Below are 57,671 nucleotides of genomic sequence, written 5' to 3'. Positions count from 1 at the left end.
TCTACACATTATTTAGTCATTTCAAAACTTGAAACGTTATAGCTATATGGTGGCAACAACTTTTAACCCAAAGCACTAAAAAACCTATTATATCAAGGTTTAGGTGCTGTTTCATTAATTTCAGATACGTTTCATATTCAAAATAACTTATAGCTTTATGGTGGCCAAAAGATTTTTTTTGTGAAACGTTGAATCCCTTGTGCCTCTAAGGCTAAGGCGGCGTTTCACATTTTTGATTTTCCTCTTAAAGAGACACATTTCACCAAGATTCGATTTGATATAATCAAAATTGAATTTTTATATCCTATTTAGGTAAAAACTGAAACTCATAATAAGAGGAGGTGAAAAAGATGGCTAAACCTTTCGTTATAAAGAACAAACGTAGTTTAAATGGTGAAACAACAACTCCAGTATTAGTAACAATTAAAGCATGGCAAAAATTAGTGGAAGCTTTAGAAGGCAAATACTATAGCTTTAAAGATACATATCTAGAAGATATCGTAAATTCAATGTCTTACGAGGAACGAATTGCAGATGAAGAAGGGTTTGTTGAAAAAGCCAAACCATCTTTTTCACTTCAAATGAAAAATCTCTTCACTAAAGCAAATGGTAGAAAGCATAAGCTATATGGTATTACTAATGCAGATCTAGAAGTATTTCTATTTCTACACAAAAAATGTAATACCTATGGTGAACTTTCTCATGTTTCCATTCACATGCTTTGGGAGGACTACAAAAACTATAAAGAAGCATTTTCACATATTCATCATTCACAATTCTATGTTGCGTTGAAAAAGCTTAGCTTACACAACATCATTGAAATTGAGAATGAGTACAGTGGTAAATATAAAATTACATTAACTGATTTTATGAACAAGGAAACGAATAAAGCGAATCCTTACACGTTTATCAGCCCAATTGTATTTACAAAAGAATTCTTCGATTTATCCATTGCTGCTAAAAAGCTATTTATTGATATCGCAATGCAGCAAAAACGAGAAACTACTTTGAAACGTTCACTATACAAATTTGATGAACAAGGACAACAGACTCATTTTGGCGGTATGTATCGCTTCTTACATAAGAAATATCCACATCAGATACGTTCTGTAATGGCTGAATTAACAACTAAATCTACTGCTACTGGATCTTCTTTGTTTAAAATTTGCAAATTAGAAAAAGGGAAAAAGAATAAAAAGCAGTATACAACACTGTATTTATCTGTACACCCTGATTTCTTGTGTAATAAGGAAATAGGGGAAGAGTATCGCGATCCATTTACACCAAGACTTACATATAAACGTAAAGCTAAGTTCATTGAAGAATCGTTAGTTGAAATGAATATTGCAGAATTTGCAAAAGATATAAACCAATTTGTAAATGTCTTAAAACATTCCTGTCATCGTCAAATCCGCCAAGTGATTCGTGGATTACGAGAAATGATTGATAGACAAGAGGGTTTCCCTAAAAATCTTGTTTATACACTAAGCAAATTATTAAAGCAGTCTTCTCAATATCGCGTATTAGATACCGCTGCTAAAACAGGTATTTATTCTCTGATTACACATAATGTACCGAAAGAAAAGCAAGAAGATGCGGTATTTAAATTTGGTACTCACTTTGCTATATATTCATTACAAAATGTTAAGAAGTTATTCTGTAAAGCGCATGACCTTCTTCATTCTACATATGCGGTTCCTGTGACTGAAGAATCATACCATCGCAATTATATGCAGTATCAAGAAGAAACACTATTTAGGAAGTATGCTTTTGAGCAAGGAGTAAATGTTAACGCATATATTGCATTAGAAATTAAAATTCGTGAATTATTAAAATCTCATGGCCAGAAAGAACATCATATTCCAAGTGATATTCGCGAACTGTTCATTGAAAAAATAGATAGATTGCCTAAGGAAAAAATCCGCGTAATTGAAGTTCCTAAAGACTTTAATCTAATCGATTTTCTTCATTCCTTAGAAGCTTATTACCGTAAAAATAGTGAAACACCATGCACGGTAGATCAGCTGCTTCCTGCAATGTAAAATTACATGCTCTCCTTTTTTGAAAACTCAAAGACGGAGGGCTATTCGTGCTGAAATTAGAAATTATATTCGTACTATCCAAACATAAAAGAGAGAGATTCTTAAATTTGAGTTAGAATACCTCTCTTTTTTTATACACTTCCATACAAAATTCCTAAAATATAATCAGTAATTCACAATTTCATTTTACATTTTTTCTGAATATTCAATCTCTTATTAGGGTTTAATCTACTAAAAATCGTAAATATATATATAAATTCAGTGGATATCTTAATAATATTGTCCAAATGTGTACAATAAAATAGCTCAAAGCTTCATTTATAAACGTTTCATGTAAAAATCTACTTAAAATCAGAATGTTTTTTGTTAATAATGTTGATTTACTGAATTATGTCTATAACTTACTTCTAACTGTTAATAAAATGTGGGTTATTTTATAGCGTATGTGGAAATCATGTTGTTAATTTAAGCTAGACTACCATTAATCTTATATACACTTCTACGTATCAAAATGATGCTGATTATATGTAGGTTAAGTAATTCAACTTTATGATATTTTGTATATTTAGAGCGACGTAAAACGTAATAAATACATTTCCAATAAGTGTTTTTTTCGATTTTTTATGGTTCTATAACTTTGCAGACACTGTTATTACTGAGTTTGTAAGCCATTTTTCATCAGTATAATAGTTTTATCTTTATATTCTTTTTATATAAAAGATATATATTATATTAGGTTTTAAAGTACTATCCGAAAAATGCGCATCTCTTGATTATCTAAAAGGTAATAGTCTTTCACTAAGTAAAAAACAAATTTAAATACTTGAAGATACTGATGGTATTATTTTATACAAGATGTGTAATCAGTATAAACTAAAGGGAAGAGATGTATTAATTGCTCAGACAACAATTATACGCTCAGTTTATCCATATAAGCCTAAATTAGAAGAGACAATACAATATCATCTTAAATGAACAAACAACTCATGAGGAGTCGATAAAACCTATATTAGAGTAAAAAGAAAACTTATTTGGTCGAACAAGTCTGTCTAAGATCAAAAACACTTTATCAATAAAGTGTTTGGTTTAGATTCATAAGCTAGAAATGTAGAAAAAATTTCTACTCTATGTTTTTATAATTTAATTTTGTATCAGAACCATCCAAAATTAAATTATAAAAATTATGGAAACCATTTGAAGTTTACAAGATTCCCTTTGTATATTGAAAATATGCAAAGCTTTCTTTAGAAATTAAAATAAATAAAAACATTAGAATCAATTTTTGATCTTGCATACTTACTGCAGCAAGCTATCGAAGATTTAAGCTTAGTAAATTTCAAAGTTAATCCATTGGTAAATAAATGAATATTCAGTATCTATTAAATGTAATTTCTATAGTAGAGTTACCTGGAAACTGATAACAGTTCACAAAAAACGAGTACGGCTATTGAAGATTTCTGTGTTAAAAAATACTAAGATTCTAGAAAACTATAAGAGGACATGACAAATAACCTTGCTGTATATGATTATTTTGAGCAAGGTTATTTGTCATGGTTTTTTTGGGGGGAATTTAGCTGTTCTCTTCTAAAAAATTAAAGAATACAAACTTACGATTATTATTTGAACCCAAAAGCGAGCTTGTCCTTTGGGTATTACGTTTTCTACGTTCTTGATTCTGTTTAGATTTTTGATTAAACATCTTTATGAAATGCGCAGGATTGCTGTTTTCAGCTCTATTAAACTGAAACCATTGCACACATTCTTCAAAATCCCATCTTGTGTAGCGATCGATATCAGGTGGCAGGGTTTTGTTATAGATAAAGATCATTTTATTGGTTGCCAAACAAATAAAGGGGTAGCTATCGAAGATTTAAATAATCCGTATTGGAAAGAAGTATTTAATGGTCATGTAAGAAGGTTCTAAAAATCAAAAGAATAGGAGACTGAAAGAATGAAAGATAAACGGAAATTTTTGTTTATTGTGTTTGTAATTTTAGTCGTGGATGTGACAGCTTTTAATGTCTATTTGAGTAAAAAATCAATGAGTGATGGTAAAGAAAAACAGCTAAAGCTTTCAAATGAATTACTAACAAGACAGAATGAAGATTTAAAGAAACGGCTGGATAAGGTACTTCCTTTCGCACAAGAACAGCAGAGAAGGGCGTACTTATCGACAGACGAAACCAATAGAAATGAAGTTTTATTTACAAGAAAATGAACCCGATCAAGAGGAAGTATATGTGTTAGCTGAATTTATAAATGTCACGACGGATTCAACGCAAAATCGAGAAGGAAAAGGAAACATGGCGAGTTACAAGTGTAGAAGAACTCAATGTGAAAGTTTTATAACAAAAAAAGATGAGGTGAGAGTGTGATAGGTGCAATCAGTAAGAAGAGTGAAAGAATCAATTTAAGAAGAAATAAGTCATGGATCTACCTAGCAATTATCAGCTTTCTATTTATCGGTTTTTTCGCTTTCTTGACATCTAAAATTTACATGCCAAACGATGAAAAACTATTCCATACGGAAACAAATAAAGTAATCAAGTTGTCGGGGATGGGCAAATTGATTGTAGAAAAAAGGGAATATAATCCACATAAAAATTTCATAGAAATTCGATTTCGGATAGAAGGATATGAGGAAACTGGATTTACGTTTAAGGCACAAGAAAAAGGAAAGCCAGGTGCTCAATTACCTGTCAAAGTGTTGTATGAAGAGAACGGAAATTACGTGATAGAAGTTAAAGAATTATATCCAAATTGGGGAGCTTTAGCTTTAGATATTTACAAAAAAAACAGTGAAAAAGAACAAATGGATATTCGGAAGTTTACACAAGATGTTAACGAATACGAAGAAGAAAATACAAGTACAAAGAGCCCTAATAAAATTGTTCAGACGATTTTTACCGATCAAAGAAAAACAAAAGTGAATGATGAATTGTTAGCTGAAGATAAAAAAACATATGAGATAGATTTTATAGAAAGAGACAAAAAAGATATTGAAACAAAGATCAAAAATTTTGGGAAAGCAATCAAACTGGAAGAAGAAAGTGCGAAGACAGTATATGAGAAAGTAAAAGAACTACAAGATGAAATGAAGTACCAAACCGAAGCGGAAAAAACGGAAACGCAATCGAAAATAGCATCCTTAGAATCTAAAATAAAATCATCAGAAAAGAACGTGGAATTGTTTAAAGGGGAACAAAAAATTAGAAGAAAAGGAACAAGAAATTAATAAAAAGTGAAAAAAGTAGTGTCGTGAGTGAGTCTACATCAGGGGATTTTGTATCGTGAGTGAGTCCACATCACGAAAAAATGAGTCGTGAGTGAGTCTACATTAGGGGATTTTGGGTCGTGAGTGAGTCTACACCTAGAAGCTTTTCTTGCCCCCATCGTTTCGCTAGGCTCCGCCTAGCCCCACACCCTCGGTGGGGGCAAAAACCCCTTATGCTCTTCTCACTATTTTTTGATCTCTACCCAGATTTGCAGAAAGGAGAGGGAAAAGTGGAAATCAGAATTAGAGAAGTAGATCCAATTGCCGTAAAGAAAATAGATGAAATTGCAAAGAGGAAAGGATTATCCAGGCAGAAATTTTTGAAAGACCAAATTGAAATGCTGGCATTTTTTCAGCAACAACATAAAAGAGAAATGGAATTAGAAAATATCATCCAAAAGAACATCCGTATGATGAATGATTGTTATGGCGAAATGAAAAAAATGAATGAGTTTATTCAAATGATGATGCAGGATGATGAAAATGAGTAATGGGGTTCCTGTTCACTCTTCAGTCACGCCAGGTGTTGTTTTAAAAACAAAATTTGTATTGCCGAGTTCGGATGCCTTTCAGAACTATATTGAGTATGTAGATCGAGAAGAAGCAAAAAGTGAAGTGAAGCTGAATCCGAAAATGTTTGAAACGTATCAAGACTATATGGGGAATCCAGAAAAGACATCGGCACTGTTTACGGAACACGCAAATCGCTTAACAGAAAGTGAGAAAAAAGCCTTAAAGGAAATGTTTAAAACCGCTCATGAAAATGGAAGTATTATGTGGCAAGATGTCATTTCTTTTCATAATCCTTGGCTTGAGGAACAAGGCATATATGATGGGAAAACTAAAACATTGGATGAAAAAAAGTTAATGGATGTGACACGGCTTGCGATGAAGGAAATGCAAAAAAGGGAGGGGCTAGAAAAAAGTTCTACCTGGTCAGCAGCCATTCATTTTAATACGAATAATATTCATATTCATGTGGCAACTGTTGAACCATTTCCAACGAGAGAACGTGGAAAAAGAAAACCAAAAACATTGGATGCGATGAGGGGGAAAGTTGTAAATAATCTGTTAGATCGTACGCAGGAACAAAAACAAATTAATGATTTGATTCGAAACAACATGGTGGGAAGTAAAAAAGAAGATTCCGTTTTTGATTGGCGCAATCAACATTTGAAACCATTGTTTTTACAAATCTATAAACAGTTACCAAGTGATAAAAGACAGTGGCAATATAGTTACAATACCATTCAGCCATTGAAGCCGGAAATTGATGAATTAAGCAGGCGATATATTCAACATCATCATAAAAAAGATTACGATCAGTTTCTCCAAAAGTTAGATAAAGAAGTGCAAGTTTTTAAAGAAGCATACGGAGAAGGCAAGTATGATAAGAAGCAATATGAAAATTATAAGACGAATAAAATCAATGACCTGTATAAAAGAATGGGGAACGCTTTTTTACAAGAAATGAAGGCATACGATAAAGAACAAAAGAGAATCCATCCCATGAAAAAATCAAAGCCGTTTCAAAAATTTCAACAGAATGTATCTATACAGTATTCCATGAAGAAAGTGGAGCGTGCTTTTAAAAGTGAATATGAAAGTTGGAAAAACCAAAAGTATTATGAGCGGATGCAAAGGGAAAATGCATATGAAAACGAAAGGGGTTAGATTATGGGGAATGAAAAAGTACGAATGAAGTTATCATTGAGTGAAAACGTCCATCATTATGTTCAAGAGTATATGGAGGAAAATAATATTACACATCCTGGTGATGCCATATCTAAAATTTGTATGGAACATCAAGCAGCAAAAAATACAGAATGGTCATTGAATTATATTTCAGAAGTTGTTTCTAAAAATCTTCATGACATATTAAAAAGTGAGTTAACAAAAATTCGTCTTGGTGCAAATAGTGCGGATCGAAATACACAAGTTTTAATTGAATTAATGAATGGATACTTTTTTGCCAATGACTTAGATTTAGAGAGTATTATTACTACGGATAAAATAGAAGTCGGTGGCGTGAAAATGGCAAAGGAAGTCGTAGCGGAACGAATTAGTCATGCGAGACAAAAACGTATAGATCACGAGGCATCAAAGAACAATGTAACATAAGCTACATTGTTCTTTTTTATAAAAAAATAGGAGGTTAGTAGGATGTTGTTATTTCATGAAGATATTGCATTAGGAGTTATTAAAGAAATTGGAGAAGGTGAACTTGTTTTACTTGTAAAAGATGAAGAACTAACAATTAAAATTACAAGAGAACAAGAGGAAGAACTTGCAGTTCATGTTATGAATCAAGAGAATATGTTAGTTCCGGTTAACTTAAAAACACATGCGCTTTTCTTTGATACAACGGAAAGATGGAATGAAGAAGACATGGAGGAATTGCAAAGAGCGAGTGAAAGTGTAGGAGAAGATCATGAGTAAGAATTATAAGAAAAAGTATCAAACGAAATCACCAGAAGAAAAGAAAGAAGCGGTGCAAGATTTAACAAAAAAGATGGAAAAAAGCGTAGAAGGTTATTTTCGTACACCGGGAGATTTGAAAGAGTATTTAACGTTTATGGCAAAGTTTTATCACTATTCACCATCTAATATTTCATTAATACAGAATCAATTCGAGGGAGCCAGTGCAGTGGGTTCCTTTTCTTTTTGGAAAGAAAAAGGGTTTGCGGTTAAGAAGGGTGAGAAAGGAATCCAGATCCTTGTTCCAAACCGAACTGTAGCAAAATTTAAAGACAAAGAAGGCACTTGGAAAACAGTAACTAAAGCAAATGAAGAAGAGAAAAAACAAATTGAATCTAAAAGTGTAGAAGTGAAACCAAGTCGTTTATATTTTGCTGTCGGTCATGTGTTTGATGCGTCTCAAACGAATGTAAAAGCTGAAGATCTACCACGTATTTTTCCGAATCGTTGGCTAGAAGGAAGCGTAAAAGATTACAAGAGTTTGTACAGAGGGATGGAGGCTGTTGCGGAAAAAAACGGTGTGAAAATAATTGAGCCAAAAGCAGAGCTGGGTGTCGCAAAAGGTGTGAGTTATACCTTAACAAAAGAGGTCGCCTTGAATCCACGGAACAGTGAATTACAAAATGTAAAAACACTTCTTCACGAGTTGGCACATGCCAAACTTCATACAGCAGAGACGCATATGAATTACACAGCACCAGAAAAAGAGTTTCAAGCAGAAATGACCGCTTACGCCGTTTCTTCTTATTTTGGGATTGATACAAGTGAATATTCGTTGGGATATTTGGCGAGCTGGACACAAGGAAAAGAAATGAAAGATAAAACGAAGTTGTTGAAAGAAGTACATGAAACTTCCATTGAATTTATTGAGACAATTGAAAACAAATTAGAAAAGGAAAAAGAAAAAGAGGTGGAAGGTATGGAAAATAAAAATGAAAAACAGGATGAAAAAAATATTTTATTGGTGGAATATATGAGTTTAAGCAAGACGACACAAGAGCTTGTTTCCGTTACAGAGTTAAGGGAGCAAGTAGATAGAAATCGAGTGTTTGAGCCTGTAGAAGGTGGAGAAAAATTGAGTGATAAAGAATTTATAGATGCGTTTAACGAGGCAAATCAAGAAAAGTATGCAGCACTAAATCAGAATGACATTACTCGTCCAACTATGTTAATTCAATGGAGTGAAAATGGAAATTTTACAAGTAATCAATTGATCCCATTTGGAGAAGCCAATGAAAAAATGTCTGAAGTCATTTCAAATATTGAAAAAGCAAAAGAGGAAGCAAGAGAAAGAGATGAATATGTACCATATGATAAAACTCGTTACCATATCGCCATTCCTAAAGAAGTAGATAGGGATTTTGGGAGAATGGAGCTTGTGAGTATGGATCGTTTGGATATGGGAGATGGAGACTACAAGACTCCGTATGAACAAGTATTAAACGAGAAAAGGTATCTATCAGATGAAGTGAAGCAAGCGTTACGAGATGAGGTGGTGAATCATAGAAATAACAAAGAAATACCGCTGGAAAAAGCACAGGAAAATACATTAGAAAGATTGAAAGAAACACCCAACCACTTAGTTACAATTGAAGTATTAGCAAACGGTATACAGGATGAAGAACTGGCAAGAATCCACATGATGGATGCTGTTACGAAAGATATAAATTATTTGTCTGTATGGAATCAAGATAAAACAGATAGGGACGATTTATATGTTTCTCTAATGGAAAAGAACGGGAAACGAGAAAATGTCTATTTAGATAACATTTTGAAACCAGATTTATATGAAAAGGTTCAAAGTTCTATCTTTGATGGGAGAGGAAACTTGTCATTTGTTGTTTATGAAAAGGATGCAAATATGAGTCTAGATGAAATTGTAAAAGATGAACGATATGGAATCTTAGTTGATAAAGCGGAAGAACAAAAAGATCCCTCATTTAATGAAAAAGAAGTGGAATTGTATAAAGAGATGAAGAAGGAAGGATATGCAACTATTGCTTCTTTAGATCAACAAATTCAACCTTCAAAAGAAAAAGAGTCAGCTACTCTAGATAAGGATTTAAGCCGGAAATACGAAGCATACAGACGTTCACAATATGAAGAAACACCGGATAATATTGATAGTATTGTCACTCGTGTAAAAGCTGAAGAGCGATATTATACAACAAAGTATGTTTCGATTGATAATGAGCTGGTAAGCCAGGAACACGTAGTGAAATTAGAAAACCAGGTGGATGAGAAGCTTGGGAAAGAAGGAATAACGGTGAATCAGTCTACAACTTCAAAGGAAATGAATATGGATAAAAAATATCAGCCATTGAATGATAAGCAAAACCAAAACAATAATAAAGGAATAGAACGTGAGCCTATTGCACAAGGTCATGTAGAGCAGGCGAAGGCTACAAAGAAATCAAGTAGAAAAAAAGAAACAAAGGAAATGGAACGATGAAAAATTTTATAACAGGAAAATCAGATTGAATCATTTTTTGTTACTCATTTGAGAAAACGGAAAGTGATTTTTTTATGCCTAGAAATGAAAGAGGGTACATGTAAAGCCCTCTTTCTTGTTTTGAGAACGAAAGGAGTGAAAGGGAATGGGAAACATTGTAGAAATTGTAGACATTGATTACAAGGGTGTTTGGGCAGAAAAAGGAGATTCAAAAGAGCTTATTTTTATTTCGTTATCTACCGAAGAAATTCAAGCCGTTCGTGAAATGCTGTCGGAACAAAAACAATTATATGTGTTCTTACAGAAGGAACTAGAATGGAAGGTTATGTCATGAATGTATGGCTGTTTGCAGGCTGTATGCTCCTTGTAGCAGTCTTTTTGAACACGCTGTTATTATTCGGTTACAGAATGATAACAACGTGGAGAAATAAGAAATGGAAGCGTGAAAATGAAATTGCAGATTAATAGGGGGTACTATTTATGGGAAAAACATTGTTTATTGCAGAGAAACCGAAGGTAGCTGTTGAATTATTAAAATCACCTAGATTTAGAAACTCACAAAGGTATCCAGGGAGCAAGCCGTATTATGGCTACTATGAAAATGAAAATTACATTATTAGTTGGTGCCGAGGGCATTTATTAGAGCTAAAACATCCGGAAGAAATGGATGAGCGATACAAAGAATTCAAATTTGATCACTTGCCAATTATTTTAGAGCCAGAATATAAAGCGAAATCGGATAGTCTTGAACAAATTCAAATATTAGTTAAGCTGTTAAACCGTCCCGATGTAGATCATGTGGTCAACTCCTGTGATGCAGATAGAGAAGGTGAGCTTATCTATCGTGAAATAGTTGAACATGCAGGTGTGAACAAGCGAGAATCCCGTCTTTTTATCTCTTCCTATGAGGCCGCAGAATTAGAAGGAGCATTAAACCGATTAGAACCAGGAACAGACTATGACGGGCTTGCACAATCCGCTAAAGCAAGGCAATACCTGGACTATATTCTAGGAATTAATGTTACAAGGGGCTGTACATCAAAACTAGCAAAAAACCAATTTTTATTGGCTTCTGGTCGTGTTCAAATGTGTATCTTGAATGAAATCCGTCAAAGGGAAATCGCTATCCAAAATTATAAAGAACAAACCTATTATAATTTAAAGCTACTAACGGAAAACGGTTTATCACCAGTAATGAAAACAGAAGATCAACTGATAGATCCATCACCACTACAAAAGCTTGGAGATAGCTTGAAAGAAACGAATGTAATCGTAACGGAATTTAAAGAAAGTACGAGAAAAAAGAAACCAAAATTATTATATAACTTAACGGATATCTACAAAGATGCTCACGCCAAACTGAAGATAAATGCGGAAACAGCAAAAAAATATATACAGAGTTTGTATGAAGAAGGCTTTATTACTTATCCTCGTTCTTCATCCAGGCATTTACCTACTGAGCAAGTGGAACGGGTAAAAGAAGTAATGGCAGCATTAGAAAAGAGTGACTATGCAAACCTGGTACAACAAGTAGCCCCATCTTCTATTACAAAAAAACACACTACATTTAATAATGAGTTAGTCAGTAGTCACTTTGCCATCATCCCAACAACAAAATTATATGCCGGAACCAACCGAAATCCATTAGAAAAACAGTTATATGACTTAATTGTAAAACGATTTATCGGGAATTTTATGAAACCAGCAATCTACTTGGTAAGAGAAGTGTATTTTATAGATCAAGAGGGCAACACATACAGTACAAAAGAAAAGATCCTACAAGAGAAAGGATTTCTAAGTGTGTTTCAAGAGGATATAGAAGAGGGATCAGTTGAAGCATTTCAGATACCTATTTTACGAGAAGGAGATTCTTTCAGAATCGTTCAGTATGACTTGATTGAGTCTCGAACAAAGAAACCAGCCTTTCATACGGAAAGTTCCATTTTAACCTTTATGGAGACGGCAGGACGTAAATTGGATGATGAACATTTGAAAGAACTTATGAAGGGAAAACGGATTGGGACAGTCGCAACGGAAGAAACGTTTATTCCGAAACTGTTAGAGCGAAGCTATATTGATGTTACCAACAGTCAGATTCGAACCACTAATATTGGTCGTGCGTTTATAGATGCTTTTCCGGTAGATGAAATCAAAAATCCAGCTTATACGGCTGAAATGGAAGGGATGATCTACATGATCGAAAAGAAAGAAATGAAATATGAGGAATTTGTAGAGAAAACAAATACGTTTGTAAAAGATACGGTGGAACAATTAGGCGCAATGGATGATAAAGTGTCGGATAGCATTATTAATACTTGGAATCAGCAAATTGAGGTGTGTAAATGCCCTTGTAGAAAAGGAAAAATCCTTCATAAAGGCAATTTTTATGGGTGCAGTAATTATCCAGAATGTGAAATCTCCTTACCGAAAAAAATTAAAGAAAAAGCGATTCCGGAAGCGCAAGCGAAAAAGCTGTTTGAGGATAAGAAAACAGATCTTTTAAAAGGGTTTAAGTCCAATGAGAAGGAGTTTTCCGCTTATCTAGTGTTACATGAAGGGAAAGTTAAATTTCAGTTCCCAACACAAGAGGAGCTGTCATTTGGTAAATGTCCAAAATGTAAAAAAGGGGATATGCTTCATCGTAAAACGTTTTATGGATGCACGGAGCATAAAAATGGATGTGATTTTATGTTACCAGCAAAGATGAAAGGTAAAGCGATCCCTGGTAATCAAATGAAAAAGCTGATTCAGTATAAAACAACAGATTTTATAAATGGCTTTGAAGGGGAAAAGGGAGAATTTACAGCAGCTATCTATATGGAAGCGGACGGAAGTTTGAAATTCCGTTTTCCAACGACTGAAGATCGTACAATTGGCAAATGTCCATTATGTAAGAGTAGAGTTCTTGTAGGGAAAAGTAACTACTTATGTGAGAAATACAAAAAAGGCTGTGACTTCATTATTTTTGGTACATTCTCTGGTAAAAATCTAAGTAGTAACCATGTGAAAAAATTATTAGAGAAGAATGTAACGGATCAGATCAAAGGGTTTATCTCGAACAAAAACGGGAAGAAATTTGATGCTCGTTTATCATACAGCGTACAGGAGAAGCGATTAAAATTCTTATTCGGCAAATAAAAATTGAATGTATGTAAAAGAGGACTAGGAAATGGAATAGTCCTCTTTTTTATTTCATTTTATAGAGTAAAGGGGGGATTCCGTAATGGCACATGTCAGTACGGAGGATGCGATGAAAGCAAGAAAAGTTGACTTGATTTCATATCTGGAAGCAAAAGGAGAAACGTTTAAGAAAGAAGGAAACTATTATCGTCATACGGAACATGACAGTCTCATTATTAAAGGGAATCAATACGCCTGGAATAGTCGAGGGGAAAAAGGCTATGGAGCGATTAGCTTTGCCATGATGTACTATGACATGACATTCCCTCAAGCCGTGATGGACATTCAGAAGGGGGACTACAAAGAGTTTGATCGTTCAAATGCTGAAGAAGAACGCAAAAAAGAGCAGCAGCCCTTCAACTATCCAAAATACTTAGAGGTGCCGAAACAAACAGAGATCAAACAGTACTTAATTGATGAGCGGAAAATAGATCCTCGTTTAGTGAACTGGCTAATTAAAAAGGATCTCATCGCCCAGGATAAGAAAAACAATGTCGTGTTCAAATGGCGAGAAGAAGGAGGCAAAGGGCAAGTAATTGGAATGAACCGTCAAGGTACGGTCAAAATGGAGAATAAACGAGGAAGTTTTAAACAAATTGTCCCGAATTACGAAAGGATTCATGCAGGTTTTACAGTTGATGTAGGCAAGCCGGATAAGATTATTTTTTATGAAGATCCAATCGACATGTTGTCCCATTGGAGTATCAAGCAAAATAAAATACAAAACGCTCGCCTGGTCTCTATGCATGGATTGAAGTCAAAAACGGTGATTCAATCTTTAATGGATGCGAAAAAAGAAGGGCACGATATTAAAGAAGTCATAATGGCAGTTGATAATGATAAAGCTGGGAAAGACTTCATTCAGACGATGAAATGCTTTGTAGATCTTAAAGAGGACATTCCAACACATGAAAAAGATTGGAACGATGTCCGGAAGAAACAAGTGAGTGAACAACAGCCAAAAGAAACAGCTCAACCAAAGAAAATAAAACCAATCAAAGAGGTGGAAAGAAGTGTCTAATCTACCATCTATGCCAAACATACTACAGATTTTGATTTATAGTTTTATCCTTTACGTACTTTTTCATATTTGTAAATTTGTGTACCGGAAGATCCAGGAGCGTAGAATGCTGAAGCGAATGGCGAAGTCCGGTATTCGCTATATAGACAAAATGGATGGACGTCAATTCGAAGTATACCTAAAAGCTCTCTTTCGAGAGTTGGGTTATTCTCCAACAGTCACAAAGCAGTCAAATGATTTCGGAGCGGACCTTGTATTGAAGGGAAAAAATCGTATTGTAATCCAGGCGAAACGCTACGGGATGAAAAATAGAGTCGGCATCAGTGCCGTACAAGAGATATATGCAGCGCAAGCTTATTACAAGGCACATGAGGGTTGGGTTGTAACAAACAGTGTGTATACAAGGCAGGCGAAAGAATTAGCGGAGGCATGCCATGTAAAACTAATAGATCGTGTAGAACTTCAGAAACTGATTAATAAAATTAATCCCGAATATTCGGCTGAAGACGTATATCAAGGGGTAAAACCTGCAGAAAGGAAATGCCCAACATGTAAAAATCATTTAGTCGTTCGAAATTCGAATAAAACAGGAAATAAGTTTCTTGGCTGTTCTCAATATCCTACATGTACACATACAGAGCCAATCAATACGTGAGCTGTGATAAAAATCCAGCTCTTTTGTTATTTTTAGGAATTAACTTTAAAAAATCATACTTTCATCAAAAAACAGCTTCTCAGATTTCGATATAACCAATGTTTATTTAAAAGCGAATGACATAAGACCTAAATAACAAAGGATGTGTTGTAAGTAAAAATAAGCGGTTTAAAGGGAGTTAAGGATGTTAATAAGAATTTTTTATAAAATATCTGAAAAACAAATAAATAACCTTGTAAGGTTGGTTGTTTTATTATAAAATAACCTTATAGGGTTTTTATAAAGGTAAGGAGTGAAAATATTGGAGAATACAGTAAAAGAAATCATTGATGATTTAGAGTATCTGTTCAGGAATGGAGAAGTTGGCATGGAAGTAAGTAATCCGGCTTACTATCAGAGGTTTTGTAAAGTACTGAATGCAACAGATATGCGCTATGATTTACATATTCATGAATATGATGAGGATTCTCTAGTTGTTAAATTAGTGTAAAATACAAATGTTTTAAGGGGTTAATTTCTTGAAGTATAAAAAGGTAATGGGGAGGAAAAGGATATGAAAATTGGTACATCTGAATGGCTTTCTCTTAGTAAGGATATTAAGCTGAAGTTGATCCGTTTGGCTGTCATAGATAGTAAATATAAACAAGCAAAATAAAAACCCTTCATTTGCTTAACAGCAAACAAAGAGTTTAGTTAATGAGTGACTGAAGTAGAAGGAAATCTAGTCCATTTCCTTCTTTATTTATTGTAACATAAAAGGAAAAGCACAAACAAAGGAGAATTCCCATGAAAGAAATTGATAAATACATGACACCATCTGAAGCAGCTTTTTATTGGGGGATTCCTCGTGAGACAATTAAGAATAAATATAGCCCTTCTTTAATGAACGAGAAGCAAATAAATGATTTAGAACGCATGTTACAAGAAGGTTTAGTGAAGTATTTTTTGCATCCTGAAGGGAAGCGTAAGGAATGGATTATAAGCCGACAGGCAATGTATGAATGGTTTGGAGAACCAAAAGACAAGTAGGAAAGGGGGATAATAATGCAAGAGGAAACATTTTCTCTCTGGGGAGGATTTAAGAGTGCATTTCGTTTGATTATTTGGTTTTGGATCGTTATGTTTTTGCTATTTGGTGAAAGCTTGCTACAATAGAACCAAGTCGAATGTGAAATACCCTTAGGCAGCTCTCGTAGATTCAGGGTCTACGGGGGCTATAAATTACAACTTATAATAATTTCACGTACCGCACTTATTAATAAAAAACAAACCCAAAACCATAAGATACTTCACATCAGACAATAAAACAGAAATTGAATTTGAATAAGCATTCCTGCGGGAGTGCTTATTCATTTTATTTGCAGGAAATTATCACCATTTGTCGAATTATATAAGCTGAAGGGTGATAGAAATGAGTCATAGAAACCTTTTTATACTGGCAATGAATACGTAAAAACAAAAACATTCACTTATAACGGTTAATAGGAGGAATTATCATGAAAAAATTAGCTACAATTGCGTTGACTGGTGCGTTAGCTTTAGGCGGTTTAACGGTTATGAATTTAGATACACCAAAGGCACAAGCTGAGGAATGGGATGGCTGTCATTATATCTGTGGTCCTGGCGAAACAGTAAACGATGTTACGGTTAAAATACATTCTACACAAGTTACTTTTGGTAATAGCTTAATTGCAAGAATCACGAATGACCGAGCTGAAGAAATTCATTACAATGTCAGCATCGAAAAGAAAAACGGAGATAGCTGGGGAGAATTTGAAACTAATTTCAAATGGAACAATCAGTGGGTTCCAGCTGGCTCATATGATGAAATTTCAACTTTCACAGGATATGGCGATGATGTTTATGAAAATGGCACATACCGATACAAAGTTGAAGTTGTAAGCGCAGCTGGTTCTATTGATACAATTTACACAGCAGGAATGACAGTAACAGGGCGATAACTCATGACTGAGCTTTATTATTTATGATTGCATTTTCGATAATATCATTGATAATTGCGTTGATATTATTATTAAAATAAGCTCTTCGGAGCTTATTTTTTTATATAAAAATTGAATATTAATATTCTATTATTGAGTTTTATCCTCTGTTCATAAACATAAGATTTTCTGGACAGATGTCTCTTAACGTACAGAAAACGCTTAAGATGTGTCCAGTTTGTGTCTAAACGTACAATTTTCCCGAAATGGTATGGTGAGACCATGCCCATCAACTTAAGGATGGATACAAAATTAACTTTTGTTCAATTGAACTAAAATCTCCCAAAATGGGGACAAGTTATTAAAAATAAGTACACGAAATAAACCCTAACGGGTTTCATTTTTTTCTTATGCAGCTTTCTTTTGCTTGCTACATCCACTATACTCATAGATAACACCCATGATATCAAAGACAGTTTTCTTCTCATATCGATGAGATTTCCGCCCGTTTTTCTCTAGAAGGTGGAACAGGCGGATCAGAAGCTTTGTTATCTCTTGGGTGCTTTTCCCTATGGCTTGATAGAGGAGAAACAGATGATCTTGGATCATTCCAATCGCTTTATATTCACTTAATTCTTTTTGCTTCTTTTGTAACACAAGTTGGCGCATTTTAAACATCGTAGAAGAACATAAAAAAATAGCGATGAGTTTCCCGTATAAATGGCACTCTATTCTTTCTTGTTTGACGGTACGACAATGATTAATATCAAACAATGATTTCCACGTTTTAAAAACAATTTCTATCTGCCAACGCAATGTATATAATTCATGTACTTGTTCCATCGGAACCCATTCCCAAGGTGCATTTGTCACATATACATTTAATCCCGCTGCTAATTTACTTTTATCTGAATAGGTTTTGTGTTTTGACTTTTCTTTTTCTGCAATTTTCTCTAGACGTTTTTTTAATTGTGCCTCTGTTAAACGATGAAAAATGAGACGTGAAAATAGCTGCTGTTTATCCCCAATATAAGCTTGCTGATATTCTATCGTTTCGCCTGGTTGGAGTTGATTCAAAATCTGTATGACATTGATTTGTATGTATTCTGATTGTTTTTTAATGGAACCATTTTTAAAATATTCCGGATTTGGATTTTTTACATATACGTTCGTATTTAACTTTAACCTCGAAATATAATACGTACCACGTTGATCCATTTGATCTAAATCCTCTAATGAAAAATACCCTAAATCACGAATACATAAATCGCCTGGCCGTAACGTATCTAAACATTCTGTTCCGAATGTTTTATCATTATTTTTTCCAGGTCCCACTTGAAAATTAAGAAATTGCCCACTATGTAAATCATATTCTAATTGAATTTTGATCCCAGCTGTTTGAGCGCAGCCACCTGAACCAGGATATATATGTTCCAAAGTATGGGGTACTTGAAACATAGTGGCATCCATGATGCGAATGCGTTTAAAATGAGCAAAAAGTTGGTTAGAAATGTGAGTCTGCTCACAGATTTTTTGTTGTAACAATAACGAAAAGACATGCTTTAAAAATAACACTGATTTTGCAGTAAATCGTTTATTTAAGCCCTCTGGGCTGAGTAAAGTACCTGTAGCTGCATGAAGTCTACTACATAATCGGACTAAAGGATCACTGGCCACCCGTTGGCTAATCCAAATACAAATGGTAGCTAAATCTGATCCTGAAAACTTGCGTTTTCGCTTTATAAACTTAATCTCTCTTGCTAGTTCTTCCAAAAATCCAGGTGTGATATAGCGCTGTAATTCTTCTGCAAATGGTTGTAACTCCTCTTGAATCGAGAGATTCATAAAAAACGTCACCCTTTCTCATAGATTATTAAGAAAGAATAACGTTTTTTTGTACTTGGGGGTAGTAAAAAGTCTTAAGTTGATGGGCATGTATGGTGAGACCCATGCCCATCAACTTAAGAACAGAAACAAAATGAACTTTCGTTCAAATAAAATAAAAACTTTTAAAACACTTTCTCCCCTTAAAAATGAGCATGCCAAATAAACCTAAATAGGTATTATTTTTAAAGATTATGCAGTTTTCTTTTGTTTTCTAAATCTACTATACTCATAGATAACACCCATAATATCAAAGACTGTTTTCTTCTCATATCGATGAGATTTCCGTCCGTTTTTCTGTAATAGGTGGAATAGGCGGATTAGAATCTTTGTTATTTCTTGGATATTTTTCTGTATAGCTTGATACAGAAGATATAAATAATCTTGAATCATCCCTATTGCTTTATATTCGCTTAATTCTCTTTTCTTCTTTTGTAAAAGCAGTTGACGCATTTTAAACATAGTAGAGGAGCACAGGAAAATAGCGATTAGCTTTCCATATAGTTGGCATTCTAACCGTTCCTGTTTTACATTACGATAATGGTCTATTTTGAAGAGTGATTTCCACATTTTAAAGACAATCTCTATTTGCCAACGCAAAGTATATAACTCATGTACCTGTTCCATCGGAACCCATTCCCAAGGTATATTCGTCACGTACACATTTAATCCAGCTACCACTTTACTTTTCTCTGAGTACGTTCTATTTTGTGATTTTTCTTTTTCTGCGATTTTTGCTTGTCGTTTTTGAAGTTGCTTTTCTGTTAATCGGTTAAAAATAACACGTGCAAACAGCTGTTGTTTATCACCGATATAAGCATGTTTTAATTCAAATGTTTCTCCGGGCTGTAGTTGATTTAAAATTTGTTTCACATCAATGTGTATGTATTCTGATTGTTTCTTAATTGCACCATTTTTAAAGCATTCTGGGTTTGGATTTTTCACATATACATTCGTATTCAATTTTAAACGAGAAATATAGTATGTACCCCGTTGATCCATTTGATCTAAGTCTTCCAATGAAAAATAACCCAAATCACGAATACATAAATCCCCTGGTCGTAAGGTATCTAAGCATTCTGTACCAAAAGTTTTATCATTATTTTTTCCTGGTCCAACTTGAAAGTTAAGAAATTCCCCACTGTGCAGATCATATTCTAATTGAATTTTGATTCCGGCTGTTTGGGCACACCCTCCAGAGCCTGGATATACATTCTCCAAAGCACTTGGCACTTGGAATAAGGTAGCATCTAGGATACGGATTCGCCCAAAATAAGAGAAGAGATGATTAGAAAATTGCGTTTGTTCACATATTTTCCGTTGTAACAGTAAAGAAAAAATATGTTGTAAAAACAAAACTGCTTTCGCATTTAAACGTTTATTTAGGCCTTCAGGGCTGAGTAAAGTACCAGTAGCTGCATGAAGCCTACTACATAATCGGACTAAGGGATCACTTGCCACCCGTTGACTGATCCAAATACAAATGGTAGCTAAGTCTGATCCAGAAAACTTACGTTTTCGTTTAATAAATCCGATTTCTCTTGCAAGTTCTTCTAAGAATACAGGTGTAACATATCGTTGTAATTCTTCAGCAAATCGTAGTAGTTCATCTTGAATCGAGAGATTCATAAGAAAACGTCATCCTTTCTAATTTAGCTTGTTTAGAAAGGATAACGTTTTTTGGTATTTGAGGGTATTAAAATTTCCTGAGTTGATGGGCATGTATAGTGACCCCTAATGCTGCTATTCAAAAGTTTACTTTCGAAAATAAGAAAAAGCCCTAAGTAGTTAGGACTCTTTTTGTATACCTTTAACAGGAATATTTAATTTGATTTTACGACTAGTTATATAAACTCCCATAAGTATAAAAACTAACCCAATGATTAATCTCCAACTTATATTTTCATTTAAAAGAATATATCCCCAGAAAATAGCTGATACTGGCACTAAGTATGTAGATATGGAAGCGAAGTTTGGGCTCCCTTTTTGAATTAAGTAAAAATAAAGTAAATAGGCTATACCCGATCCAAATGTACCTATTCCAATTAATGCGCCTATATGATGCCATGATATTTTAGTTAAAATTTGAATTGGTTCTTCTACAAATAGAACTATGACACCACTACATATGCTACCGACTAATAATGTACCTAAAGAAATTTGGAACATAGATATTTCTTTAAGATAACGCTTTGTTATATGAGTTGCTAAACCATAGCAAAAAGTTGCTATCAACATTGCGACGAAATTTAATGAATCAACTGAAAAAACATTTGATAGATGTATATCTGAGAGTATTAAAATACCTATGAATCCAATACATAGACCTATAATTTGGTTACGATTGGAACGTATACCAAATAATAAAATTCCTAAAACCATTGTCCATAATGGTTGGGTTGCATTTAAAACAGAAGCTAAATTACTAGTCATTTTTTGTTCGCTAAAACAAATAAGTGTCCATGGAATTAAAGTATTTAGTATTCCTACAGCAAACAAAGGTATAAAAGGAATTTTCCCTCTAAAAGATTTGCGGAAAAATGGTATAAGTACAATAAGTGTTATAGCTCCAAAAGTTGATCGTAAAAATGCTACTACCAAAGGATTGAAATCTGCAACTAAAATCTTGAAAAAATAGAAAGATCCTCCCCAAATAAGGCTTAACATAATGAGTGCAAAGTATAATTTACGCGACATTTTTTCCCCTCTTTACTTTTTGATATTTAGCTTTTCATCTATATATTATATGGATTTATTTTACATAAAATAGAATATAAAACCAAGAAAAAGAACCGCCATTTGTATGTTGCGGTTCTTTAGAAAACAATTCTAGTTCATCAGAAATTGATAAATTCATACCAAAAACGCCATCCTTTCTGTATATTTCTACAAAAATAATGGCATTTTTAGGGAATTATAGATATGAATTCATCTTAGATTGATGTCCCTACTATAAATTAAATAAAGAACTTACCTTCAACCACTTTTTTACCAGTACCACCTATATAAAGTTCTATATCTTTTTCTTTTCTAGAGATAAATAATTCTATTAAACAAGGCATTTTTACAATCGTACCTTGCTCAGCTCGAAGGTGAATACACTTTTGTTTATTATAATAATTCTTGGCAAGATATGCTCCAACAGCAGCGTTCCCCATTCCACAAGCAGGATCTTCCATACCTTCCCTGGGGCACAGATTTCTAGTGTGGAAATCAAAATCCTCTCCATAAGTATCAAATGTGAATATTTGCACTTCACGAACACCCAAATTCTCACACAACTCTTGTAACAATTGAACATCGCGTTTAACTGACATTAATGCACTTAAAGAATTTACTGCTATCACTAAATATTTCACACCTAAATCAATCGTTTGAATTGGAAGATTGAAAGCAATATCTGCTTCATTAATTCCCAAAGTATTGGCGATTGTCTTTTTGTTTATTATTGGTGAAATAAACTTAGGAGAGCTTTGCTTCATTTTTACAAGCACTTGATTTCTAACGTTTTCAATAACAACTTCACATATTCCATTTTGAGTTTCAATTTGATATATTGTTTTTTTACTGAGATCAATCTTTTTGGAATTTACTAGTGCCATAAATGCTGCAATTGTTGGATGTCCAGCAAGCGATACTTCTTTATTAGGAGTAAAGTAACGAAATAGAAAATCCGCATTATAAGAGGGATAGACAAATACTGTCTCCACGAGGTTTATCTGTTTAGCAATGTTTTGCAAAGTATTATTGTCTAAACCACTAGGGTCAAAAAAAATAGCAGCGGGATTTCCAGTTAAATTTTCACCAGAAAAGCTATTGATTACCATAAATTCTTTTTCCAACTTAATTCTATACCTCCAATATTCAATCTATGTAACTAATTTTAATATAAACTAATTTCTATTTTAATGGTCTAAATTCTTGTAAAGAATTTTCTAAACTTGCCTGTACTAGTAGGATTAATTTTTTTTGTTTTTTTGGGTACTCTAAAATCTTAGCTTGATAGCGATGGGGTACCACCACATCGCTATCAAGCTAAGCTTATGCAAAGTCAATTTTAGGCGAGATTGTTTCTTTTTTCTAAAGGGAAAGTGTAGGTGATTGAAAGATTTACATACGAAATAAACCCTAACGGGTTTCACTTTTTTGAATTAAGCGGCTTGATTATCAGACAGGGTACAATTGTAAACGACACCTAATATATCAAAGACCGTTTTTTTCTCATATCGATGAGATTTCCGCCCGTTTTGCTGTAGGAGATTGAACAGACGAAGTAACACCTTTGATAGCTCTTGGGTGTTTTTTTGTATAGTTTGGAATAGAAGAAGAAAATAGTCTTTAATCATATATATAGCTTTATACTCACTAAGCTCTCGTTTTTTCTTCATGAGGAGCAATTGGCGCATTTGAAACATGATAGAAGAACAGAGTAGAATGGCAATCAATTGACCATATAAATGGCACTCCAATCGTTCTGGTTTTATCTTTTTACAATGATGAATTTGAAAGAATGACTTCCACGTTTTAAATAAAATTTCGATTTGCCAACGCAAAGAATACCAGTCATGTACCTGTCCCATCGGGACAATATCTATAGGGGTGTTTGTCATATATACATTGATACCACTGAGTCGTTTACTACGAGGAGAATACTTCATTCCTTTCTTTTTTTCTCTTACAGCTTGATCTTGTAATCGTTTTCGTTGCTGTTGTTTTGTTAATCGATGAACAATTACACGAGCTGGCATTTTATCAATCATACCTACATAAGCATCAGCTATTTCACATGTTTGTCCTGGTTGAAGAGAGTTCATTACCGTCTCCATATCTATCTGTATATACTCTGTACCTTTCTTAATTCTTCCATCTTGAAAATAATCAGGGTTAGGATTTTTTTGATAAATACATGTATTCGACTTGATACGAGAGATATAGTAGGCCTCTTTATCTTGTATATATTGAAGGTCTTTTAAATGAAAATAACCTAAATCTCGGATACATAAATCATTCGCTGTCACAGTTGGGGCACACAGAGAGCCGTAAGTGCGATCATGTTGTTTACCTGGACCTGTATGAATATGTAGGAACTGTCCACTTAACAAATCATACTCAAGTTGAATTTTTATCCCAGCTGTATGGCTGCATCCTCCTGCACCTGGATAAACCGATGAAAATACATTCGGGAGTTGAAATGCAGTTGAATCTAAAATACGAATACGCTTGAAAACAGAAGTGTATGGAGAAGAAATTGGCATAGATGCGGCCAATTTTTTGCTTAATAGTTCAGCTAGTAGGTGTTGTAAAAGTTGGACGGCCGCCTTATTAAATCGTTGATTCAGTCCCTCAGGACTGATAAGTACTGCTGTTGATGCTTCTAAACAGCTAGATAATTGAGTTAAAGAAGTCATAGCTACATTTTGGCTCACCCATACACATAAAGCTATTAAATCTTTTGCTTGATACTTACTGGTTCGTTGTACAAAACCAACATCTCTAGCAAGATTCCGTAAGGTATTTGGAGATAAAAAACTTTGAATCTCTTGAGCAAATAGTTGTAATTCGTCATACACAGAAACAGACATAAAAAACGCCATCCTTTCCTATGATTCTACAGTAAGAATAGCGTATTTTTTCATTTTAGGGGGCATTTCTTTTTATTAGCTTGCTAGCGATGCGATGCCCCCCTATAAGACTTCGTTAAGGGTATCCCAAAAATTAAAATTCAGGTGATTTTTGTAACAATATATCTTGTTAATTCATTTTTTATAATTTATAATATTAACTGTGTATGGTGTGTATATTGTGTATCATATAACATAACACTTATCGATTGAGAGGTTGTTTAATGAAAATAATCTTAAGTAATGTATCAAATCAACCTTTATATCAACAGATAAAGGAACAGATTAAAGAATCAATATTTAACAATGAGTTGAAAGAAGGCGAACAATTGCCATCAATCCGCTTATTAGCTAACGACTTACATGTAAGTGTACTTACCACAAAAAGAGTCTATGCAGAACTAGAAGCAGAAGGTTTTATTATTACTAGGATTGGCAAAGGTACCTATGTAGCACCTACAAACCTAGAGCTGTTAATGGAATCTAAGCGTCGCATGGTGGAAGTCAAGCTCGCAGAGGTTTGTCAGATGGCTCGGAGTATAGGAATTCATGCAGATGATCTCCATTCAATATTGGACTTAATTTTAGAGGAGGAGAATGAAAAATGAACGCTGTGTTAGAAGTGAATAATCTAAATAAAACTTACGAAAATTTTTCATTAAAAGATATTACTTTCTCACTTAGCAAAGACTGTATAACAGGTTTTATTGGAACTAATGGTTCCGGGAAAACCACAACAATTAAAGTAATCCTTGGCCTCATTTTAAAAGATTCCGGAAAAATTAATTTTTTAGGAAAAGATATGGATAAAAATGAAAGAAAGTCCAAAAACAACATTGGCATCGTGCTGGATGAGGGATATTTCTATGATGAATTAACATTGAAAGAAATGAAAAATGTGATTGCACCTTCCTATACTGATTGGGATGAGTCGGTTTTCTTAGCTTATATTAAACAGTTTAATTTAAATCTAGAACAGAAAATTTCTACCCTATCCAAAGGTATGCGGATGAAATTTGCAGTTGCATTGGCTCTATCCCACCACGCAGACCTATTAATAATGGATGAACCAACAAGTGGTTTGGATCCATTGGTACGAAGTGAATTAATGGATATTCTCCTAGATTTTATGAAGGAACCCGGGAAAAGCGTCTTTTTTTCCACTCATATTACCTCTGATTTAGATAAAATTGCCGATATGATCATTTTAATCGATGATGGAAAAATTTTAGTTAATGAGGAAAAAGATGTGTTAGTAGACACACATGCATTGGTAAAGGGAGACAATCAATTAATTAATGAACAAACAAAAAAACTTTTTTTAAATTTACATCAATCTCACTACGGATTTGAGGGGATTACTCATAAAAAAGATGATGTACGCCGACTCATGCCTGATGTATTGATGGAAAGACCAACTTTAGAGGATATTATGCTTTCATATATCGGGGGTAATAACCATGTTAATTAACCTTGTAAGGAAAGACTTTATACTAGTCAAAAAATATTTTCTAATTTTACTCGTCTATGCTACTATCGCTCCTATTTACATTTCTACACAACTACATTTAAACGATGGCGGTCTTGTTAGCTTTCTTTTAACAGTAATTGTGATGGAGCTTATTTTGTTTAGTACGTTATCCAAATTTGAGGATCAGTACAAGGGGGCCGCTTTGCTTTGTGCAACTCCATATACACGAAATGCATTTGTAAAAGCAAAATATATCTTTCTCTTTGTAATTTTCATTTGTGTCTCCATCATCCGTATTATTACGTCAGTTATCATACCATCAGGTATAGAAAAACTCAGCGTAAACGCTCTTGGAATAACATTTTTAATTTTCAGTATTTTATTTGGTATACTACTTCCTGTTCAATTTAAATTCGGTTATGATAAAACAAAACTTATATCATTTTTCACTGTCTTTTTAATACCTTTTGTCGCTCCTACTCTTATAAAGGGAGGTGAATCGATTAACATTGGTTTTACAACCACCTTTCCATTTTCATCAATTGTTCTGGCATGGATGCCTTGTTTTATTTCAATAGCTATTTGTCTTATATCAATGGTAATATCTCTGAAAATATATGCAAAAAAGGATTTATAATTAAATTTTAAATATAATGGGGATAGTTGTTAAAGGAAATATATGTAGTATCGTACAGATTCATTTCTTTTCAGCCATCCCCTATAAAAATTTAAATCCCCCTTGTGATGTACCTTTTTCTTAATTAAGTAGATTTTATGGATATTGAAATAAACTGAGTCTTTAAATCATTGGTCTTCTTAGTTTCTCTTTTCATTAAAGGATACCGCCCCATCGCCATCAGGCTAAGAAATTCATTGTTCCTCAAAACGATGGGCTGAATCCTTATAGATAGCTATGGAAAGGTGAGATTTTCGCTTTGGGGGTATTTCAAAATATTAGTTTGATAGCGATGTGGCGAGACTCCTACATAGGTAATTTTATCGAGGACATGATAAAGAACCAATTTAATGGATGGGATAAGAAAAATAATACGAGGAAACTTACTTTATTTTATGTTTTTTAACTAAATAATGCTTTGAAAATAATCTTGACTATTTTTTATGTGACAACTTCCTTCCTAATAGTTTGATAATCTTACGGAATAAAATAGCAACATAACTGTTTTTTGAGTTACTATATAAATTTAGGGTATCACTAAAGGTAATATTATGTTTCCATATATTAACGATAATAATTAAATTTCACCCATTGAAATAGTTAAATAATGTATATTCATAAAGGAGAGTAGCATGAAAAGATTTTTAAAAATATTTGCGGTTTTATTCATAACATTTGTAGTGATTATTTTAGTAGCCATCGTCTTCAATAAGAATTATCATACAAAGTTTGAATCGTTGAATGAAACTGACCAACGAATGTTGCAAGAATTATCAACTATATATAAAAACTTTGAAGAATCTAGTGATAAGCTTTGGGATGGCAAGTATCATTTTGAAAAAAAACCGTTAATTCTAATACGTACTAATAAAGATGGAGGAATGATACGTAAAGAAGCTTATGCTATAAATGTGAAGCAAATCGAAGACAGTGTATTCGCAAAGGAGATACAAGTCCCTAAATCCTTACATTTACCTAAGGTATATCGTTTAAGTCGTTTTGATCTTGGAACGCTTTCTACATGGTTTCCTTCAAATTTTGGAGCAGTAGATATTTCAAATAATCAGATCTTTTATTTGAAATATTATCCTAAAATGTTTAGTAATCCAGATTTATATTTTGATTTCCCTTCCTTTTTATTACATGAATCTTTTCATGCTTATAAACAAAAAGATTGGACATATGATGCAAATGGCGGAGAATATATTGATGATTATCCTGTAAAAAAAGAAAATTATGCGTTAATGGGATTGGAATTTAAGCTATTAGATAGAGCTATGATGGATAATAATCCAGAAACATTAAAACAAGTTTTATATGACTGGACTATTGTACGTAATTACCGCTATAAAAAATGGCCACAACTAGTTGGTGAAACAAAGGCAGAAGCGATAGAAGGCTCAGCACGGTACTTAGAATATCGTTATAGCAAATTAACTGGTGGAACCCTTATGGTACTTGCAAAGAAAGAAAAGCCTTATCATGTTACTTTTATGGAGGCATTCAATTTTATTGCCAATGGACAGGCGGAATCTCCAAGCTTCTTAGAAAGGGATATTCGATATGAGACTGGCTCAGCTCTAGAATTAATTATGGATAAAGCGAATGTTCCATGGAAAGAAGCCATTGAGGATAGTTCAACTAAACGAGGGAAAACACAATATGAAATTTTAAATGAATACTTTAAAATAAATGATCCTTCTATAAATGAAAGCAGAATAAAGGAAATTAAAGAGAGCAACAATTATGAGATTCTTTTAGAACAAGGGAGAAAATTAGTTGGAATAAGTAGCTCTGTGGGGCAGTAAAGAAATGTAATATGAAAAAGAATTTCCTTTGGAAAGCTTACTGAAGGGGATTCTTTTTTAGTTTATAGATATATAAAGAATCTATATTGATGAAAATTTCACTTTTCTTATTTATTTTGCACTTCCTAACACAATTTCTTCTAATCCATATAAACAAGATTACTAAATGATAACGTACAAGAATCACTTAAATGCGTCCAAATTGTGTCTAAACGTACAATTTTCCCGAAATGATATGGTGACCCCATGCCCATCAACTTAAGACTTTTTACTACCCCCAAGTACAAAAAAACGTTATTCTTTCTTAATAATCTATGAGAAAGGGTGACGTTTTTTATGAATCTCTCGATTCAAGAGGAGTTACAACCATTTGCAGAAGAATTACAGCGCTATATCACACCTGGATTTTTGGAAGAACTAGCAAGAGAGATTAAGTTTATAAAGCGAAAACGCAAGTTTTCAGGATCAGATTTAGCTACCATTTGTATTTGGATTAGCCAACGGGTGGCCAGTGATCCTTTAGTCCGATTATGTAGTAGACTTCATGCAGCTACAGGTACTTTACTCAGCCCAGAGGGCTTAAATAAACGATTTACTGCAAAATCAGTGTTATTTTTAAAGCATGTCTTTTCGTTATTGTTACAACAAAAAATCTGTGAGCAGACTCACATTTCTAACCAACTTTTTGCTCATTTTAAACGCATTCGCATCATGGATGCCACTATGTTTCAAGTACCCCATACTTTGGAACATATATATCCTGGTTCAGGTGGCTGCGCTCAAACAGCTGGGATCAAAATTCAATTAGAATATGATTTACATAGTGGGCAATTTCTTAATTTTCAAGTGGGACCTGGAAAAAATAATGATAAAACATTCGGAACAGAATGTTTAGATACGTTACGGCCAGGCGATTTATGTATTCGTGATTTAGGGTATTTTTCATTAGAGGATTTAGATCAAATGGATCAACGTGGTACGTATTATATTTCGAGGTTAAAGTTAAATACGAACGTATATGTAAAAAATCCAAATCCGGAATATTTTAAAAATGGTTCCATTAAAAAACAATCAGAATACATACAAATCAATGTCATACAGATTTTGAATCAACTCCAACCAGGCGAAACGATAGAATATCAGCAAGCTTATATTGGGGATAAACAGCAGCTATTTTCACGTCTCATTTTTCATCGTTTAACAGAGGCACAATTAAAAAAACGTCTAGAGAAAATTGCAGAAAAAGAAAAGTCAAAACACAAAACCTATTCAGATAAAAGTAAATTAGCAGCGGGATTAAATGTATATGTGACAAATGCACCTTGGGAATGGGTTCCGATGGAACAAGTACATGAATTATATACATTGCGTTGGCAGATAGAAATTGTTTTTAAAACGTGGAAATCATTGTTTGATATTAATCATTGTCGTACCGTCAAACAAGAAAGAATAGAGTGCCATTTATACGGGAAACTCATCGCTATTTTTTTATGTTCTTCTACGATGTTTAAAATGCGCCAACTTGTGTTACAAAAGAAGCAAAAAGAATTAAGTGAATATAAAGCGATTGGAATGATCCAAGATCATCTGTTTCTCCTCTATCAAGCCATAGGGAAAAGCACCCAAGAGATAACAAAGCTTCTGATCCGCCTGTTCCACCTTCTAGAGAAAAACGGGCGGAAATCTCATCGATATGAGAAGAAAACTGTCTTTGATATCATGGGTGTTATCTATGAGTATAGTGGATGTAGCAAGCAAAAGAAAGCTGCATAAGAAAAAAATGAAACCCGTTAGGGTTTATTTCGTGTGCTTATTTTTAATAACTTGTCCCCATTTTGGGAGATTTTAGTTCAATTGAACAAAAGTTAATTTTGTATCCATCCTTAAGTTGATGGGCATGTATGGTGACCCCATGCCTATCAACTTAAGAAAATAAGTTACCCCAAAACGATAAAAATGAGGCTTATTACCATAAAAGATACAAAAATCTTCGTTCTGGGGGATTCATAACAGCGTTTTTATCTCTCTACAGTTAATTATGAGAATTCAGTTCATTTTTTTATTTTGAGAAGCAATATATTTTTTAACCTGATAGTAATGTGACGGCCTGTTATAAATCATTTATTTATCTCATTCTATGTATTCTCCTCATATAAACTCATTAATTATTCAACAAGAATTTTATATCATGTTTCAATCCATACTATATATAAATTTTATAGTGTTCTATTTTAGTTTTTGACAAAAATTTATCTGAAAATAGTTCTAATTGTTTTTTGATAAGTTTGTTATACTCTTTTTGTTAAGAGGTAAGTAAAAGTAATAACTAAATAAGGAACGGAGATAAATTTATAATGAAAATAGCAAAGCCTAAAGGAGTATGGAAAAAAAGAATGCTTATATCTCTCATGGTAGTTTTTGGATTGGCTCTTGCGGGAATTAGTTATTGGAACCTTTCACCAGTTCCAAAAGCATTTTTGATTAAAAAAGCATTTGAAGGCGGAACCTTCGTTCCGTCAGCTGATTATGACCATGCTCTAAACGAAACAAAAATCGTTAAGGATATCAATTATAATTCTAAATTCCCAGATGGCAAATTAGACCTCATTTATCCGAAAAATCGTACAGAAAAATCTCCTATTATTTTTTGGGTACATGGAGGTGGATTTGTGGGGGGAGATAAATCAGATATTACTGGGTATGCGGTAGAATTAGCTGCTCGTGGCTATATAGTGGTGAATATAAACTATGCTCTTGCTCCTAAAAGAGAATATCCAACGCCAGTACTCCAACTAGGTGAGGCTTATGAATACATAAAAGAAAATGCCAAAAAATATGACTTAAATCTGAATCATGTTTATTTTGCAGGAGATTCTGCTGGAGCACAAATATCTGGTCAATTCGTTAATATTCAAACATCTGAAGAGTATGCAAAATTAGCAAAGATTGACGCTATTGTTAATCCTTCTACAATAAAAGGTGTACTGCTATTTTGCGGTCCATATAATATGCCTGAATTAGCTAAGATAGAATCAACTAAAGAAATACAAGATTTCATGCGTACCACTGGTTGGGCTTATTTGGGTAAAAAAAATTGGGAAGGATCATCAGAAGTAAAAATAGCTTCAATTTTAAATCATGTTACAAAAAAATATCCACCAGCATTTATCACAGATGGGAACACTGGATCATTTGAAGATCAAGGTAAAGCATTGGCTTCTGCTTTACAAAGTAAAGGAGTGTCTGTAGATAGTCTTTTCTTTGATAAAAATGTTTCTGGTGAGTTAGTACATGAATTTCAATTTAAAATGAATACCCCAGCGGGTCTAGAAACCTTCAACAAAGTTCTGGAATTTTTAAGTAGAAGTAAATGATATGTTTAAAGTTACGATAAAAACAGAGTGCGATTTTCAGAAGTACCGTACATGTTCATCAAGATAAAATAAATTTGTATCTATATAAGTTGAATTAAAAGGTTACAGCTACTGTTTGTCGAAATATAATAAGTAACATATATTGACAAATGGAGCGGAGCAAAATGACACATGTACACCAAAACGAAAAAGAAAGCCTACTTGTAGCAATGAAAACGACTAAAACGAAACGAATGTATGAACGTTATCAAACGATCTATTTCTATGTACAAGGCTTTTCTATAAAAGAAATAATGAACATGATTGGTCGTTCTGAAAAAACAATCTATAATTATGTGAATGCTTACAAAGAAAAAGGATTGCATGGCTTACTCATGGGACAATCAACAGGAGCACCACGTAAATTAGCCCCTGAACAAGAACAGGAGTTAGTTCAAGTGATTGCATCTCATCTACCCGTTGATGTTGGATTTCCAGCTAAACATAATTGGACTTTATCCATTATCGCTTCTTTCATTAAAAGAGAATGGAACGTAAGTTACACACTTCGCGGGGTGTCTCGACTTTTACATGATTTAGGGCTTAGTTACACAAAACCGACGTATACATTAGCGAAAGCAGACCCGGTGAAACAACAAGAGTTTAGGGAAGTTACCTTCCCCGCCTATAAAAAAAAAACTTTTAAACGAGGAGATTGACCATCTTCTGTTTCAAGATGAGTCCATGATCCGCGATTACCAAGCACTGCAGCATACATGGTTTTTAAAAGGAAAACAACGCAGTATTCCTACTTATGGGAAACACCAAGGTGTTAAACTTATTGGTACACTTAATTATGAAACAGGTGAGTTAGTTTGTGTAGAAGAGGAGCGGTATGATGCCGAAGCATTTCTTCGTTTTCTTCAGCATGTACTTGAACTGTATCCCAACGGGAAAATAGCTCTTATTCTAGATAATGCGCGTATTCATCATGCGAAGCTCATCCAACCACTTTTAAGGAAACACTGTCATCGCTTAGAATTAGTGTTTTTACCTCCCTACAGTCCCGATTTAAATTTAATTGAAGGGGTATGGAAATGGCTCAAATCAGACATCATTCATAATGTTTTTTATTCATCGATTTATGAAATTCAAAAAAATGTACAGGCTTTTATTCAGGAATTAAATCGCACACCTGAAAAAGTGATCGATCGATTATGCATTCGATTGTAATCTTTTAATTCAACTTATATATATAATGAAATGAACGCTATTCTATTTGTAGAAATATACAGAAAGGATGGCGTTTTTTATGAATCTTTCGATTCAAAGTGAGCTACAATTATTTGCTGAAGAATTACATCAACATCTTACCCCTTCATTTTTAGAAAAACTTTCTAGAGAACTAGCTTTTGTACAACGAAAGCGTAAGTTTTCAGGACGTGACTTAGCTATTATCTGTGTCTGGATTAGTCAACGTGTAGCGAGTGATTCCTTAGTTCGACTGTGTAGTCAACTTCATGCTGTTACCGGAACTTTTATGAGTCCAGAAGGACTAAATAAACGTTTCAATAAGAAGGCTGTTTGCTTTTTAAAATATATTTTCTCCACATTATTAAAAAAGAAAATTTCTGATACATCAGTGATTCCAAGCTCTTCAATCACCTATTTTCAACGGATTCGTATTTTAGATGCAACGATTTTCCAAGTGCCAAAACATTTAGCTAGTGTGTATCCTGGATCAGGTGGTTGTGCACAAACAGCGGGTATAAAGATTCAACTAGAATATGATTTACATAGCGGACAGTTTTTAAATTTTCAAGTTGAACCAGGGAAGAATAATGATAAGACCTTTGGAACAGAATGTTTAGCGACATTACGCCCTGGCGATCTATGTATTCGGGATTTAGGCTATTATTCACTAGACGATTTAGATCAAATGGACCAACGAGGCGTGTATTATATATCGCGGCTTAAACTAAACAATATGGTGTATATCAAAAATGAGTTTCCTGAATACTTTCGAAATGGGACAGTAAAAAAAGAGTCTCAGTACATCAAAGTTGATTTAGAACAGATTATGAATACCTTAAAACCAGGACAGGTCCATGAAATAACAGACGGTTATATTGGAAAGGATAAAAAACTATTCACACGAGTTATTATGTATCGATTAACTGAAAAACAACTTCGTGAGCGTATGAAAAAACAAATGTATACGGAAAGTAAAAAGGGCATTACATATTCAGATAAAAGCAAAAGATTAGCTGGTATTAACATATATGTTACCAATATACCTTGGGAGATTGTTCCGATGGAACAAATACATGATTTTTACTCTCTTCGCTGGCAAATCGAAATTATCTTTAAAACTTGGAAATCACTTTTTCAAATCCATCATTGGCAAAATATCAAACAAGAGCGATTAGAATGTCACATTTATGGAAAACTAATTGCTATTTTTCTATGTTCTTCTACTATGTTCAAAATGCGACAGTTGATTTTACAAAAGAAACAAAAAGAATTAAGCGAATATAAAGCCATTGGAATGATACAAGATCATCTATACATCTTGTATCAAGCTATACAACAAAACACCCAAGAAATAACAAAAATCTTATGCCGTCTATTCAACCTATTACTGAAAAATGGACGAAAATCTCACCGATATGAGAAGAAAACAGTCTTTGATATCTTGGGTGTTATTTATAAGTATAGTGGATTGGAAAAACAAAAAAAATCACAGGATTTTTAAAATTGGGTTGATTGAGGTTTATTTGGTATGCTCATTTTTAAGGACACAAAGTATTTTAAGAGTTTTTCCGTTCATATGAACGAAAGTACATTTTGTTTTGGCTCTTAAGTTGATGGGCATGTATGGTGACCCTTAAAAGGCAATATTTGTTATATAATAAATTTGTCAAAGCAGTTTCTAAATAGTTTACCCTGTCATTTCTGTTAAGATGGTTTGTTTTGCCCTTGTAGTTACATTATCTCAAAGAGAACTTGTAGACATTCCTACAAGTTCTCTTTGTTTTTCTAATAAAAACCGAATGTAAACTAATATCCAGTAGTTTACTTTCAAATCACTGACAACGGTCGTTTTGGGTACTTTCCTTAATGGGGTACCGAAACGATTCAGGGAATGAGGGGCCACTCTGGGGTTAAATTACAATTTCAAAATTTAAACAAAATTCGAAAGTAGAATTTTATAATATTTATTTAGTGAAAACGAGTTTTACAAAAGTATGAAAATAGCAAATTGATACGAACCAGCTGTATTATTTCCATTATCACAAAAAGAACTTGTAGTAATTTCTACAAGTTCTTTTTGTTTTTTTATTCTGTATGGTCGCTAGTATTACCCGCTTTATCAGTAATACGATAATATAAGGGAATTAGTGGTTGATTATTGGGGGTTAAAAGACTTACGACCAATTGCACCTTTAGCAGAAAAAGCAAGAATTGAGATTTTGGAATACCACACAAGATTGAAAAAAATACGTGATCGATTTGGTCGTTTTCAAGGGAAAACTGATCTACGTTAATGAGTAGAGATTTCAGAATATAAGCGGGGAAATTCCCCTTCTTTTTATGTGAAATCTGACACACTCCCTATTGTTTTTGGGGTGTTTTTTACTTAATTTAATTTTTGTTAAAAAAGTTATTGACGATAAAAATGATTTTATGATATTATAAAATATTTGATAAAAAATAAAATATATGTTAAGGTTAAGAAGGTTACCATATATGGAGGTGGATTATATGTTTCAAATTGGCGATAACATTGTTTATCCAATGCACGGAGCAGGTATAATTGAAGCCATAGAAGAAAAAGAATTCTCAGGAAAAAAACAACAGTATTATGTTATAAAAATGTCAATCAGTAATATGCAAGTCATGATTCCTATGGGTAAAATACTAAGTTCGAGTATACGCCCAGTTACTGATATACTTGCATTAAAACACATTATACACATTTTTCAGCATGGAGAATCAGATAAATCATTGCCGTGGAAACAAAGGTATAAAGTGAACACGGACAAAATAAAAACGGGTGAAATACAAGAAGGTGCTGAAGTTGTACGTGATTTAATGCGTATGAAGAAAGAAAAGGCACTGAATACAAGCGAAAAAAAAATGTTGGATAACGCACATGAATTTTTGATTAGTGAACTAGGATTAATTAAAGGGATCACTGAAAATCAAATAAAAAGTTTCTGTTAAGATTCATTATAGATAATGCATTAAATCCCCCGAAAATATCCTGAATTTTTCGGGAATATGATGATTATTAAAAGTAAATCATTTCAAAGACATTCAACTTCTTCAACTCACTTTTAGAGTAGGAACCTCTTTTGTTATTACTTCAATCTTATCCATTTTTATTTTTAAATTTCTTTTACGAACGTTCAAATTTTCATCAAATAACTCGATTAAATAGTCACTTGATTTTTGCAATCCTGATTCACACTGGCACGGACAAGGATCCGTAAGGATGAAAGAGAGGTAGGGCTTTCATTGTTTTAGGTAATATATTATCTAAGTCATTATTTCTAGAAGAAAAAACAATCAATCTCACCGCTATCTCTTTAAGAGTTCTTTACATCTACTGAGACAGTGGATAGTAATTGTTTATCTTCTTTACGTAAAATTGATAAACGAACTGATAACACCATATGGTCAACTACAAAAAATGGTTTCCAGACCAGGAAACCATTTTTAATCTTATTTACATAACAATAGTAAATGAAGCAGTAAGAAGGAGTGCACACATGAAAAAAATGTTAACAAAAGAATTAAGTAATGAATTAAAGAAGCGAGAAGGGATTATTTCTATTACAGTTGAGCCTTATGAAAAAATCGAAGTTGGTGGAATTCGTGTAGATGGACCAGCTGTGATTCTAATTAATCAAGAATAGCTAAAAATAGTTGAATGAACGAAGAAAAGGATCAGCCTTTACGAGAAGGGAAGATCCTTTTTGTTTGCTACGGCTAATAACAGGATATACATATATTCCATCTGATGTGATGGGGTTCAAAGGAAGGAGAGGGTCGGGATTATCATAGTGGAAAGCTTAATATTGGTAGGATTTCTTTTTATTTTATATACATTAGTTGATCAAAAACAAACTAAGTATTTGAAACGATAGATTGTTTTCTTTTTAAGAGCGGGATTTATCTTATGGTGAAACGGATAATTTAAAGGAGGAATTTAGATGGATGCAAGGAAAGAACGCATAAAATACGAGAAGATGTCAAAGAATTATAATTGTATTTATTTAGTTTCGTTTATCCTATTAATTGTACTTGTTTGTAGTAGTGTGATTATCATAGGAGCTACAGGAGGAAAATATGGAGTGTTTTTATTGTTGGCAATTTTACTTAACGCACGTATTACGAAAGAATCTCAAAAAAAGTATGAGCAGTATGCTAACAAAGGGCGTATTTAAAATGACACATATCTTGAAAAGAACAACCTAAATGTACCTTATTAAAATGTTATTTTTGTTTCTATAATGAATTATCCTTCTAGCATATTTATAAGATTTATATCATATATTAAGAGAAAGAATGTAGGTTAGAAAGGAGTTTTATAGATTGAGTTATTTGGAGGGAAATGACTTGAGTGAACAAAATATGGTAAGTGTACCGAATCCCTACGTATATCAGACATTACAATCAGTAATTGGTAAACATGTGGTTATTGAAACTGTAAGAGGTAATGTAAGAGGAAAGTTAAAGGATGTGAAACCAGATCATTTGCTAATTGAAGATACGGTACCGTATATTGTACGAATTCAACAAATTGTATGGATTATGCCAAAACAATGATTAAATTACATCTAATTTAATTTATAACAAATTGGTTTCATAGACGTCCAAATAAAAACACAGGGTTTTATCTCTGTGTTTCTTCAAATTTTCTTTTTTGGATATATGCTTGAGCATGGATAATTTCTTTCTGAAGTTCTTTTAATTCTTCCGTAGATCCTGATTCAATCCTCATGTACGTAGTAACTAGACTAATCATCATATCCATCTTCTCTACTATATTTTGAATGACTTGTTCAGATTGCTCTTTTTTAGGATGTTGTATTGCTATTAATACATTTTCTATATAATTGTTCTTTCTTTGCTGGATATCATAAATAAACTGTTTTGTGTTTGAGTTCATTTGCCATTCCTCCATTTTGGATATACTTCTATTCTATCATATTCGAATGGGAAATATTAGATTATCCTAAATATACACCTGTCTCGCACATCTCCTCAAATATACAAACTAATCCCTTAATGTAAAGGAAGATAAGCAAAACATTTCAATTTTGTGCCTGAAAGTACAATTTTCTTTTTTGATATGGTGACCCCAATTGTTCATCCATGTATTTCACCTCTATGCAATATTTTAGTGTATCTTTTATAGGTCAACTACTGTAAATTTTCCCTGTTGCTATACCTTAATTTCATTTTCATTATTTTACAAGCGATATTGCTTTATTATTTGAACTATGAAAACTGTTTAGTGGCGGAACAAGATGGAAAGGTAGTATTTTTGTTAAACATATTCATTTCTCTGGATAAATAACCATTCCCATACATCTATTTCTGGCTCTATCTTTCCACATATAATCCCAATGCGGTAAAATACCTTTTACAAATATATAATGTAAATTCTCTTCTATCTCAATTATCTTGTACACCAGAGCTACAATTGTTTATATTTTGTTATTTCCTGTTGCAGAATCCTTATGATAGGGATTCTTTTTTATATCAAAAATCACAAATAAAAAAAGATAAGATCGGTGAACACGATCTTATCTTTAGCACAAGGAGTAAACAAAAGGATAACCATCATATTTTTATTATAATTTATTTTTTGTTAATTTTGAATATTGGAATCATAATTAACAAGTATATCTATATTGAGAAATTTATTACAAAATTAACTATAAATGATCAAAAAATCGAAAGTAAACTTTTAGCCAGTAGTTTACTTTCATAATATTGATTTTGATACGTGCTTGGTAAATAAAAACACAATGAATTGCAAATAAAAACTATACAGAAATCTAGTTCCGTATAGTAAAGTGCATATGATAAATCCCTCTTTGCTATCTCCCAAAAAAGAATCTTGGCTGTAGACTCTATAAACTGTATTTTCAGAAACATTGCAAGCGTGTAAGAAAAATGAAAGGTAATTCAATATGAGAATAACAATCTTAATACTACAATGAAAACAGAAACATTCATAAAAATTCTGAGGTACGATATCAAGTTATTTTAGTACTTAAAACATTCGATTAAGAATTACAGGTTAAATAAGGAAATACGAAACTAGACCATCAATTAATAGAAAATTATTCGTATTTTAAAAAAAGGAAAAATGTCGGCAGGCATCATCTATCAACGCTCATACTTAGTTTGTAAATTTGGAGGGGATTTCTCATATGAAAATAGTAAAAGTAAAAGATCTTAGTAAAGAATACACAGGAAAAGTTTCACATACAGCACTTTCAAATATTAATTTAACAATTACAGAAGGAGAATTTGTTGGGATTATGGGTCCTTCTGGTAGTGGGAAAACAACGTTATTGAATATGATTTCTACTATTGACTCGCCAACATCAGGCAGTGTATTCATTAATAGTAAAAATCCTTATCAACTATCACCCAATGATTTGGCCGTATTTCGCAGACAGGAATTAGGGTTCGTCTTTCAATCCTTTAACCTGTTGCATACATTAACAGTAAAAGAGAATATGGTTCTTCCGCTCGTATTAGATGGCATGAATGTGAAAAGAATAAATAAACGAGTAGAATCTATTTCAAAAAAATTAGGAATCAGTGAAATTTTAAATAAACGAACATATGAAATATCAGGAGGACAAGCACAGCGAACAGCGATTGCCCGTGCACTCATTCATTATCCTAAATTGGTTCTTGCCGATGAGCCAACAGGAAACTTAGATTCTAAAGCTTCCCAAGATGTAATGGAGATATTAACACAATTAAATAAAGAGGAAAAGGCAACAATGATGTTAGTAACGCACGATCCAGTTGCTGCAAGTTACTGTGACCGCATTATTTTTATTAAAGATGGACAGTTATACCATGAAGTTTGCTACAATGATGATCGCCCATTATTTTATAAAAATATTATGGATAGTCTTTCTATGTTAGGGGGGAATAAACATGACTTTTCGACAGCTCGCATTCAATAATGTTATACGGAATAAACGAATATATCTTGGTCATTTTTTTAGTAGCACATTTGCGGTAATGATTTTCTTTACTTATGGGCTACTTGTCTTTCATCCGAATCTACAAGGCGAACTGACTCATGTAAGTACCATAATGAATACATTTGGGAAAATAGGATTTCAACTATCGTATTACTTAATCTTTGTCTTCTCTTTCTTATTTATTTTCTATTCTGTTAGCGCATTTTTAAAAAATAGAAAAAAAGAGTTTGGATTATTACTGTTACATGGAATGTCTCATCAACAGCTTCATCGATTAATTTTTTTCGAAAACATGTTGATTGGAGTTCCTTCTATACTAGCAGGCATTGGGATTGGGATGATTTTTTCTAAATTAGTTTTACTAATTAGTGGGTCTTTATTGGGAATAGAGAATACGTTAGCATTTTACTTTCCATTAAAGTCTATGGGAGTAACAGCTATTTCCTTTTTTGTTTTATTCCTACTCATTTCATTATTTACATCAAAAATGGTAAAAATGAATGAACTTGTAGAACTCATAAAATCAGAGGAAAAACCAAAACCTGAGCCGAAAGCGTCCGTTTGGATATCCTTGTTGGCAATAATCTTAATTGGAGCAGGTTACTCCGCCGTCCACTACTGTATCGTCGCGGTCGATTTCATGAGTTTAAAACAATTACTTCTACTCGTAGTAGTAGGTGTCTTATTAATTGTATGTGGAACCTATTTTTTCTTTACTCAATTGTGTGTATATGTGATATACACTTTAAAAAATAGAGAAACTACATTCTTTAAAAGAACCAATCTCCTTGTTATTTCAGAATTAGCGTTCCGAATGAAAGATAATGCGAGAACGTTCTTTATAGTTACAATTATATCGGCTGTATCTTTTACAGCAATTGGAGTTTGTACGGCAATCGCAAATCCTGAATTGGCAAAAAGTGCGACGCCATATGCATTTACCTATCGATCGGATAATGGAAATACACAAGAGAAATCCCATATTGAAGAGATAAAGAAACAATTAAAAGAATCTGGATTTTCTTATAAACTTGTAGCAACAAAATTTAAAAGGGCACAAAACGGTCCGGTGTTAATTAATCTTTCTACGTATAATGAATACGCTAAAAAATTAGGGTATGAAATAGAAAAATTAACAAATGAAACTGAAAGTATCGCTATACTACCAAAGAAAAATCCCACAAGTGCAGAGGATCAAAAAACATTGGAATTAAAACATGGTGAACTAGAAGTACCACTTTCTGTTCAAAAAACAATTTATATCCCAGAATTCGCCGAGATTGACAAGCCTTTTATTGTCTCTGATGCTGTTTACAATAAGGTCCTAAATGTTCAACAAGAAAGTGTACTCCGAGATTACACTATATACGGTTTTATCGTTAAAAATTGGTCTGAAACAAGTGAAGTTTCTACAAAACTTATGAAGTCCATTGGTACGAGTCAAGATGATTTTTATATCTTTTCATCTTTGTATTTAAAATGGCTTGAACTGAAACAACAAAATGGATTACTTTCTATTTCAAGTGTATTGGTGGGGATTGTATTTTTCGTATTTACGCTAAGCTTTTTATATTTCCGTCTATTTACTGATTTAGAACGTGATCAAGAGCAATATCAGATGCTTTCAAAATTAGGTTTAAGCCAAAAAGAGTTAAAACAAATTGTGACAAGACAAATGATATTTCTATTTTTCTTACCGATTGTAGTGGCTATGGTTCACAGCAGTTTTGCATTTCTAACTTTTCACCAATTAGGACAAAGAGTAAGTAAGGAAATGTCCGTTATTCAAAGTTCAACTGTTGTATTAGTAAGCTTTATCTGTATGCAAATTATTTACTTCCTTATTATTAGAGATCACTATATAAAGCGCATATGTACAAAAATATAATTAAAAAAAAGATAACCAAAAAATTGAAGATGCATACTCAATCACTAATTATGGTTGAATATGCACCTTTAGAATATTGAAAATATGCCAAGATTAGTATGTTTTTGTTCCCCTATATTAGATATAAAACAATGATTTGACAAACTCCCATGGGACGAGCGAAAGAATTACAATCAAACTTCGATAACATCGAATTCTTATAAATTTTTAAATTTTTCGACAAAAATGATAATATATAGATAAATATGGTAAAATCATATTTGGATGGAAGTCCAAATATATATTATAAAAATTAAAGTGGTTTAAGTCGGAGAGAGGCACCTTAGGGTGTCTTTTCTTTATGTAAAAAATGCCCATATTAGATGAGTGGTTTAGGATATTTCGTTAGCGGAAGTCATTCTTTGAAATTGATGAATGTAAAAATATTAAAAGAGAACGCCTAGAGTGCCATTTATATGGATAACTCATCGGCATTCTCCTCTGTTCTTCTACGATGTTTCAAATGCGACAGCTTCTGCTTGAAAAGAAAAAGCAGGAGCTGAGTGAATACAAAGCGATTTATATGATTAAAGATTATTTTCCATTACTGTTTCAAGCGATAGCCGTTGGAACAGAGGAACTTTTGAAAATTCTGCATCGCTTTTATCAGCTGCTTAAAAAGAACGGTCGTAAATGTCATAGATATAAGAAGATGACCGTCTTTGATATTCTAGGGGTTGTGTATAAAACGACGGTGAAGCATAGACAGGCTGCCTAGCGAAAAAATCGCGTTTTAATAGGCTTCTTTAGCATGTCTACTTTTCTATCACTTGCTAGTTTTGAAACAAGGATCATTTCGTACCTAGTAATTTACTTGGTTATCTTGATGGGCATGGGGTAGTGTCAGCATTATGCACATTTACAACGTTAAGTAACTTCGAGAAGGAAAAAGGACTAATTTAACAACGATAAGTGTTTTGAGACAAGTCATATGGGACACTATTAAGCCTTATTTTCCGTATTATTGACTTTATCCCAATAGAGTCTAATCGGAAAGTGTTCAATACAATTATGGCCGGGAATTGTGGAGCAGGGAAAACGCATCTTGCTTATGCTATCGCAGATCAGCTTGCAGGTGCAGGGATGTCAGTTGTTTTTGTCACGGTTGGTGAATTGCTACGAAAGATTAAAAGTACGTTCAATAAAGATTCCTCCTTAACTGAGGATTCAATCATTCGAACATTGGTAATAGCGGAGATGTGTTAATAGTTGATGATTTAGGAGCAGAATTAGGAGCATTGGATGCCAATACAAAAGCGACAAACTTCATTAATAGAGTGCTATTCGATGTTTTCGATGGTAGACAAGGTAAATTCTACTATATTCACTACAAACCTTACAGGTGAGCGTTTAGAGGGTGCATATGACGAGAGGATTGTATCGCGTATTTTCAATAACTTCAGAGCGATTGTTTTCAAAGATACAAAGGATTTCAGAAGAAAAGCACTACCATTCTAAGGGGGAATAACAATGTGTGCATGTAACGGAACGGGAGTAATCAGAAACGATATTGGAATGGGTATGTATCAATTCGGACCATGTATTTGCGAAGCGGCGAATATTACGCCTGAAGAAGTGGATAGAAGACGTCATGCCGTTATGGCGGAACTAAGAGAAATTCATCAATTACAACTGGAGGGGAAATGGGATGCCAAGACTTGGAACGGATTTGGAAAAAGAGAATTACACAATCGCAGCACAGCAAAGGAAGTACATGAAGAAATCGCGTCGTAACATGTATGTGGCGTTAGAAGATTTGGACTTGTTATTCGATGAGAGTGAAGTAATTCGATTCCAAGAAATGTGGGAAGAAGATAAAAGCTTCATAGAAATTGCAGTAGAGTTGGGAAGGCATCAGTTAGAAATTGCAGCCTTAATCATGGATCAGGCGGATAAGAACAAGATTAAATCTCGCCCAGCGGGGTTAGGGGCATGAAACAACTAACACTTGAGGATGTAGTGGGAAGCTTTGATTATACCACAACAAGTACAGTGGAAAAGTTCTTGAAGCGTAATAGCGTTATGACGTACTAAATAGAGTTTTACGACAAGGACGACAAATGGAAGCTTCGTTGGTTTGAAGCAAAGTCAAAGAGCGAAGCTATAGAAATGGCTAAAAAGGAATACGGAAAGATACAAATTATTACTACCTATATTTCGGATAGAACCTTAGAGGAAATAATGAATTTAGATTAGGGGGCATACCGTTATGACGATAAATAAATGGCTAGAAAAAGCAGGTTATGAAGTCGCTGAAAAGAATGACGTCACCCATGACGCGTTGGTGGGTTTGGATCTACAGGCGTGAAGTAAGACCAAATTTGAATTTTATTAAAAAGAAGGAACGGAGGAATATGTAAAAGACTTTGAAAGGTCCATAAAAAAAGAATTCAGTAAAACTCTGAATTCTTCTACATGTATTTTTATTTTTTAATCCATTTGGAAATAATAGGATAATGAAAGTCTTTTTCTTGTAGCACATATAAAATTCCTTTTATAGGTCCGAAAATTAACAAAAGAAGCAGTATTAGATATAAAGGAGCTATTCCGAAAATAATCAAAGCGTTGTTTGAAGCTAAGTCTAAATTAGATAAAGATAACATTAAGATTCTTATTACGAAAAGATTCCAAATCATTGTAATTATCCAAATGAATAGTTGGTAAAAAACAGCTTCAAGAATGTTTTTTCGAATGTCTTGTGATTTACATATGAAATAAAAAATCAATGGTATATAAAAAATTGTGACACTAAAGAAAATAAGAATAAAAAAAGATAATACGGTAAGAAAATGCATAATTAATTTTATGTTCTTTTCTTGAGTTAGGATCATTAAGGTCCTCCTATATGTATGAGATTTATTGTGCCTATTAAAATATGTGTCGTAGATAATTATAACATAAAAATTAATTGTAATAGGATACTGCATCGAAAAGGACACGTATTAAATTAAACAAAAGCGTTATTTGTGCGACACGTTTCCTCATAAGTGTGCAAACACGAAATAGGAGGGTTATCAATTTGATAACAACAACTGATTGACTGAAAGTAGGAATGAAAGCCGTCAGGTTGAGCTGAAACTACTTATCTGATACTCCTACATGCAAAGCGTGATAGTAGTCACAAATTGTATGAAGCTAGGTGAAGTCGGCTGAACAAAACCTAAGTGAGAAATCATATGGTAATGGATAGGTCGGGATGCTACAAAATATCTATGGTGAGAATGTCCAAATGGACTGGCGAACTTGCGAATGTACGGGTCTAAACGCTTAATACATTAGAAATATGTATGACGTTAATGACGACGTTATCTACCGAAAAGTAAGAGTAAATGATATGAAATTCGGAACATCTAACGATGAGGATGTAAAGATAACAGGCTTAAAGCAAGCACCTAAGGATATATGTATAGCTAAGTCAATCGGAACGTGGTAAGCAAGAAACCGTCACCAACGTCTACTAGCGGACAGATGCATATAAGGTTCTAACGAACCGAAATTGCTTCATTCTTGTGAAGGTAGGGACATAGTACCGAAGAAGCATGTAACGAATGTGGAGGGATAGTCCTTAGTCTTGTTCTTTGAAAACTAAATCAATTAGATGTAACTCACAGGATCGAGTAAGATGATGTGACTTTTCGTAAGAAAAGGGAATTAACACGTTGGTGAGTACAACATTGTTTGTAATCTAGTTGCTTTAGTATAGAAGAATAAGATGGGGCGCTGTATGCGATGAAAGTCGCACGTACAGTGCTAAGCGGTGGAAAAGATGGAGATAACTTCAAAGTCTTACCTATCGCAACAAAAACAAGAAGCCCTAGAGTTAGGGCTCTAGGGCTTTTTGTTTTGGTATTCTCACATGGTTTTTTTAAAAGAATAGAACATATTGAAGATAACGTATGAATGTTTCATAAATGTATCGAAAAAGTGAACAAAATTGCTATTGCAGAAGAAACAGAAATGAAGTTTCTAATACGTAAGTACGTGAAAGGTATTATTTCCAGTGGATAAAATGCGCATGGGGCACCTAATCATTATTTTATTGGAGGAAAAGAATATGTTATGAACTTGGTTGAATGAAAAAATGAAAATTTTACTTTTAGAGTGAAACTAAACAAAAACGCTATTTTATTAGAAAGGATGAATCATATGAGCGGTTTCTATCCGAAAGCAAAAGTAAAATTATCCTTCGGTACTATGGGTGCAAATGTATATAATTTCGTTTCAACTGTTCAGGTTGAAAATAGAATAGATGATTTAAAGAGGTTGGAGCACAATCTGGAATTAGCATTAGAAATGGTTCGTAATGAAAAACGAGTTTTAGAGATGCATTTGAACAAAGAAAACTAAACAAAAACTTCATTTTAGTAGAAAGCGAGGTGAGAAGATGAGTCTTACTTTTATAGACTTATTCGCAGGAATCGGAATGTTCCGGATAGGAATGGAGAAAGCCGGACATAAATGCATTGGTTGGGTTGAATGGAACAAGGGTGCTAGAGCTACATATGAAGCTATGCATGATACGAAGGGAGAATGGACCGAAAATGACATTAGAAACGTTACCGGATCAAGAATACCAGCAGCAGATATTTGGTGCGCCGGATTCCCTTGCCAAGACATTTCAAAGAATGGAAGACAAAAAGGGCTTGCAGGAGAAAAATCAGGACTCTTCAGAGAAGTTATACGAATCATTAGGGAAGCAGATGAAGCTAAAAAACCCTCACGATTACTCTTTGAAAACGTTGAGAACTTGTTATCAGTCAATAAAGGATGGGACCTCTTCCGTATTCTCGATAGCCTGGACGAGGTCGGGTATGATGCAGAATGGTAAACTATTACCTCAACAGAGAGTGGAGTTCCACATAATAGAACGAGACTTTTCATTGTTGAAAATCTTAGAGAGCGAAACCTCAGAAGAGTATTTAGTTGATCTAGATAGAGTAAAAGATTGTGTGATTGGTATCTGTGAAGGGAAAGTATTTGTTCGTGAAGCTACAAAGCAAGGATACAACGTTGCTTATCGCGGTGACACGGTGAATTTAGCGCATCCGAAGAGAAAAACAAGAAGCGGTCGTGTTGGTAAGGGAGTAGCAAATACTCTTCTCACATCTAGAGAACAAGCCGTCTTAACTAGTGATGATAAGTTGAGGTGGCTCACTGAAAGAGAATCATGGCGTTTGCAAGGAATACCAGATTCATATTTCGAAAAGGCTGCTGCAGTTACTTCGAAAAATCAATTATATAAACAGGCCGGGAATGGCGTAACTGTAGATGTTGTGTATGAGATAGCAAAAATGTTATAAAAATTTCATTTTGTAGAAAAGGGGAATGGATATGAAGGCACAGGATATTAAGGAAGATAAATCACTTTGGGAGAAGATGCACATTGAAGGTGTAGGGAAAGTTCTTCTTGTTGAAGAGAGTTATTACGATGAAATTATTGATATGGTCAAAGGCTTAGATCAAGCTAACCGATATTTGCGGCATGAATTAAGTAAAGCACAGGGATTTATTGAAGAAGATAATGGGTATATGTCATGAGGATGTATAGATGGAGGGCTACATTAACTGCAGGTGGAGAACATGAGCGTCTCAAAAAACTTAAAGAGCGTAATCGAAAACGCAAATTGCATCGTAATTTCACTATAGAATGTCAAGAAAGTTCAACAGTATGGATAGGTTGGATGTGTTCTAGATGGTTCGCTGAAAGAGCTAAAAAAAGATGTGAGAGACGGGAATTAAAAAGAGCAGCTAGCAAAAGCTAACTGCTCATGTAAGAAAATCGGAGAAAGATAACCATGTGTCTACAGTATTGACGGAATATTGAGTTTTATTCAGGAGAGAGAGAGTGGAGTGAAGAATCTTAGTTTGATACTATTTGATCTTGATCTGCAACATCAGAATCGAAGGTGTTTGTTGCACTAACACCGCTAAAGTTATTGGTAATAAAAGCATTATTCGATGAACCTGAACCATTATAAGATTTTGTATTTTCTTTTGGAGAAACGTTACTAGTTTGTACGACAAGGTTTCCAAGAATAGCTGGCATAGTTTTCACCTACTTTCTTAGGAAGTATTTAAATTAGTATATGGTGTATGTGTCTAGAGGTTCATTTAAGTTTGAAAATTCAAAGATATAGCTTGTGAAAAACTTAACAAAATAATCCTTTTAATAGAAAGTGAGGTTAAAAGAATGGAAGGTAACGTAAGACTATTAGGTGCAGACGGAATGTGTGGAATGGAGTTTATAGGAAATAAGGTTAATGTTTATAACGATGAAGGATACGTAATGGAAAGCATGACAACAAAGGAGCATGTTCAGGAAGTTATTGATTTTCTTGAAGAGTGCAAGAAAGAAATGGAGGAATAAAAATGGGACAAGGTAACCGTGGAATGGCTTTTGAGAAGCTTATTAATCTATCGAACGAAATGTATCAACGCGAGGGAGTCGCGCTGATAAACAAGCGTCCGATTCCTGTAAAGGTATTAAAAATGGTTTATGGCCGTGTGAAAGATGGATATTACGAATCTAAAAGTACAGTAGATTATGACGGCGTGTATAAAGGACGAGCTATAGCGTTTGAAGCGAAGTCTACAAATGAGATAAATCGATTTGATTTAAAGAACATCGCGCAGCACCAATTGGATTATCTAGAGACAGCAGAGAAGATGGGAGCAATATGTTTCTTCCTTATTGGATTTAGTAAGGACCAATCAGTATTTGCGGTACCACTATCAGTCATTCAATCCTACGTAAGGATGTCGCAACAGCCAAAAGGCAAGAAGTCTATGCCGAGAGCAGACTTTGATATTTATGGATACTTAGTAGAACAGACAGAACGAGCTCCAGTTGATTACTTACAATACATAGACGAGGCAGTAGCTCCAGTTATGTTTGATGGGATGATTCAATTTGATCAGGACCATAAAAAGGTAGCAAATAACATTGAAGCAGCAAAAGAGAAGATGGTCAACAAGAAACGTAAATTATTAAAGGCTTAATGGATAACGAAACCATGCAGAGTGGATGGTGGGGGCTACTCGCTATGCATGTTTCCCTTATTCAACAAAGAGATCGTAAAATTTCATGTACCTTACGTGATGTTAAAAAGACAAATTCGAAATAGGGGGATTCCTTCATGGAGAGACAATTAACTTTATTACCGGCTATCGATGATAAGAAAGTACAAAAGGATTTATTAGATGAGGATGAACGCAAAATCGTTGAACGTAAGTTTCTGACAAATGAGAGAGTAAAAGATTCAGATGTTTATCATGATCTATTACTCAAGAAGACATATTTCTATGAGAAGAAGCAGAGTGCGGTTAAATTGATTGCTACAGCGCTAGGAATCATCTAAAAATAGCGAACAAAACGCGGTCAAAATGCGAACTTTTTGGGGGACTAAATAAAATGTCAAAAATTATAAATTATATGTACAAGCCCTTTGACAACCGCATAACGAAGAGGATTAACACTCCTATTAGTGAAACGTTCTTATGCGAGAATGTCACGGTAACGTATACCGCATAGTAGGGCGGGCAAGGCGGTACGAACCCGCGTTAAGACGAAAAGACCAATGAATGTATAACAATGACATATTCCAGCACGGCGGGTGTGAGATAACTCGCATTCGTCATGCTGTTTCTAATTTGTATCAATCGATCAGTACAGAATCCACCTTCTGTATTGAATATTGATATAAAAATCAGTATTCCTGTATGTGTCTATTTCTAGAATGGGGGGTTGCTCATGATTGAGTGAACTCGTTCTAAAAAGTCACACGTTATAAAATGGTTGTATACGTAACTTGAATTATCACCTATAGTAATTACTCACGATTTTTACTATCGGGATAAAACAGGGTGTAAAGAGACTAGTCACCTCTTTACTACAGCCAATATTAGCGGTTAACCCCCTTTCCGTGTCACTGATATTGGTTGTAGTAAGGCGGTGGAAAAAGGTAGTACCGTCTTGATTTGATTATAAAGATTGATTCCCTTTATATATCACGTTGTTATTTCATCTGTCACGGGACGAAATATAACAAAAAAAGGTTTCGTATACCGACTCCACGGAGTATAAACGAGAGGACGATTCTTAGTCTTCTCCCAGTCACCGAACGTAAAGCGCGTAGCTAATAAGAGCTAAAAAATTACATGATGCGGTGGCTTGGAGAAGGTTGAGAGTAACTCACCTCAATCTGGAATGAAGAGATACTTATTGCCATTTGTTTTCTCTCTTTTCTCCCATCCCCTTGAAAGCTGTCACTTCGGTGATGGCTTTTTGTTTGTGTGGAGTTCTATCATTCTATCAAATAGATAGAATGAGAGAGGAGGGAATAATTATGAAAGAATTTTCAGTTGTGGTGCAATGGTTTAACGGGGAATATTATGAATATGTGACTTCTTTCAGTAGTAATGAAGTTACAGTAGATGATGTTGAACTGTTTATCGAAAACAGTAGACAACGTTTTATTAAAATTGGTGAAGATTTGGTTAATCTTGATAACGTATTATCAGTAAACGTAAGTGAAATTAATAATTAACCATTAACCATGATAAAAAACAGAAAGGCATCCAAAACGGGTGCTTTTTTCTTTGTTATATAGAAATTACACATTAAACATATATTTATAAGCGCTGTTACGACACGCTAAGGAACAGTAACAAAAAGATGAGACCGATGAAACCGTATAAAAACCAAAAGAATCCTAAGACGGGGAATGTTTTATGAAATTTAAGCATGGTAAACCTCCTTGGGTATATAGAGGATTATAATATATCGTTGGTCTATATAGAAGAGGAAACATAAATTGGTACATGTTAAACGAGAGTTTGAACAAAATGGACATTTGGTTAGGAGGATGATGGATTGGTATGGTTCGGGATAACAGTAGTCGTATTAGCTAGTGTAATAATAACGTTTATCATTAATGATATTTTAAGTGTAATTAGAAATAGCAAAAATCATGATTAAACCAATAGCAATTATCGTAGGCGCTGCCGTGATCTTGGTGGTGTCTTGTTTGTTGTTAAGGAAGAGGTTTTAGTGATTTTTAGAAAATAAAGATTTTTAACCTTTCAAATGGTATAATTTTCATATTATTAAAATTAAAAAGAAAATATATACAAATAAAGGGATGGGGTTGATTTAAATGAGGGATTCTGATCATAAAGAAACAAAGGCAATATTAAAGATATGGTTCATATATATACCACTTGCGTTTGAGGAACTCATTTTTTCGAATATTATAGGTTACTTCAGAAAAATAAAAATTAAGACTTTGCTTAGGAAAAACAATTAAATAAATTAATTGTTTTTTATTTTTTCTTAACAAAACAAACGAACACAACGAACGAAAATAGAGATAGTTAACAAGGTGAAGTTTATGCAGGAAATAACGGTGGTTAGGTGCTGAAAATGGCGTTTTTAAGCCGATGTATAAAATTATGAATAACTCTTATTCATCGGGAATTAAGAAAACACTGATACTGCGGTATTTACCATTTATCTTGTCAACATAATGCATCTTATCGGTAGTCATTTTGTGTTTTTAAAAATAAGATTCTTTTGAGGTGATTTCGTGCTGATCTATACAGTTGTGATGTGGGACAATGCTGATACAGATATTATGTTAGCTACCACAGACAGAGAAGAAGCATTAAAAGAATTCGAATCATGTGTAGCGTTCTCTTTACAGGTTTGGGAAAAGGGAGAAGTACTGATTGAGATGATAAATAGTGAAGGTGAATACTTTGCTGAGGGCGGATTAGAAAGATATCCGGAAAAAGGACGACAGTTATTTAATGAGATAGTTAAACAATTACAGTAGCGAATCTGCTACTTTTTTATTTTATAAAGAAGCAACTATGATACTCTATATCCTTTCATGTTAATATAAAAGAAAAAAAGAGGATATATGAATGCTTGTATTGGGTTTTATGTTGATTGGCTTAGGTATTTTTATTGTTTGTTTAGCTGTAATTGATGGAGTCAGAGAGGCGAAAGAAAATAAGTACAGTGGGTTTAAGGATTTTATAATAATAGGGCTGATGTACATTGTAGAAATAATTAGTGATTTATGGGGTTTTCGATTGTTTTTCATATTTATAGGATTGGCATGTATCGTATTTGGTGTGACTATTTTAATAGTGGAATTATATTAAAGGATAAGCAAAGAGCATCTGATTAGGGTGCTTTTTTATTTTGAATAGAAAAAGGAACCATAATAGGCTCCTTAATTCGATTCAGAAGTTGTGTAGTTTTTCTTGAGGATATCTTTTATATTGATAATTAAGGATATAAGGAATCCAGCAGTTAGGATACCGTTTACCCAGTAATATGTATTCCCTGATGTAAATTTATTATAAAAGGAATCGACATTATAATATGCTAAGCCTGCTGAAATGACGGTAGAGATTACTAACGTACCAAAACTTTTCATGATGCTGCCTCCAATTCTGAAATTTTAGACTTTTAACACAATTATACATTTAAATAAAAAGGTTTACAGATTTTCCGAACGGGAAAGCCCACTACGGTGCGATAGCAACCCCTTTTAGGGGTGGGGTGATAGTGAGGTTGGATGCGGAGTACCACTGAAAACCGTTAGGTTCGTGGTACTTTAAGTATACAAAAGTGTTTTCTCATTTTTGTATACTTCCCTGTAGCAGTTTGTTATAAAAACTGATACATTTGATATATGAATGAATATAGAAGAACAAATACAACCGTATCCTTAGTTAACTATCATTTTGTGTTTTGTCCTCGATATAGGAGGAAAATATTCCTTTGTACAGATGTAGAAGAGCGCTTTAAAGAGTTGGTACAAGAAATATGCGACGAATTAGAAATTGTCATTGTCGCTTTAGAGTGTGACAAAGACCATACACATATGTTTTTAAACACACTGCCAACATTTAGTCCTGCTGATATTATGGCAAAAATCAAAGGAGTGACTTCAAAAAAATTGAGAGAGGAATTTCCTCACCTTAAACATTTGCCGAGTTTATGGACACGTAGCTATTTTGTATCTACCGCAGGAAATGTATCGAATGCGACTATTAAACGATATGTGGAACAACAAAAGACAAGGGGCTGAGAAAGGTGCAAATTAAATGTAGTAATTGCGGATTTGAACAATTTATGAAAGACCATAAATTTAACAGAGAATATAAAGATGACTACAATAAAGCCTTGTTTGTTCTGTGTGAGAGAAATACTTGTGATACTTCCCAAATTAAAATTCCGAATGGTTATATCAGAGAAATGATGTGGCTTGGTTCGTGGTCAATTGTGAGAGATATAACTTTAGACGAATACAAAAGTCTTAAAAGAGCCAGATTTCTTAAGGATTTAGGTGAAGAAAAATGTACCAAGCTGTAACAGTAAAAATCAAGCTACTTCCTACAAAAGAACAGGCTTCCATCTTAAATGCTATGGGGAGAGAATATATCTCTACAATCAATGCACTTGTATCTGAAATGGTCGCGGAAAAGAAAACAACTAAAAAGACTACAAAAGATGTTCCTGTAAACCTTCCAAGTGCAGTGAAGAATCAGGCTATCAAAGACGCTAAGAGTGTGTTTCAAAAAGTAAAGAAGGGAAAATGTGAAATAATACCAGTGTCAAAGAAACCTATTTGTGTGTGGAACAATCAAAACTATTCGTTTGATTTTACCCATATCAGCCGACCTTTAACGATAGAGGGCAAAACAAAGAGAGTGTCTGTTCGTGCCTTAGTGATTGATAAACACAACCGTAATTTAGATTTGTTAAAACACAAATTAGGCACGCTTCGCATCACGAAAAAATCAAACAAATGGATTGCTCAAATTTCTGTCACCATTCCTACGACTGAAAAAACAGGAACAAAAATTATGGGTGTAGACTTAGGATTGAAAGTTCCTGCTGTGGCAGTGACGGATGATGAAAAAACTCGATTCTTTGGTAATGGCAGGCAAAACAAATATGTCAGACGCATGTTTAAATCTAAACGTAAGAAATTGGGTGAATCGAAGAAATTGAGTGCGATTCGTAATTTTGATGATAAAGAACAGCGATATATGAAAGACCAAGACCATAAAATAAGTCGTGCAATTGTAAATTTTGCTAAAGAAAATAAGATTTCTGTCATTCGCTTAGAACAATTGGCGAACATTAGACAGACGACAAGAACAAGTCGTAAAAACGAAAAGAATTTGCATACTTGGTCATTTTATCGTCTATCTCAATTCATTGAATACAAAGCGAATTTAGAAGGTATTAAAGTTGAGTATGTAAATCCTGCATACACAAGTCAAACATGTCCAAACTGTTCTAAAAAGAACAAGGCACAAGACAGAAAATACAAGTGTAAGTGCGGATTTGAAAAGCATCGTGATTTAGTCGGTGCTATGAATATTCGATATGCACCTGTGATTGATGGTAATAGTCAATCAGCCTAAGATGCTATATGCACTGTCTTAGGAGGGGCAATGAGATGCCCTCATCTTGAAGGCTGTTCAAAACAGAAATGGACTGCGAACGTTTAGTCATTCAAGAATCCCACCCGTCACACCGTTAGGTGTAGGGCTTGCGGCTTTAGCCGTGGGAGTCTCAAAAAGGAATTACCATAAGGAGGAGTTATAACGAGTTTCTTCCTAAAAATACGGCTTTTATAACAAAAGAGGGACAAATTAATGTCTCTCTTTTTATTTTGAAAGGGGTGATAGTTTTGGAACAAAAAGAGTACGAGCGAATTGCGAAATTAGAAGTACAGCTGCAATCAATGAATGAGACTTTAATCCGTATTGAAGAAAAATTAGATTACAACCAAAAAAACTACATGCAGCGGTCAGAAGTAGAAGAAATGTTTAAGTTTCGTGATCGAGAAATACGTGACTTGAAACAAGCGCAAGAAAAGCTGGAGAGTGACAAAAAAGCAAACATATCGATGTGGATTTCAGGACTGTCATTGGCAGTCCTTTTATTATTTTACATTTTAAATTTCCTAAAGTGAAAGGAGGTGCTAGCATGAAAAGTTTTGATGCAGCTTCAATTAGTCGCTATGTCGTATTAGTAATTGCTGTGATTAATAGTGTTGTAGATTTGAAATAAAGTTGCACCGTTTATAATAAAGTTTAACCGTTTTGAAAATAGATTAACTGGTTATAAAAAAGTCGTACTGTTCTATAGAATGAACTGTCCCCCGAATCAGGGGTACAGCCGAGATACGTGTAAAAATAGGTCATAGCCTTACTTTTATTTCCAAATGAAATTTATTGAGCTTATAAATATTGTTTCTGTTGCTTCGTCTATTTTTATTAAGTAAATTGTCTATTATGGGTTAACCCTAAGTATCCATTAGTTAGCTACTGAAAACACTTCGTTTCAATTGTATAATTAGGGTGTATGATAATTGGTTCAAAAATCATAGAGAATTCTAGACAATTGTATCACAAAATGATATATTATTTTTGGATATATCATTTTGTGATACATATTAAAGAGATATAGAAGGTGATGGGTTGAAAAAAACTGAGCAATTAACGGATTCAGTGTTTTATATTATGGCTGCTTTAACGAAACCAAGGCATGGTTACTCAATTATGAACTTAATTGAAGAAACAACAAAAGGGGCAATTACTATAGGTCCTGCTTCCATGTACACGATTATAAAAAAGTTATTAAAACAAGAATGGATTTATTTGAATGATGGTTCGGATTCAAGGCGTAAAACATATCTGCTTACTGACAAGGGCAGAGAAGTATTAGAAGAAGATGTGAAGGTAAGAAAACTGATGATTCAATTAGCAGAAACGGGATTGAAGGAGGTTAAAGAATGAGAAAAACAAAGTATATTACGTCAGGTGGGTTAGCTTTTTCTGAGGAAAAGGACATGGAAAAATTACACCGATTTTCTTTAAAGGGTTGGCATGTTAGTGATTTTAAGTTTATGGGGTATACGCTTGAAAAAGGAGAATGCTCAGATTATATCTACAGTGTAGATTATCGTTCATTAAAAGAGGGTGAAGCAGAGGAATACTTGGACTTTTTTTCATTCTCTGGATGGTCGCATATTGCCTCACAAGGAAACATTCATTTATTTCGAGCACAACCTAATACAAAACCAATTTATAGTGACCGTGACACATCCGTAGAAAAGTATGGGAATTTAGCCCGTTCTATGAATTATTTTGCCATTCCGTTCGTTTTAATAACAGTACTCGTATGGTTTGGAGCAATGATAAGCTCTGGTACATTACAATCCATACTGTTGACAATAGCAGTTATTTCCACTGCCACTGCACTTCCAATAGTTTGGACTGTAATCACAACATATAGTAACAAATGGAAGGTACAAGAAAAAAAAGGCTTAGCTAATCTTTTGAAAACTATACGAGCCCTTCTCTTCTTAATAGCTATTTTTATATTGTTATACGCCTCTGGCAGTGCAGTTAACATGTTAGCGTCTATGATTATTGGAGCAATCGCACTTCCAACTGCTATTTGGCTTATCATGTCTCTTTGTCATAAAATGAGGGGGAAAAAAGCTTAGTATAGGATTCGAATAATAAAGTTTTAGACATTGTTATCCAATTTCGCATACAACACTAATTTAAATTAGTGCTAAAACAACTTAAAAATTCTTAGCGTGGTTTATTTCCGTTTCGCTGGCGGTACCCTTATATCACTAGACATATAAAACGATTCGGTGATTATGTAATTGACTTACAAAAGATTCCTCATCCAATAGAAGAAGCGATACCCCTATAAATAAAATAGGTCATAGATGGAAATAAAAGTAAGTCTATGACCTGTTTTTACACGTATCTCGGCTGTACCCCAATCATGGGCTCTTTTTATTTCTTAATCAATGTGATATATTTTTATCATATAGCGCGAAATATATCACATAGGGGGGATTATATGAAAAATAAATTATCTTATTTGGGGTTTCTTGGTTTTTTTGGCTTTTTAAGCCCGTTCTCATTTTTAGGTGATTATGCACCACTTGTAGGTTATTTTTTCGGTTTCTTTTTCTTCTTTTTGTATGTAAAGGTTGTGCCCGATGAGCTCTTTATACAGCATGTTCGTATCGCCGCTACAAGAGCATTTTTCGTAGCACTCATACTGGGCATTATAGTAACATTAAGTGTTTTGATTTTGGAAAGTTTAGAGGTAATTAGATTCCTTGTTACAATTTCGCTTTTCATACCATTCGCTACATTCCTAATTAGTCTTGAAATATTTGAACATAGAGAAAAGGAAGGGATGCAAGATGCCAATTAAGACTCGAATGAAAGAATATAGGGTAAGGCTAAATATGTCTCAAGAAGATTTAGCTAACAAGGTTGGGGTCAGAAGAGAAACAATTGGGAATCTCGAAAATGGAAAGTATAATCCTTCATTCAAACTTACTTATGATATTGCGAAGGTTTTGAAAGCACCTATTGAGGTTCTGTTTTGGTTTGAAGAATAGGTTAGGTAAAAATAAACTTTTGTAATAGACATGTCCATGGGTTTTGATCAATCTTTTTTATAAAACTCTTATACTTAGTTAGAAAGATTAACTCCATTTTGATTAAACTTCTTTCAAAATGGAGTTTTTGCATTTTCTGTTAAATAAAGGTTGCAGGAAACTTTTTAATCAATCTTTAT

Annotated in this window: 57 protein-coding genes and 9 pseudogenes; 56 read left to right on the top strand and 10 right to left on the bottom strand. The window is 33.7% G+C overall.

The genetic code is table 11. The features are described from left to right. The first annotated feature begins 350 nt into the window (after window positions 1–350). A complete protein-coding gene (locus ACP6L7_RS32620) occupies window positions 351–2,042 on the top strand; it encodes a hypothetical protein (RefSeq protein ID WP_098362013.1) in 1,692 nt (563 codons plus the stop codon). 1,570 nt (window positions 2,043–3,612) lie between these two features. Here the strand turns inward: ACP6L7_RS32620 and ACP6L7_RS32615 are convergent. After that, a pseudogene (locus ACP6L7_RS32615) lies at window positions 3,613–3,846 on the bottom strand (Replicase RepFR55); the annotation flags it as partial. Between ACP6L7_RS32615 and ACP6L7_RS36300 the strand changes: the two are divergent. The 16 genes and pseudogenes from ACP6L7_RS36300 to ACP6L7_RS32540 all read left to right on the top strand — a co-directional run. Then, window positions 3,847–3,966 (top strand): annotated as a pseudogene (locus ACP6L7_RS36300) (bifunctional lytic transglycosylase/C40 family peptidase); the annotation flags it as partial. A 27-nt stretch (window positions 3,967–3,993) separates the two neighbouring features. Next, window positions 3,994–4,391: pseudogene (locus ACP6L7_RS32610) on the top strand (hypothetical protein). Window positions 4,392–4,413: 22 nt separating this feature from the next. Continuing rightward, window positions 4,414–5,287 (top strand): annotated as a pseudogene (locus tag ACP6L7_RS32605) (hypothetical protein). 259 nt (window positions 5,288–5,546) lie between these two features. Next, complete coding sequence (locus ACP6L7_RS32600; protein ID WP_070146073.1) at window positions 5,547–5,807, top strand: hypothetical protein; 261 nt, start codon at window positions 5,547–5,549, stop codon at window positions 5,805–5,807. Further along, a complete protein-coding gene (mobP2, locus tag ACP6L7_RS32595) occupies window positions 5,800–6,990 on the top strand; it encodes a MobP2 family relaxase (protein ID WP_430529701.1) in 1,191 nt (396 codons plus the stop codon). Before ACP6L7_RS32600 ends, mobP2 begins: the two co-directional genes overlap by 8 nt. Before the next feature lie 3 nt (window positions 6,991–6,993). Next, entirely contained in the window at window positions 6,994–7,437 is a 444-nt protein-coding gene (locus ACP6L7_RS32590) for a hypothetical protein (protein WP_070146071.1), read from the top strand. 42 nt (window positions 7,438–7,479) lie between these two features. Continuing rightward, window positions 7,480–7,755, top strand: a complete 276-nt coding sequence (locus ACP6L7_RS32585; RefSeq protein ID WP_097833408.1) for a hypothetical protein — start codon at window positions 7,480–7,482, stop codon at window positions 7,753–7,755. After that, window positions 7,748–10,246, top strand: a complete 2,499-nt coding sequence (locus ACP6L7_RS32580; protein ID WP_430529700.1) for an LPD25 domain-containing protein — start codon at window positions 7,748–7,750, stop codon at window positions 10,244–10,246. Before ACP6L7_RS32585 ends, ACP6L7_RS32580 begins: the two co-directional genes overlap by 8 nt. A 145-nt stretch (window positions 10,247–10,391) precedes the next feature. Next, window positions 10,392–10,580 carry a hypothetical protein gene (locus ACP6L7_RS32575; RefSeq protein ID WP_097833407.1) on the top strand — a complete coding sequence of 63 codons (189 nt, stop codon included), beginning with the start codon at window positions 10,392–10,394 and terminating at the stop codon, window positions 10,578–10,580. Beyond that, on the top strand, window positions 10,577–10,711 hold the full coding sequence (locus ACP6L7_RS32570) for a hypothetical protein (RefSeq protein WP_255290771.1): 135 nt from the start codon (window positions 10,577–10,579) through the stop codon (window positions 10,709–10,711). The genes ACP6L7_RS32575 and ACP6L7_RS32570 overlap by 4 nt, the downstream gene beginning before the upstream one ends. A 15-nt stretch (window positions 10,712–10,726) precedes the next feature. Continuing rightward, window positions 10,727–13,384: a type IA DNA topoisomerase gene (locus ACP6L7_RS32565; protein ID WP_430529699.1), complete on the top strand. Its 2,658-nt coding sequence runs from the start codon at window positions 10,727–10,729 to the stop codon at window positions 13,382–13,384. Window positions 13,385–13,469: 85 nt separating this feature from the next. Further along, complete coding sequence (locus tag ACP6L7_RS32560) at window positions 13,470–14,447, top strand: DUF3991 and TOPRIM domain-containing protein (protein WP_098362084.1); 978 nt, start codon at window positions 13,470–13,472, stop codon at window positions 14,445–14,447. Next, a complete protein-coding gene (locus ACP6L7_RS32555) occupies window positions 14,440–15,102 on the top strand; it encodes a restriction endonuclease (RefSeq protein ID WP_430529698.1) in 663 nt (220 codons plus the stop codon). The genes ACP6L7_RS32560 and ACP6L7_RS32555 overlap by 8 nt, the downstream gene beginning before the upstream one ends. 301 nt (window positions 15,103–15,403) lie before the next feature. Further along, entirely contained in the window at window positions 15,404–15,592 is a 189-nt protein-coding gene (locus ACP6L7_RS32550) for a hypothetical protein (protein ID WP_097833412.1), read from the top strand. A 296-nt stretch (window positions 15,593–15,888) separates the two neighbouring features. Then, the gene (locus ACP6L7_RS32545) at window positions 15,889–16,131 is read left to right on the top strand and encodes a helix-turn-helix domain-containing protein (RefSeq protein ID WP_002139963.1); all 243 of its coding nucleotides are present in this window, start codon (window positions 15,889–15,891) and stop codon (window positions 16,129–16,131) included. Between the two features lie 467 nt (window positions 16,132–16,598). Then, the gene (locus ACP6L7_RS32540) at window positions 16,599–17,063 is read left to right on the top strand and encodes a hypothetical protein (RefSeq protein ID WP_097832457.1); all 465 of its coding nucleotides are present in this window, start codon (window positions 16,599–16,601) and stop codon (window positions 17,061–17,063) included. Window positions 17,064–17,450: 387 nt separating this feature from the next. Here the strand turns inward: ACP6L7_RS32540 and ACP6L7_RS32535 are convergent, their stop codons facing one another. From ACP6L7_RS32535 to ACP6L7_RS32515, 5 genes are all read right to left on the bottom strand, one after another. Beyond that, window positions 17,451–18,887 carry an IS4 family transposase gene (locus ACP6L7_RS32535; protein ID WP_430529099.1) on the bottom strand — a complete coding sequence of 479 codons (1,437 nt, stop codon included), beginning with the start codon at window positions 18,885–18,887 and terminating at the stop codon, window positions 17,451–17,453. Between the two features lie 231 nt (window positions 18,888–19,118). After that, entirely contained in the window at window positions 19,119–20,555 is a 1,437-nt protein-coding gene (locus ACP6L7_RS32530; RefSeq protein WP_098791579.1) for an IS4 family transposase, read from the bottom strand. 159 nt (window positions 20,556–20,714) lie between these two features. After that, window positions 20,715–21,623, bottom strand: coding sequence for a DMT family transporter (locus ACP6L7_RS32525; protein WP_097832459.1), 909 nt, complete (start codon window positions 21,621–21,623; stop codon window positions 20,715–20,717). 260 nt (window positions 21,624–21,883) lie between these two features. Then, complete coding sequence (locus ACP6L7_RS32520) at window positions 21,884–22,768, bottom strand: PhzF family phenazine biosynthesis protein (RefSeq protein ID WP_430529697.1); 885 nt, start codon at window positions 22,766–22,768, stop codon at window positions 21,884–21,886. Between the two features lie 309 nt (window positions 22,769–23,077). Next, a complete protein-coding gene (locus tag ACP6L7_RS32515; RefSeq protein ID WP_430529696.1) occupies window positions 23,078–24,508 on the bottom strand; it encodes an IS4 family transposase in 1,431 nt (476 codons plus the stop codon). A gap of 263 nt (window positions 24,509–24,771) precedes the next feature. Here ACP6L7_RS32515 and ACP6L7_RS32510 point away from each other — a divergent pair, with 263 nt between their 5' ends. The 13 genes and pseudogenes from ACP6L7_RS32510 to ACP6L7_RS32450 all read left to right on the top strand — a co-directional run bounded on the left by ACP6L7_RS32510 (window position 24,772) and on the right by ACP6L7_RS32450 (window position 37,690). Next, on the top strand, window positions 24,772–25,155 hold the full coding sequence (locus ACP6L7_RS32510) for a GntR family transcriptional regulator (RefSeq protein ID WP_097833450.1): 384 nt from the start codon (window positions 24,772–24,774) through the stop codon (window positions 25,153–25,155). Continuing rightward, complete coding sequence (locus tag ACP6L7_RS32505) at window positions 25,152–26,018, top strand: ABC transporter ATP-binding protein (RefSeq protein WP_098361802.1); 867 nt, start codon at window positions 25,152–25,154, stop codon at window positions 26,016–26,018. Before ACP6L7_RS32510 ends, ACP6L7_RS32505 begins: the two co-directional genes overlap by 4 nt. Continuing rightward, complete coding sequence (locus ACP6L7_RS32500; protein ID WP_098361803.1) at window positions 26,008–26,655, top strand: ABC-2 transporter permease; 648 nt, start codon at window positions 26,008–26,010, stop codon at window positions 26,653–26,655. Before ACP6L7_RS32505 ends, ACP6L7_RS32500 begins: the two co-directional genes overlap by 11 nt. A gap of 671 nt (window positions 26,656–27,326) precedes the next feature. Then, window positions 27,327–28,502: a hypothetical protein gene (locus ACP6L7_RS32495; protein ID WP_088010093.1), complete on the top strand. Its 1,176-nt coding sequence runs from the start codon at window positions 27,327–27,329 to the stop codon at window positions 28,500–28,502. A gap of 336 nt (window positions 28,503–28,838) precedes the next feature. Further along, window positions 28,839–30,275 (top strand): IS4 family transposase, encoded by a 1,437-nt coding sequence (locus tag ACP6L7_RS32490; protein ID WP_430529099.1) that lies wholly within the window; start codon window positions 28,839–28,841, stop codon window positions 30,273–30,275. A gap of 581 nt (window positions 30,276–30,856) precedes the next feature. Further along, a complete protein-coding gene (locus ACP6L7_RS32485; RefSeq protein ID WP_097833447.1) occupies window positions 30,857–31,876 on the top strand; it encodes an alpha/beta hydrolase in 1,020 nt (339 codons plus the stop codon). A gap of 164 nt (window positions 31,877–32,040) precedes the next feature. Beyond that, window positions 32,041–33,088: pseudogene (locus ACP6L7_RS32480) on the top strand (IS630 family transposase). Between the two features lie 79 nt (window positions 33,089–33,167). Continuing rightward, a complete protein-coding gene (locus ACP6L7_RS32475; RefSeq protein ID WP_430529695.1) occupies window positions 33,168–34,610 on the top strand; it encodes an IS4 family transposase in 1,443 nt (480 codons plus the stop codon). A gap of 643 nt (window positions 34,611–35,253) precedes the next feature. After that, window positions 35,254–35,403, top strand: a pseudogene (locus ACP6L7_RS32470) (acyl-ACP desaturase); the annotation flags it as partial. Window positions 35,404–35,620: 217 nt separating this feature from the next. After that, entirely contained in the window at window positions 35,621–36,082 is a 462-nt protein-coding gene (locus ACP6L7_RS32465; protein WP_170961073.1) for a CarD family transcriptional regulator, read from the top strand. Between the two features lie 548 nt (window positions 36,083–36,630). Further along, a complete protein-coding gene (locus tag ACP6L7_RS32460; protein ID WP_000738547.1) occupies window positions 36,631–36,777 on the top strand; it encodes a BC1881 family protein in 147 nt (48 codons plus the stop codon). A gap of 297 nt (window positions 36,778–37,074) precedes the next feature. Then, complete coding sequence (locus ACP6L7_RS32455) at window positions 37,075–37,308, top strand: hypothetical protein (protein ID WP_059304473.1); 234 nt, start codon at window positions 37,075–37,077, stop codon at window positions 37,306–37,308. 148 nt (window positions 37,309–37,456) lie between these two features. Further along, the gene (locus tag ACP6L7_RS32450; protein ID WP_000120820.1) at window positions 37,457–37,690 is read left to right on the top strand and encodes a YuzF family protein; all 234 of its coding nucleotides are present in this window, start codon (window positions 37,457–37,459) and stop codon (window positions 37,688–37,690) included. A 67-nt stretch (window positions 37,691–37,757) separates the two neighbouring features. Here the strand turns inward: ACP6L7_RS32450 and ACP6L7_RS32445 are convergent, their stop codons facing one another. Further along, window positions 37,758–38,033, bottom strand: a complete 276-nt coding sequence (locus ACP6L7_RS32445; RefSeq protein WP_001087723.1) for a hypothetical protein — start codon at window positions 38,031–38,033, stop codon at window positions 37,758–37,760. 1,273 nt (window positions 38,034–39,306) lie between these two features. On the opposite strand from ACP6L7_RS32445, the gene ACP6L7_RS32440 reads away from it, so the two are divergent. From ACP6L7_RS32440 to ACP6L7_RS32410, 7 genes and pseudogenes are all read left to right on the top strand, one after another. After that, window positions 39,307–40,080 carry an ABC transporter ATP-binding protein gene (locus ACP6L7_RS32440; RefSeq protein ID WP_098791828.1) on the top strand — a complete coding sequence of 258 codons (774 nt, stop codon included), beginning with the start codon at window positions 39,307–39,309 and terminating at the stop codon, window positions 40,078–40,080. Next, window positions 40,052–41,989, top strand: coding sequence for an FtsX-like permease family protein (locus ACP6L7_RS32435; protein WP_430529694.1), 1,938 nt, complete (start codon window positions 40,052–40,054; stop codon window positions 41,987–41,989). Before ACP6L7_RS32440 ends, ACP6L7_RS32435 begins: the two co-directional genes overlap by 29 nt. 391 nt (window positions 41,990–42,380) lie before the next feature. Next, window positions 42,381–42,746 (top strand): annotated as a pseudogene (locus ACP6L7_RS32430) (IS4 family transposase); the annotation flags it as partial. A 269-nt stretch (window positions 42,747–43,015) separates the two neighbouring features. Continuing rightward, window positions 43,016–43,486 (top strand): annotated as a pseudogene (locus ACP6L7_RS32425) (ATP-binding protein); the annotation flags it as partial. Between the two features lie 12 nt (window positions 43,487–43,498). After that, complete coding sequence (locus ACP6L7_RS32420; protein WP_097833472.1) at window positions 43,499–43,762, top strand: hypothetical protein; 264 nt, start codon at window positions 43,499–43,501, stop codon at window positions 43,760–43,762. After that, complete coding sequence (locus ACP6L7_RS32415; RefSeq protein WP_097833471.1) at window positions 43,677–43,964, top strand: helix-turn-helix domain containing protein; 288 nt, start codon at window positions 43,677–43,679, stop codon at window positions 43,962–43,964. Before ACP6L7_RS32420 ends, ACP6L7_RS32415 begins: the two co-directional genes overlap by 86 nt. Then, window positions 43,961–44,224: pseudogene (locus tag ACP6L7_RS32410) on the top strand (hypothetical protein). Before ACP6L7_RS32415 ends, ACP6L7_RS32410 begins: the two are co-directional and overlap by 4 nt. Window positions 44,225–44,451: 227 nt before the next feature. Here the strand turns inward: ACP6L7_RS32410 and ACP6L7_RS32405 are convergent. Continuing rightward, the gene (locus tag ACP6L7_RS32405) at window positions 44,452–44,859 is read right to left on the bottom strand and encodes a magnetosome magnetite crystal formation protein family (protein WP_098356765.1); all 408 of its coding nucleotides are present in this window, start codon (window positions 44,857–44,859) and stop codon (window positions 44,452–44,454) included. An 898-nt stretch (window positions 44,860–45,757) separates the two neighbouring features. Here ACP6L7_RS32405 and ACP6L7_RS32400 point away from each other — a divergent pair. The 5 genes from ACP6L7_RS32400 to ACP6L7_RS32380 all read left to right on the top strand — a co-directional run bounded on the left by ACP6L7_RS32400 (window position 45,758) and on the right by ACP6L7_RS32380 (window position 47,566). Continuing rightward, window positions 45,758–45,928 (top strand): hypothetical protein, encoded by a 171-nt coding sequence (locus ACP6L7_RS32400; protein ID WP_430529693.1) that lies wholly within the window; start codon window positions 45,758–45,760, stop codon window positions 45,926–45,928. Between the two features lie 246 nt (window positions 45,929–46,174). Continuing rightward, window positions 46,175–46,375, top strand: coding sequence for a hypothetical protein (locus ACP6L7_RS32395; protein WP_097832729.1), 201 nt, complete (start codon window positions 46,175–46,177; stop codon window positions 46,373–46,375). A gap of 37 nt (window positions 46,376–46,412) precedes the next feature. After that, a complete protein-coding gene (locus ACP6L7_RS32390) occupies window positions 46,413–46,856 on the top strand; it encodes a DNA cytosine methyltransferase (protein WP_257156220.1) in 444 nt (147 codons plus the stop codon). After that, window positions 46,840–47,328: a DNA cytosine methyltransferase gene (locus ACP6L7_RS32385; protein WP_240523189.1), complete on the top strand. Its 489-nt coding sequence runs from the start codon at window positions 46,840–46,842 to the stop codon at window positions 47,326–47,328. The genes ACP6L7_RS32390 and ACP6L7_RS32385 overlap by 17 nt, the downstream gene beginning before the upstream one ends. A gap of 31 nt (window positions 47,329–47,359) precedes the next feature. Next, entirely contained in the window at window positions 47,360–47,566 is a 207-nt protein-coding gene (locus ACP6L7_RS32380) for a hypothetical protein (RefSeq protein ID WP_097832727.1), read from the top strand. A gap of 322 nt (window positions 47,567–47,888) precedes the next feature. Here the strand turns inward: ACP6L7_RS32380 and ACP6L7_RS32375 are convergent, their stop codons facing one another. Then, window positions 47,889–48,074, bottom strand: a complete 186-nt coding sequence (locus tag ACP6L7_RS32375) for a spore germination protein (RefSeq protein ID WP_098791736.1) — start codon at window positions 48,072–48,074, stop codon at window positions 47,889–47,891. A 144-nt stretch (window positions 48,075–48,218) separates the two neighbouring features. Here ACP6L7_RS32375 and ACP6L7_RS32370 point away from each other — a divergent pair, with 144 nt between their 5' ends. The 6 genes from ACP6L7_RS32370 (at window position 48,219) to ACP6L7_RS32345 (ending at window position 52,195) form a co-directional block, all read left to right on the top strand. Then, complete coding sequence (locus tag ACP6L7_RS32370) at window positions 48,219–48,395, top strand: hypothetical protein (protein ID WP_170961016.1); 177 nt, start codon at window positions 48,219–48,221, stop codon at window positions 48,393–48,395. A 2-nt stretch (window positions 48,396–48,397) separates the two neighbouring features. Then, window positions 48,398–49,027 carry a Holliday junction resolvase RecU gene (gene recU / locus ACP6L7_RS32365; protein ID WP_097832723.1) on the top strand — a complete coding sequence of 210 codons (630 nt, stop codon included), beginning with the start codon at window positions 48,398–48,400 and terminating at the stop codon, window positions 49,025–49,027. A gap of 137 nt (window positions 49,028–49,164) precedes the next feature. Continuing rightward, a complete protein-coding gene (locus tag ACP6L7_RS32360) occupies window positions 49,165–49,386 on the top strand; it encodes an ArpU family phage packaging/lysis transcriptional regulator (RefSeq protein ID WP_097832722.1) in 222 nt (73 codons plus the stop codon). A 987-nt stretch (window positions 49,387–50,373) separates the two neighbouring features. Continuing rightward, window positions 50,374–50,574 carry a hypothetical protein gene (locus ACP6L7_RS32355; RefSeq protein WP_097832721.1) on the top strand — a complete coding sequence of 67 codons (201 nt, stop codon included), beginning with the start codon at window positions 50,374–50,376 and terminating at the stop codon, window positions 50,572–50,574. A 1,038-nt stretch (window positions 50,575–51,612) separates the two neighbouring features. Then, a complete protein-coding gene (locus tag ACP6L7_RS32350; RefSeq protein ID WP_097832720.1) occupies window positions 51,613–51,861 on the top strand; it encodes a hypothetical protein in 249 nt (82 codons plus the stop codon). A 91-nt stretch (window positions 51,862–51,952) separates the two neighbouring features. Further along, window positions 51,953–52,195, top strand: a complete 243-nt coding sequence (locus ACP6L7_RS32345) for a hypothetical protein (RefSeq protein ID WP_002151118.1) — start codon at window positions 51,953–51,955, stop codon at window positions 52,193–52,195. Between the two features lie 71 nt (window positions 52,196–52,266). Here ACP6L7_RS32345 and ACP6L7_RS32340 read toward each other — a convergent pair whose 3' ends face one another. Then, entirely contained in the window at window positions 52,267–52,473 is a 207-nt protein-coding gene (locus tag ACP6L7_RS32340) for a hypothetical protein (protein ID WP_097832719.1), read from the bottom strand. Window positions 52,474–52,731: 258 nt separating this feature from the next. On the opposite strand from ACP6L7_RS32340, the gene tnpA reads away from it, so the two are divergent. The 8 genes from tnpA (at window position 52,732) to ACP6L7_RS32300 (ending at window position 57,492) form a co-directional block, all read left to right on the top strand. After that, complete coding sequence (gene tnpA / locus ACP6L7_RS32335; RefSeq protein WP_097832718.1) at window positions 52,732–53,130, top strand: IS200/IS605 family transposase; 399 nt, start codon at window positions 52,732–52,734, stop codon at window positions 53,128–53,130. Window positions 53,131–53,135: 5 nt separating this feature from the next. Continuing rightward, a complete protein-coding gene (locus tag ACP6L7_RS32330; RefSeq protein ID WP_240522905.1) occupies window positions 53,136–53,414 on the top strand; it encodes a hypothetical protein in 279 nt (92 codons plus the stop codon). After that, on the top strand, window positions 53,399–54,475 hold the full coding sequence (locus ACP6L7_RS32325) for an RNA-guided endonuclease TnpB family protein (RefSeq protein ID WP_430529692.1): 1,077 nt from the start codon (window positions 53,399–53,401) through the stop codon (window positions 54,473–54,475). Before ACP6L7_RS32330 ends, ACP6L7_RS32325 begins: the two co-directional genes overlap by 16 nt. A 260-nt stretch (window positions 54,476–54,735) precedes the next feature. Further along, complete coding sequence (locus ACP6L7_RS32320) at window positions 54,736–55,029, top strand: hypothetical protein (RefSeq protein ID WP_257156219.1); 294 nt, start codon at window positions 54,736–54,738, stop codon at window positions 55,027–55,029. A gap of 508 nt (window positions 55,030–55,537) precedes the next feature. After that, complete coding sequence (locus ACP6L7_RS32315; RefSeq protein WP_097832715.1) at window positions 55,538–55,855, top strand: PadR family transcriptional regulator; 318 nt, start codon at window positions 55,538–55,540, stop codon at window positions 55,853–55,855. Continuing rightward, window positions 55,852–56,568, top strand: a complete 717-nt coding sequence (locus tag ACP6L7_RS32310) for a DUF2812 domain-containing protein (protein ID WP_097832714.1) — start codon at window positions 55,852–55,854, stop codon at window positions 56,566–56,568. Before ACP6L7_RS32315 ends, ACP6L7_RS32310 begins: the two co-directional genes overlap by 4 nt. 371 nt (window positions 56,569–56,939) lie before the next feature. Beyond that, on the top strand, window positions 56,940–57,302 hold the full coding sequence (locus ACP6L7_RS32305) for a DUF3796 domain-containing protein (protein WP_430529691.1): 363 nt from the start codon (window positions 56,940–56,942) through the stop codon (window positions 57,300–57,302). Next, complete coding sequence (locus ACP6L7_RS32300; protein ID WP_018783661.1) at window positions 57,292–57,492, top strand: helix-turn-helix transcriptional regulator; 201 nt, start codon at window positions 57,292–57,294, stop codon at window positions 57,490–57,492. Before ACP6L7_RS32305 ends, ACP6L7_RS32300 begins: the two co-directional genes overlap by 11 nt. Window positions 57,493–57,671: the final 179 nt, after the last annotated feature.

Source organism: Bacillus silvicola (assembly GCF_050524305.1).
Taxonomy (GTDB): Bacteria; Bacillota; Bacilli; order Bacillales; family Bacillaceae_G; genus Bacillus_A; species Bacillus_A cereus_AT.
Note: the sequence above shows the minus strand (reverse complement) of the source record. Positions and strands in the feature narration are given on the sequence as shown.

Bases quoted from the DNA above. Each gene is read 5' to 3' on its own strand.
- ACP6L7_RS32620 (WP_098362013.1), top strand. From the start codon at position 351: ATGGCTAAACCTTTCGTTATAAAGAACAAACGTAGTTTAAATGGTGAA.
- mobP2 (WP_430529701.1), top strand. From the start codon at position 5,800: ATGAGTAATGGGGTTCCTGTTCACTCTTCAGTCACGCCAGGTGTTGTT.
- ACP6L7_RS32590 (WP_070146071.1), top strand. From the start codon at position 6,994: ATGGGGAATGAAAAAGTACGAATGAAGTTATCATTGAGTGAAAACGTC.
- ACP6L7_RS32585 (WP_097833408.1), top strand. From the start codon at position 7,480: ATGTTGTTATTTCATGAAGATATTGCATTAGGAGTTATTAAAGAAATT.
- ACP6L7_RS32580 (WP_430529700.1), top strand. From the start codon at position 7,748: ATGAGTAAGAATTATAAGAAAAAGTATCAAACGAAATCACCAGAAGAA.
- ACP6L7_RS32575 (WP_097833407.1), top strand. From the start codon at position 10,392: ATGGGAAACATTGTAGAAATTGTAGACATTGATTACAAGGGTGTTTGG.
- ACP6L7_RS32570 (WP_255290771.1), top strand. From the start codon at position 10,577: ATGAATGTATGGCTGTTTGCAGGCTGTATGCTCCTTGTAGCAGTCTTT.
- ACP6L7_RS32565 (WP_430529699.1), top strand. From the start codon at position 10,727: ATGGGAAAAACATTGTTTATTGCAGAGAAACCGAAGGTAGCTGTTGAA.
- ACP6L7_RS32560 (WP_098362084.1), top strand. From the start codon at position 13,470: ATGGCACATGTCAGTACGGAGGATGCGATGAAAGCAAGAAAAGTTGAC.
- ACP6L7_RS32545 (WP_002139963.1), top strand. From the start codon at position 15,889: ATGAAAGAAATTGATAAATACATGACACCATCTGAAGCAGCTTTTTAT.
- ACP6L7_RS32540 (WP_097832457.1), top strand. From the start codon at position 16,599: ATGAAAAAATTAGCTACAATTGCGTTGACTGGTGCGTTAGCTTTAGGC.
- ACP6L7_RS32535 (WP_430529099.1), bottom strand. From the start codon at position 18,887: ATGAATCTCTCGATTCAAGAGGAGTTACAACCATTTGCAGAAGAATTA.
- ACP6L7_RS32530 (WP_098791579.1), bottom strand. From the start codon at position 20,555: ATGAATCTCTCGATTCAAGATGAACTACTACGATTTGCTGAAGAATTA.
- ACP6L7_RS32525 (WP_097832459.1), bottom strand. From the start codon at position 21,623: ATGTCGCGTAAATTATACTTTGCACTCATTATGTTAAGCCTTATTTGG.
- ACP6L7_RS32515 (WP_430529696.1), bottom strand. From the start codon at position 24,508: ATGTCTGTTTCTGTGTATGACGAATTACAACTATTTGCTCAAGAGATT.
- ACP6L7_RS32510 (WP_097833450.1), top strand. From the start codon at position 24,772: ATGAAAATAATCTTAAGTAATGTATCAAATCAACCTTTATATCAACAG.
- ACP6L7_RS32505 (WP_098361802.1), top strand. From the start codon at position 25,152: ATGAACGCTGTGTTAGAAGTGAATAATCTAAATAAAACTTACGAAAAT.
- ACP6L7_RS32500 (WP_098361803.1), top strand. From the start codon at position 26,008: ATGTTAATTAACCTTGTAAGGAAAGACTTTATACTAGTCAAAAAATAT.
- ACP6L7_RS32495 (WP_088010093.1), top strand. From the start codon at position 27,327: ATGAAAAGATTTTTAAAAATATTTGCGGTTTTATTCATAACATTTGTA.
- ACP6L7_RS32490 (WP_430529099.1), top strand. From the start codon at position 28,839: ATGAATCTCTCGATTCAAGAGGAGTTACAACCATTTGCAGAAGAATTA.
- ACP6L7_RS32485 (WP_097833447.1), top strand. From the start codon at position 30,857: ATGAAAATAGCAAAGCCTAAAGGAGTATGGAAAAAAAGAATGCTTATA.
- ACP6L7_RS32475 (WP_430529695.1), top strand. From the start codon at position 33,168: ATGAATCTTTCGATTCAAAGTGAGCTACAATTATTTGCTGAAGAATTA.
- ACP6L7_RS32465 (WP_170961073.1), top strand. From the start codon at position 35,621: ATGTTTCAAATTGGCGATAACATTGTTTATCCAATGCACGGAGCAGGT.
- ACP6L7_RS32460 (WP_000738547.1), top strand. From the start codon at position 36,631: ATGAAAAAAATGTTAACAAAAGAATTAAGTAATGAATTAAAGAAGCGA.
- ACP6L7_RS32455 (WP_059304473.1), top strand. From the start codon at position 37,075: ATGGATGCAAGGAAAGAACGCATAAAATACGAGAAGATGTCAAAGAAT.
- ACP6L7_RS32445 (WP_001087723.1), bottom strand. From the start codon at position 38,033: ATGAACTCAAACACAAAACAGTTTATTTATGATATCCAGCAAAGAAAG.
- ACP6L7_RS32440 (WP_098791828.1), top strand. From the start codon at position 39,307: ATGAAAATAGTAAAAGTAAAAGATCTTAGTAAAGAATACACAGGAAAA.
- ACP6L7_RS32435 (WP_430529694.1), top strand. From the start codon at position 40,052: ATGACTTTTCGACAGCTCGCATTCAATAATGTTATACGGAATAAACGA.
- ACP6L7_RS32420 (WP_097833472.1), top strand. From the start codon at position 43,499: ATGTGTGCATGTAACGGAACGGGAGTAATCAGAAACGATATTGGAATG.
- ACP6L7_RS32415 (WP_097833471.1), top strand. From the start codon at position 43,677: ATGCCAAGACTTGGAACGGATTTGGAAAAAGAGAATTACACAATCGCA.
- ACP6L7_RS32405 (WP_098356765.1), bottom strand. From the start codon at position 44,859: ATGATCCTAACTCAAGAAAAGAACATAAAATTAATTATGCATTTTCTT.
- ACP6L7_RS32400 (WP_430529693.1), top strand. From the start codon at position 45,758: ATGAAAGTCGCACGTACAGTGCTAAGCGGTGGAAAAGATGGAGATAAC.
- ACP6L7_RS32395 (WP_097832729.1), top strand. From the start codon at position 46,175: ATGAGCGGTTTCTATCCGAAAGCAAAAGTAAAATTATCCTTCGGTACT.
- ACP6L7_RS32390 (WP_257156220.1), top strand. From the start codon at position 46,413: ATGAGTCTTACTTTTATAGACTTATTCGCAGGAATCGGAATGTTCCGG.
- ACP6L7_RS32385 (WP_240523189.1), top strand. From the start codon at position 46,840: ATGATGCAGAATGGTAAACTATTACCTCAACAGAGAGTGGAGTTCCAC.
- ACP6L7_RS32380 (WP_097832727.1), top strand. From the start codon at position 47,360: ATGAAGGCACAGGATATTAAGGAAGATAAATCACTTTGGGAGAAGATG.
- ACP6L7_RS32375 (WP_098791736.1), bottom strand. From the start codon at position 48,074: ATGCCAGCTATTCTTGGAAACCTTGTCGTACAAACTAGTAACGTTTCT.
- ACP6L7_RS32370 (WP_170961016.1), top strand. From the start codon at position 48,219: ATGGAAGGTAACGTAAGACTATTAGGTGCAGACGGAATGTGTGGAATG.
- recU (WP_097832723.1), top strand. From the start codon at position 48,398: ATGGGACAAGGTAACCGTGGAATGGCTTTTGAGAAGCTTATTAATCTA.
- ACP6L7_RS32360 (WP_097832722.1), top strand. From the start codon at position 49,165: ATGGAGAGACAATTAACTTTATTACCGGCTATCGATGATAAGAAAGTA.
- ACP6L7_RS32355 (WP_097832721.1), top strand. From the start codon at position 50,374: ATGAAAGAATTTTCAGTTGTGGTGCAATGGTTTAACGGGGAATATTAT.
- ACP6L7_RS32345 (WP_002151118.1), top strand. From the start codon at position 51,953: ATGCTTGTATTGGGTTTTATGTTGATTGGCTTAGGTATTTTTATTGTT.
- ACP6L7_RS32340 (WP_097832719.1), bottom strand. From the start codon at position 52,473: ATGAAAAGTTTTGGTACGTTAGTAATCTCTACCGTCATTTCAGCAGGC.
- tnpA (WP_097832718.1), top strand. From the start codon at position 52,732: ATGAATGAATATAGAAGAACAAATACAACCGTATCCTTAGTTAACTAT.
- ACP6L7_RS32325 (WP_430529692.1), top strand. From the start codon at position 53,399: ATGTACCAAGCTGTAACAGTAAAAATCAAGCTACTTCCTACAAAAGAA.
- ACP6L7_RS32310 (WP_097832714.1), top strand. From the start codon at position 55,852: ATGAGAAAAACAAAGTATATTACGTCAGGTGGGTTAGCTTTTTCTGAG.
- ACP6L7_RS32305 (WP_430529691.1), top strand. From the start codon at position 56,940: ATGAAAAATAAATTATCTTATTTGGGGTTTCTTGGTTTTTTTGGCTTT.
- ACP6L7_RS32300 (WP_018783661.1), top strand. From the start codon at position 57,292: ATGCCAATTAAGACTCGAATGAAAGAATATAGGGTAAGGCTAAATATG.